Origin of the sequence: Pseudomonas sp., assembly GCF_026224925.1 — a bacterium.
Taxonomy (GTDB): Bacteria; Pseudomonadota; Gammaproteobacteria; order Pseudomonadales; family Pseudomonadaceae; genus Aquipseudomonas.
Map to the genome: position 1 here is coordinate 1 of NZ_JAMFRV010000080.1, position 46322 is coordinate 46322.

Genomic DNA, 46322 nt, shown 5'->3' on the forward strand with positions numbered 1-46322 from the left:
ACCTGAAGTCCATGAGCATCGTCACGTCGTTGCCCTGGCTGGCGGGGACCGTGGGCTTTCTGTGTGGTGGCGTGCTGATCGACTACATCTACAAGCGCACCGGCAAGCAGTTGTTCTCGCGCAAAGTAGTATTGGTGACCTGCCTGCTGATAGCCGCGAGTTGTATCGCACTGACCGGCCAGGTCGAAGACGTGACACAAAGCGTGGTGGTCATGACCGTCGCCATCGGCTTCCTGATGCTGGCTGCTCCCGCCTATTGGTCGTTGATTCAGGAAGCCGTGCCTAGCCATCAAGTCGGTACCGCCGGGGGCTTCATGCATGGCCTGGCCAACGTGTCGGGAGTCGTCGCACCCACCGCCACCGGGATCATCATCCAGACTTCCGGCACCTATGCCAGCGGCTTCGCCTTGGCTGGTGGCCTGGGTCTTCTCGGAGCGCTGACCGTGGCGCTCTTTGTCAGCCAGCCGAAGTCCATGACCCCATCCCTCTCGCCGGCCTGAACCTTCGCTAGAGCAATGCGCAAACATATTTGAGGAGCGAAATATGCAAACCATCCTGATTACCGGTGCCGCTGGCATTGTCGGCAAGGCGCTACGCCCCTTGTTGCGCAAGCATTACGCCCTGCGCCTGTTCGATCGCCTGCCAATCACCGACCTGGCGGAAAACGAAAGCGCCTTTTGCGGTGACCTGACCCGCACCGGGGATATTCTCGAAGCGGTTGACGGTGTCGACGGCGTCCTGCACCTGGCTTGCGCATACGGCATCGATATTCGGTTCGAGAGCACACTCAACACCAACTATAACGCAACCCTGCAGTTGCTCGAGGCCGCGCAAAAGTCCGGTGTGAAACGCTTCATCTTTGCCAGTAGCCACCACGTGCTGGGGCAATATCGGACCGATGCCGCAGAGTTGTTCGATGAACTGCCCGTGGCACCTGACAGTTACTACGCATTGAGTAAAGTGTTCGGCGAGGCTTCTTGCGCGGTTTTTGCCCAACGCTACGACATGGCGATCTGCGCGATTCGCATCGGCAATGCCGACCCACAAGTTAGCGATGCGAGACGCGTGCGTCTCTGGGTCAGCGGCCGTGATCTGGCGCAGTTGGTGCGTATCGGCATGGAACACTCACAGATTCGCTACGAAATACTTTACGGCGTATCCGACAGCCCCAAACCGTTCTTTAGCAACACCCGGGCCAGGGAGTTGGGTTATAGCCCTATGGATAACGCCAAGGATTTTATTGCACCTGACTACCTCGACTATGACGCCATGTGCCCACAAACCTCCGGCCGGGACTTCCTCGGTGGAGCCTATGCCGTCAGCTCACTGGCCAGCTGCCTGGAGTCCGCATGATTATTCGTAAGGTCGACACCTTCATTGTCGAAATTCCTTTTCACGACGGCGGCAAAGGTCAAGGCATCACGCCCACCGCCTGGCGCACCCTGGAAAACGTGCTGGTGCGCATCGAGGATGATCAGGGGTATGTGGGCTGGGGCGAAGCGTTCGGTTACTTCACTGCCGATGCGACCAAATCCACCATTGATCGCTTGATCGCGCCAGTGCTGGAGGGCAGCACGGTCGAGGACATTGGCGCCTGGAACCTCAAGACCCAACGTCAGTTGCATCTGTTCGGTCGTTATGGCGTGACGATGTTCGCCATTTCCGGCGTGGATATCGCGCTTTGGGATCTGGCAGCCCAGCGCCGTGGCGTGCCGCTGCACCGCCTCTTTACCGACAAGCTGCGCAGCCATGTGCCGGCCTACGCAAGCCTGGTCCGCTACGCCGATGGCGACGTCGCACCGGCCATCTGCAACCAGGCGCTGGAGATGGGCTTCAAGGACATCAAGCTGCATGAGGTGACCCTTGCCGAAATCGCCCAGTGTCGGCAGGCCATCGGCTACGAAGTACCACTGTCCACCGACGTAAATTGCGGTTGGTCTATTGCTGATACCCGCGCCTGGCTACCGAAGCTTGCAGAACTGCAACTGGCTTGGCTGGAAGAGCCGATCTTCCCGCCGGAGGATTTCGCGACCCTGAACAGCCTACGCGGCCAGGGTGTTTCGCTGTCTGCCGGTGAAAACTGGTGTAGCGCCTTCCAGTTCGAGCAGGCGCTCAAAGCGGGAGCGGTCGATTCGGTGCAACCGAGCGTGACCAAAGTCGGCGGCATCAGCGAATGCTTGCGTATTGCCGAACTCGCACGGCAGTACGACACCCCAGTCTTGCCACACTGCCCTTACTTTGGCCCCGGTTTCCTTGCTACGTTGCACTTGGCGGTGGCTCAAGAACAGGTTGCACAGATCGAGTACCTGTTCGTCGAACCAGACGCCTGGCTGTACGACATCCAAGGGATGCGCCAAGGCCATTTGTTTGAGATTCCGCAAGGCGTGGGCCTGGGCCAGCAGATGGATCAAACCGTCTTCGATCGCTTCCGTCGCGCGTGAATCAGGAGCAGACGATGTCGATCCGTTTTCAGCAACTGACCCTGCAAAACGCCGAACTGAGCCTGCAATTGCTCCCCGAGCACGGCGGCCGAATCGGTCGCCTGCAAGTGCGCAAGCATGCTTTGGAAATTTTACAGCCGATTGATGGCACACAGTCTCTAGACCCACTGAACTGGCCCAAGGGCGGCGCCTATCCGCTGATCCCGTACTCCAATCGAATTGCCAATGCACAGTTGCACTTCGAGGGTCGGGACTATGCGCTGCCCGCCCATCCGCAGGCCTTGCCACACACGTTGCATGGCATCAGTCATACCCTGGTCTGGCAAGTCGATAGCCAGTCGACGACCCAGGCCAGCCTCAGCTTGGACTACCGCGGCCCACATTGGCCATGGCAGATTCGAGCCGAGCAGCATTTCGAGCTCAGCGGCGGCAGCTTGCGGATTCGGCTTGCACTGTTCAATCAGGGGGAAACGCCGATGCCGGCAGGTCTGGGTCTGCATCCCTATTTCCTCGCTCACCCGCAACTGCAAGCCAGTTTGAGTTGTTCCCGCCAATGGCAGAGCACAGCGGATTATTTGAGCACCGGGCAGAACATGACGGGAGATGTGGCGATGCGGTTCGACAGTCAGGCCTGGCAAACCGAGACCTGTGTCCACTACCTGTCGCAATGGGCCGGCAAGGTCGATCTCGACTACCCCCAGGGCCGCTTATGCCTGACGGCCAGCCCTGAACTGGAGCATCTGGTGGTGTTCGCACCGGTAGGTTCACCTTATGTGTGCATAGAGCCGGTTTCACACGTGGCGAATGGTTTCAACCTGCAACCGCTGCTAGGAGAACTGAGCGGCACCCAAGTCCTGGCGCCAGGGGAAAGCTTCTCGGCGGACCTGTGTTTCGAATGGATCGAGCGCTTACAACGCCCCGGATAAGCCTCCAGCCTCACCCTCAACATTGAACGGACGCATACCTGCCCGCCCGAAAATCTCGAGTGGCGAGCCAACTCATCTCTAAAAAGAATAAAAAATGAAAATCAAACATTTTAGCCAACATACATCGCCTCGCTCTCTGCCCCTCTGCATGACGCTGTGTGCCATGCCATTGGCAGCTCACGCGGACTTCGTCTCCGACAGTAAAGCTACGTTGTTGATGCGCAACTTCTATTACAACCACGATCTGCGGGACTCCAAAGCCCCAGCCCAATCGAAGATCGACGAATGGGCACAAGGCTTCATTCTCAAGGCTGAGTCCGGTTACACCGAAGGCACCGTCGGTTTTGGCTTGGACATGTTCGCCGGACTCGGGCTCAAGCTTGACTCTTCACCAGGCAACAGTGGCTCTGCCCTGCTGCCTGGCGCCTACAACCGGGCAGGTGGCCCTCGCAACGCCGATCCCTCATCTGTTGATGAGTTCTCTAAGGCGACCGCCGCACTAAAAATGAAAGTATCCAAAAGCGAACTCAAGGTCGGCGGCCTGTTCCCGAAAATCCCGTTGGTGTCCGCTGGCGACGCACGTCTGTTACCGCAATTCTTCGAAGGAGCCATGCTCAGCGTCCGTGAGTTCGACAACATCGATATCGACCTGGGGCAGATGCGCGCGGTCAGCTATCGTGAGTTCACTGGCAGCCGCAAGATGCAGACCGGTAACTACCTTTCGGTAGAAAGCGACCGCTTCAACTATCTTGGGGGGACTTGGCGAATTACTCCAAATGCCTCGGTTGGTGTATGGGAAGGCGAACTGAAAGACGTCTATCGCCAAACGCTCTACACCACCACCCTCAACAAACCGATAGGCGCCTGGAAGCTCAGCGCCGTGGGGAACTACCTTGCCTCCAGCGAAGCCGGCGCAGAACTCGCAGGCAAACTCGACAGTCGCATGGCGTCGACCCTGCTTTCCGCCAATCTGGGCCCACAAACATTTCGCTTCGGTTTGCAGTACAACGCCGGCGATAGCGCCTTGCCCTTTCTTCATGACACCGACCTGCCCGACGTGGCCAACGCAGTCCAGGTACTTCGTTTCGATCGCGCGCAAGAGCGCTCATGGCAAGCACGTTACGACTTCGACTTTGCAGGCGTCGGTTTGCCAGGCCTGGTGGCTATGGCACGTTATGTTTATGGCGATAACTTCAAGATTAACGGACAAGACGGTCAAGAATGGGAACGTAACATCGACCTGACGTACACCATCCAGAGCGGCACCTTCAGAGACCTGTCATTCAGGTTGCGCAACGTCGAACTGATCGGTGCTGCGACGGGACGCCGCGATGAAAATCGCTTTATCGTCTCATATCCATTGTCGCTGCTCTGATCTCGGGTGCGCCCCTAAGGACGATCTGAAATAAGACCTTGCTGGTCTCGATAGGTCCATCCGGTGCAGTGTCTACCTGAGGCATTGCAGGACCGCTTAGATCATCAGGAAATCAAGCTATTGACTCGACTGTCTGCCAATTTGAACACCACACGCTGAGGGTGGTTGATCGAGACCAGATACTCCATCGGCTGCCCTTGGGTATCGAAAATCACGCCCCGATAAACCAGCGCGGCCGTCCCGGGTTCGACTTCCAGCAGGCGCGCCTCTTGATCATTCATCGTGGCAATGCTTAACGTCCCCTCGTCGCTTTCTATTTCGATCTGATACCGCGCCAACAATAAGGCATACAACGAGGCCCCCTCGATTAGATCCCCCGCCACCAGATCCGGCACGCGGGCGGCAGGAATGTAACTGGTCTCGATACAGAATGGCTTTTGGTCCACGGTGCGCAGACGCCTGATGGTCAGCAATACATCCCCCTCCTGAATCTTCAGCAGTTTGGCGACGCGGGCGCTGGCCTGGGTTTGCTCGAAGTAAAGCAACTTGCTGCCGGGCCTGGCCCCGGCCTGTTCAACCACTTCGGCGATGCCTTTACGCGCCACCGTATTGAGTGGCCGCTCGACGCCCGGAGCAGTCACGAAGGTTCCACGATTGCCTCGGCGCTCGAGGACCCCACGATCGATCAGTGTTTGCAGAGCCTTTCGCAAGGTCATCCTGCTGATTCCAAGGTGTTCGGCCAGGTCCCTTTCCGCCGGGATACGTTCAGCCGGTCCGAACTCCGGACGTTCCAGCATTTCAAGCAGTGCCTGGACGGCCTGCCAGGCAACCTGCTTGCGTTGGGGTGCGGGAAACGCCACGTCGGAGGGTTTTGCACGGGTAACTTTCATGGTCTACATCCTGGATTATTTTTCTGGCGATCCATTGCGACTGTAAAAACCAAAACCCGACGCAAACCCGCCAACTTAGCAATGACAAAGAAAACCCGGTTCAGGAAAACCCCGAAAACCGCTTATTCGGCCCATTAGACCATGGGGGAAAAGCCTTGTAATGGTATTTTTCATGGTATAGATTTTGGTCTAAATGGTGGTCATGAACAGCAACATAAGCCGCCGCAATAAAGTACCAAGGAGCCCACATGGCGATCCAGTTCAACCGGGAAGGCTTCATTACTTCCTTGCAGCAATCCGCTCAAAACGTCGACGACGCTCAGCAGTTTGGCCAAGAGTTGGCAACGCGGATTGACCGCATCTATTTCGTCAGCTGCGGCGCCCCCAACCGCATCATGCTCGGCCTGCAATATTGGCTTGAACACTACAGTCACTCACTGGAAGTCCGTCGTTATTTCCCGGCCGATTTCATGGATATCGATCCGCCGCGCCTGGATGGGCGCACCTTGGTCGTTCTCGCGTCCAAGTCCGGAACGACCCAGGAAACCATCGCCGCCGCGCGTTTCCTGCAAGGCAAGCCATGCCTCACTGTGGGTGTGACACAGACCGCCGAGCTGCCGCTGGCCCAAGCCGTTCAACATTGCTTCCTGCTGGGCCGCACGGACGAGGCGTACTTCGGCTGCTTCATGATCCTTCAAGCGTTGATCGGCGGTATTTTGGCCAAACGCGAAGGCTGGCCACTGCTGGACAAGCTCACTCGCTCACTTAAAGCGCTGCCGCAAGCACTGGCTGATGCAGCGATCAACAACGACCAACGGGCGACCGAGGAGGCGCGTCTCTATAAAGATGATCGTGTCATGTACTTCCTCGCGTCGGGCCCGATGTTCACCACTGCCTATGTGTTCGGCGTCTGCGTGGTGATGGAAAGCCAATGGCTGCATTGCCTGCCAGTGGAGGCCGCAGAGTTTTTCCATGGCCCATTCGAAGCCATCGATGCCTCCACTCCGCTGCTACTGCTGGTCGGCGAAGACCCCAGCCGAGCGCAGATGGAACGGGTCGTGAGCTTCTGCCAGCGGTATACCGAACGGGTCATGGTCTATGACTCCAAGGACTTCCCGATGGTCGGGATCGACCCGGAGATCCGCGCGATTGTCGCCCCCTACATCGTTGGCATCGCCGCTGAACGTATCGCTGCCCATCTGGCGGTCTGGCATCAACAACCGCTGACGACTCGCCGCTACATGTGGAAAACGGAGTACTGAGCATGGCCAGCCTGATCGCGGTCGGCGATAACACCTTGGATGTGTACCTGGACCGGAACATCGAATATCCAGGCGGGAATGCGCTCAATGTTGCGGTATTCGCTTCCCGGCTAGGCACTCGCAGCGCCTACCTCGGCTGCGTAGGCGATGATCGGTGCGGCCAGCGTTTGCTCGACTGCCTGCAAAAAGAAGAAGTCGATTCTTCCCATTGCCGAACGCTGCCGGGGGCCAATGGTTGGGCGTGTGTCGACAGCATCGATGGCGAGCGAGTGTTTCTGGGCAGCGATCCTGGTGTTTGTCGTCAACTGCGACTCAATGCCGAGGATTTGGCCTACATCACGAAGTTCTCGCTGGCACACAGCAGCCTCTATAGCGGCCTCGAAAACCAACTGGTGCAAATTCGTCATGCCAGCGGCTGCCTGTCCTTCGACTTCTCGGACAACTGGGTCGAATTCGATTGGCCGGCCCTGATCAAGCATGTCGATATCGCCTTCTTCTCGGCTGCCGACCTGTCCTCGCAGGAGGCGTATGAGCTGGCGCACTCGATGCGGGCCCTGGGCCCGTCGATTGTGGTCATCACTCGCGGTGCTCTGGGAGCCCTCGCGGTCGATGCCCTGGGAATCCATGAGCAACCCAGTATTCCCTGCACTGTTGTCGACAGCATGGGCGCCGGTGACGGCTTCATCGCGGCGTTTCTGCTGGCATGGCAAGCCCGGCACAGCCTCGCGGAGTGTCTGTTGCATGGCGTCGATTATGCCGCCCAGGTGTGTGGTTGGACCGGTGGTTTTGGCCATGGTCAATCCCTGGACCCCGAACGTTCCCTGCAATTGAAACAAGCCTTGAATGCTCAAGGCTGATGCGCGCGGCCCCGGGCTAATCCTGGGGCTGTTCAACCAACCTGTCGTGGATACCCTGTCGATGAAAAAATGTCTGATCGGTTTGATGCTCGTGGCCAGCCCGCTGATGACCTGGGGCGCCAGCGAAGAGCTGCGTTTCGGGGTCGACCCCACCTACCCACCCTTTGAGTCCAAGCGACCTGACGGCTCGCTGACAGGTTTCGATATCGAGTTGGGTGAAAGCCTCTGCACCGAATTGAAACGTCGTTGCGTCTGGGTAGAAAACGCCTTCGACGGGATGGTCTCGTCCCTTAAAGGCAAGAAGTTCGACGGCATCCTTTCTGCCCTGTCGATCACCGAAGAGCGCAAAACCGAAATCGCCTTTTCCAACACGCTGTATGACACCCCGGCACGCCTGGTAGCACCGCAAGGCAGTGCCTTGCAACCGACGGCCGAATCCTTGCGTGGCAAGCGCATCGGCGTGCAGCAAGGTAGCGTGTTCGAAGTCTATGCCAGGCGCATGTGGGGCCAGAAAGGCGTGGAGGTGGTGCCTTATCAAAGCAGTGATTTGACCTACTCGGACTTGATCAACGGTCGGCTGGATGCAGCATTCGACGATGCCATCGCGGTCTCCGAAGGCCTGCTCAAGAAGCCGATGGGCAAAGGCTTCGGCTACGCAGGGGAGGTCGTTAAATCACCTGAAATCTTTGGGCCGGGAACCGGGATCGGCTTGCGCAAAAGCGATACCGCGCTAGCCGGCGAAATCAATCAGGCGCTCCAACGGATCCACCAAAACGGCACCTATGACCGCATCGCCAAAAAATACTTTGATTTCGACATCTCGCCTAAGTAAACCACCATCGCGGACCCTGGAACCGCGTTTTTTGAGGGATTGCGAAGGCTGGCGGCGATCTTACCCGCGGACAGGCCAACGTCGAACTTAAGGCGTAGGACCTCTCGGATTTTACGCATAGATAAACGCTCCACGACGACCTCTTTACTTCAAAAAAGAGGTCGATGGTCGTGAAAAATCCTGCATTCCGGAAAACCCTCTCCGCGAGATTCGCCCGCTGTCTTCCTCGCGATGGCTGAACGCATTCAACAACGGGCATTTGAGTAGTAAACTCCGTTGATTGATGACAGCAACAGAACGTGTATTTTCGCGACCGCGAAAACAGGGAGCGATAATGTTAGTGAATCTAAATCTGGTGACCCCCTCATGTCCGAACTCAGAGCATGGGTCCCCGTCTGATGGGTGTGAAAAACTGTTTCACATGGTCGAGGCCGGCCAGTGAACCCGCAGATGCTCGAGTCCGGCCCGCGGGGAGCCAAGGTGCTGTCGGTCTTTGACTTTGACGGTACCCTGACCCGGCACGACAGCTTTGTTCCATTCCTGATGTTTGCTTTTGGGAGGCGAGAGTTCAGCCGGAGAATGCTAAGACTGGCGGTGCCTGGCCTGCGATTCCTCACACGTAGGCTCAACCGTGATGAACTCAAGGCTCAACTGATCAGTACATTCCTGACGGGGGTGGAAAAGGAATGGGTCCAGCAAAAAGCCGAGGATTTCAGTAAGGCGCTTTGGATTAGGCTGATGCGACCAGCAGGTTTACGATCAGTCGCGACCGAAGTCGAGTCTGGGGCAATAGTAACGCTCTGTTCTGCTTCTCCAGCTTTGGTACTGCAACCTTTCGCCGATCGCCTCGGCATCAAGCTGATTGGTACCGAGCTGGAAGTCATCGACGGGTTACTGACCGGACATATCACCGGCAACAATTGTCGGTGCGAGAATAAAGTTCTTCGCCTTGAGGCTGTCTATGGTCCTCTGAGTCAGTACCGACTCAGAGCTTGGGGCGATACCCGGGGCGATCGAGAACTGCTGGCCGCCGCACAAGACTCCCATTGGCGGCACTTTCATCCGGTATGGCGCCGTGGACAGCTGCGCCGGTGAGTGTTCGTCAGTAGGTTTATTCATGGGAACCAAAAAAACGCGGCAGTAACAGGTTGAGCCCCGCTACTGCCACGTTTGATCAGAACTATCGTAAACACCTTCGCTGAAGCAAAAACCACTATTTAATGCGTCAAACTCTGTCGAACAAACAGATGCCGAAATGTCACGATCAGATGTATCAAAATGACAATTTATTGGCAATTTTTGATCAAATCGGCGGCCTTCTCTCCAATCATGATGCACACCGAATTAGGGTTCCCTGAAATCAGGGTGGGCATGATCGATGCGTCGGCAACGCGCAGCCCTTCAATGCCATGCACCTTCAGATCCGGACCTACAACCGAGTGGTCGTCTACGCCCATACGGCAGGTACCGGAAGGATGGAGTGCCGCGTGAGCCTCTTCGTGACAGAATTTTTTCATGGCCTCTCGCGACCTGACCGTAGCGTCCGGCACATGACGCCTGGCGAGATAGGGTTTGAAAGCGGCCTGGGACATGATTTCCTCGCCCACAAGGCAACCGTCCACCAGACTTTCAATATCGTAAGGGTCTGAAAAATAGTTGGGCACTATACGCGGAGGCGACATCGGGTCTGCCGAATACAGCTCAACATAGCCTCTGGATTTTGGACGTATCTGGCCCAGGTTCAGCGTGCAGCCGTTGCCGCCGGGGACGGAGTCAATGCCCTCTTCGATACCTGCGCCAACGACCATGAAATACTGGATATCAGGATTGGTTGCCGCCTTGTCTCCCCACCAGAAAGCCCCGCCTTCAATCAAGTTGGACGCAGCAGGGCCTTGCCTGAACAGGGCGTATTGCAAGGCCGCCATCATTTTCCAGTGCGGTTTTTTGTACTTGTCGTAGCTGTGCGGGCCCGTCAGCTCATAAACGAGCGACACTTCAATATGGTCCTGAAGATTCTGCCCTACACCGGGCAGGTCCTGGATAACGTTGATGCCATGCTTATCGAGCTGCGCTGCCGGGCCAATGCCGGACAACATCAACAAGCGTGGGGAGTTGATAGCGCCGGCGGATAAAACGATTTCCTTTTCGGCGTACATCACTTGACGCACACCGTTCTCGATATATTCAACGCCAATGGCTTTTTTCCCCTGCATCAAGATACGGATCACCCGACAACCCGTCTTGACCGCCAGGTTCTTGCGTGACTTCGCGGGCGCCAGGTAGGCCACCGCCGCACTGCTGCGAAAACCATTTTTGGCCGTGATTTGATAAAGCCCGCAACCTTCAGGTTTGCCGGAGTTGAAATCCTCGTTGTACGGCAAACCGTACTGCTGGCAAGCGCGAAGCCACACCTTGGTCAGTGGATGGATATTGATAGGGTCAGAAACACCCAACGGTCCACCGACACCATGAACGTCGTTACAGAAGCGCTCGTTGTCTTCGGCTTTTTTGAAGTAAGGCAATACATCTTTATAGGACCAGCCCGTTGCCCCCTGCTCGACCCAACCATCGTAATCAGCGGGTACGCCGCGAATATAAATCATCGCATTGACCGAACTCCCGCCACCCAGCACGCTAGCCTGGACCATGGTCGGCGTTGCAGTCCTGCGTTGATCTTCAGTGGGCTCCCACGCATACCGTTTGAGCAGCGGACCTTGCGCCGTTTTATAGTAGGCGCCGGGAATATGGATGTAGGGGTTGCGGTCACGAGGCCCCTCTTCAAAAAGGACCACGGACGCAGAAGTATCTTCGCTGAGTCTCGATGCCACCGTGCAGCCTGTCGAGCCGCCTCCGATTACGATGAAATCCACCATGACGACCTAATACCTTTTATGAGGTACACATTGTAAGAACGGGAGTTTTTAATCCGGGTAAGCGGCGCTTTATCGCCCAACAAGTCGGGTTAAAAGTGCCTTCAGATCTTTCGCGACCTCATAACTGTTTTGCTGCTGCTGTTTTTTACAAAACAACTCACAGCTCCACCATCCGTCGTAACCGGTAGCCTTTACCGCGGCAGTCCACTCGGCAAGGTTCAATATCCCGTTCCCCGTCGGTATATCTCGGAGTAATTCTTCATTGGGAATACCGCCTTCAAAAGGCAGCGAATCACACACATGCACGCCATAGATAACGTCTTTGTTCATGCGTGCGATTTCTTCTGGCCTAACGCCGGACGTAAAACAGTGCCAGTAATCGATGACCATCTTGACGTTGTCGCGTTCGGTGCGATCAATCAGCTGTAGTTGGTGCTCCAGCGTATTCAATGGCGTCCATGACAAAGCTTCAAGATAGAGAAGAACACCATATTGCTTTGCCAAGTCAGCGAGCAGCGCAAGATTCTTGGCAGTCAACGCATATTGTTCGGCATCATCCAAACCCAGCAAACCGGTGTAATGAGCGCTCGTGCCATGCTTCTGGTAATCGATCACCGCTTGAACGTTGATGGGCCCGGTGAGTACTTGAACACCTTTGGCGCCGGCCAGGTTGGCCAATTGAAAAAGCCGTTCCGCTTCCTTCAGCAAATCATCGCGTTCGGCGCCTTGGCGTTCGATATCCCTCAGGTAACCGATCCCTGTGACGGGGATATCCTTCAGCAACGCTTTCAGTTCCGGCTCCGAATAACCGGCCTGCAAATAGGCTTCCAGTTTGCCGCTGTAGATCTCCAACGCATCGAAACCGACAGTCTTCGCAATGTCGATGTCTATGGCCAGCGTCGAATGTTTTGCGACTGTGGAATGCAAGGCCAGGATGTTTTTTTGAGTGTGCATATGAGGCTCCTACCGTTGACACCCAGTGTAGAGTGATCGAGTCCCAGTAGTGATTTCGCACTCACAGGAAATGCGGCGCAACCTGACGCACTCACTGCGTCAGGCTTTCGATAATTGGCTAAGACGTCATTCCCCAGCGACCGGGAGGATGGCTACAACCTCAAGCAGTGAGAGATGGCTCGCTCGTGATAGCGGTCTGACAATCAACATTGATAGTGACTGATCTATCGCTACCACGAGCCAGCGCCCTCCTGCTTAAGCTTCTGCGAGGCGATTGGCCAATGCCGATACAGCTAAAGCAGCGGCGTCCAGCCGCTCCTGCGGTAAGGTCCCACGAGCGACAGCTGCGGTAATGGCGCAAACAATCTGCGCAATCTCAGGCATTGCCTTTGCGGAAATCAGCAATAGATCGGCCCCTGCATTCAGAGCTGCAACCGCCACCTCGCCGAGTGATGAGTTTCTCATCGTGGAGCGGTGGTCCAAGTCAATGGTCATCACCAATCCCTTGAACCCCAGTTCATCTCGCAGCAAACCAATAAGCTCAGGCGAAACGGATGCCGCAACGGGCGGCTCGCAGGCAGCAAAAATCGCCGGTCCCATCATCACCGCGTCCGCACCGGCGTCCACCCCGGCTTGAAACGCAGGCCAGTAGGCACGTAGCTGATCCAGTGACTCGGTGACCACCGCCTCTTCAACAGATGGTTGGCGCAGCAACACCGGATGTCCGGGGAAGTGCTTCAGGGTGCTCGCCATCCCGGCACGTCGTACACCGCGGACATAGGCACCGACCATGGCCGCGGCCCGATTTACATCATCGGACAGTGTGCGCCCCTGCAACCATACATTGGTTCCACCGACCACATCAGCTGTCGGCGACAAGAGCAGATTCACACCGGCGTCTCGCACTTTCGTCGCAACCTGAAAACAGGCATCTTCGAGCTCAGCAAGATCCATTACCCTGGCCAGATCAAGTTCAGGTAGCGCAGGCGCTACCCCTTGCAAGCGGTGAACGGCGGATATGTCAGCATCGGCCGCCAGTATCAGCGGCCCGGCAAAGTTTTTTGCAGTGCCGGTGAACCGTTGCCACTTTTCAAGCGTTTCAGATTCCAGGCGGCTCGCGCCCATTTTACCGCTGACATACTCCTGCGTGGTTTCGCCAAACAGCAGGCTGCGCCCTCCACAGCCCAGAAATCTGCGCACGTCCTCATTCATGTCCAGATCGAGCAAAACTGGAAACAGGACGCTGAATGCCTTGCTTTCAATTGAGCTCATGATCAATCCCGGTTTGAGTTGTGCTGGTCATTATTGGCCGCTGCCAGTTCGCGAACCTTGAAGGCCGCGTCTAACAAAATCTGACGGCCCAGAACGCCTTCGTGAACAGCCGCCACAATGGATTCGGCAATGGCATCAAGGCCCGACTCACTGGACACGAGCAACAGATGTGCGCCGGCCGCCAGCGAAGCAATAGCAGTGTCCGTGATGGAGTTGCCCCTGAGGATGGATACCGCATCAAGGTCATCCGAGATGATCAAGCCCTCGAATCCAAGGGTGTCACGCAGAACCCCGATGACTTTGGACGAAGTTGAGGCCGAATGATCAGAGTCGATTGCAGGAAAAACGGCTGGCCCTGGCATCACCGCTTTCACACCAGTAGCGATGACCTCCTTGAACACTTCGAGGTTGTCATGGAGCAACTCCAGCGGCCCGAGAACCGTGGCTTCAGCTATTGCCGGGTCCTGCTCGGTGACGTAGTGACCGGGAAAGTGTTTAGCAGTTGCAATGACGCCAGCGCGTTGAACCCCGCGGATATAGGCACAGGACAACCGACTGACTTCAACGGGGTCGGCGCCCAAATGCCGGTTGTGTAGCCATGGGTTGGCGCCGGTGACCACATCGACGATCGGCGCCAGAAACAGATTAACGCCTAGACCGCGCGCCACGTTGGCCATCACAAAGCAGCGTTGCTCGATGTCCTGTGAACTGAGGTCCTTGAGCTGTTCTCTCGATGCGACTGCCGGGACCAATTGGTGAAGGCGTTGGATACCGCCGAGTTCCTGATCCACCGCGATCAGCACCGGCACACCGGCCAATGACGCGGCTTCCCGGGCGATATTGACAAAGTCGGCCTGAGATTCGGCGTCCTTGCGCGCCGGACTCATGTCTCGGCCTACGTACTCATCCCGGGTTTCACCCAGCAAAATAGACACGCCACCACGCCTCAAATAACGACGGACATTGTCGTCCAGACTCAAATCGCTGAATGCGGGAAGCAGTACCGAATACGCAGCTCTATGCAGTTCGCTTGACATAGCTATTCCTCAACACCGTTATTTTGAGCAGAAAGCTCAACTTTATTGACGCATGACGGGGTGCCACGCATGATATCGATCAACTTCGAGCACAACACAAGCCATTAATGCTCGTTTATGCAACTTTACACAGGAAACAAATGAAGTCAATGCTCACTCATGAAGCTTTCCCCGGAGAACGGCAAAACCTGATTGCGGAACGGCTAGCGACCCATGGCCGGGTTTTGGCTGGGGATCTCGCCCAGGAATTCAAAGTTTCGGAGCACTCGATCCGCCGAGATCTCGCCGCGCTGGCGGATGCGGGAATCTGCAAGCGCGTGTACGGCGGCGCTATTTCAGTGGCCCCTGCGCGAGGCGATCATGACGCGCAAAATCAACAGGCTGACCGGAAGAACTCCCTTGGGCTGGCCGCTGCAGCATTGATCAAAGCCGGCCAACATATTTTCATGGATGGAGGTACCACCAATGCATCCATTTCGAGCGTAATCGATCACAATCTTGCAATTTCAATCACGACCAACTCGCCGGCAATTGCCCTTGAACTGGAAAAGCTGCCATTGGCCGATGTGATCTTGCTTGGGGGACGCCTGCACAAGGCGACCGGCAGCACCGTCGGCCTGACAGCAATTCAGCAGTTGTCGAATTTCAATTTCGACCTGTGCTTTTTGGGCGCCTGTGCGATTGACGCCATCAAGGGCGTGACGGCTTTCGACATGGACGATGCGGAATTCAAGCGCACCGTTGTCTCTCGTAGCGGGCAGATTGTGGTCGCCGCGACCAACGAAAAACTGTCGAGTATCGCGCATTACCAGGTCGCGTCATGCGAGGAGCTGGGTATATTGGTGGTAGAAAGAGACGCCCCTGCTGAACGGCTTGCGCCCATCCAGGCCAAGGTTTCAAACATTGTGGTCGCCTCTTGAACTACACGATTTACTGTTCTGGAAAAGGCACCCAGGCACGCCGTTGACTCGACTCGACACACGCCTGGGACAACACCACTCCACGCACGCCCTCGTGAATATCCGGTAAAGGGACGGTGGTCGCCGTGCGCCAGCCTGTTCCGGCATCGAGTGCTTCGGCGAAATCGGCATAAAGAACGGCAAGCGCCTCCAGATACCCTTCCGTATTACCCGCCGGCAAACTGGTGAAGGTCAACGTCTGAGCCGCATTGTCGCTCTGGCCACGGCGGTAGATGCGGTCGGCGCCGTCAAAGGGCGTAAACAGCAGCGTTTCCGGTGATTCTTGACACCATTCTATTGAAGCTTTGCTGCCGACGATCTTGAAACGCAATCCGTTGCGATGACCCGGCACCGCGAAACTGGCCCATAACAATCCATCTACGCCGCCCTCGAATTCAAGTTGCACCACACAAGTGTCGTCCAACTCCCAGCCGGGTACGACCGTGCTCAATTTGGCGTTCAGATTCGTGCAGCGCCGTCCGGACAGGAACTCAAGCATGTTGAAGGCGTGTGTCCCGACATCGCCCAAAGCGCCGGTCGGGCCGGCCTTTTCAGGGTTGCCACGCCACGCGAGGCTCTTGCTCAATCCGTCGATGCCGGGCGCCAACCATTCCAGAAGGTACTCGACATACATGAAGCGAACTTCACCCAGTTCCCCGGCCTGAATACGGCTACGAGCATCCCTGACCATGGGATAGCCTTGATAGGTGTACGTCACCGCGAAAAAAGTATTGTGCCGGTCGGCAATACTGGCCAACTCGTAGGCCTCTTGCGGACGATTGACCAACGGCTTGTCGCAAATAACCGGGATCCCCGCCCGCAGAAATAGCTGACACGGTTCAAAATGCAGGTGATTGGGCGTCACGATGACAACTGCATCAATCGGATCTGGCCGACGCGACTCGGCAGCTGCCATGTCCTCGAATGACAGGTAAATCCGGTCTGCCTCGAGGTTGAATGCCGCCCCGGCCTCACGGCATTTGTCCGCGTCCGAAGAGAAGGCGCCGGCAACAATATCGAAGCGATTGCACAGGCGCATGGCAGCACGATGATAACTGGCAAAATAAGCCCCTTGCCCACCTCCAACCATGCCTACCTTGAAGCGCCTTTGCCCTGGAATGTCGCCCGTTAACCTTGCCATAGCTTAAAGACTCCAATAGATGGCACGCACTTGTGCATCGCCAGGTATTAGCAACAACGAATGCGCCACAGGGAGTATCACTGGCGATTCTTTTTTTCTCCATTTCGCACAACAGCGATACCTGACGCGGACCGCAGCACCCCGCAAATAACGGCCAAGAACGCGTCGAATTGACTCCGTGAAAAAGGCCCTCTCACACAAACAATCAACAAGGTGTTACTTCGGAAAAATCAATGTGTTACTTACTGTGGTGGCGAGTAACCCTGCATTTTTTGGCAGACTGCTTGGGCCACGAGAAGCGACGAATTGCAGAGCGTTTGTCACTGTCGAAAAATGCGAGAAAACGCTTACAATCTGACGCATCGGCCTCTTTGAACGAGCTGAACTTGAATTCAACAAAACGGCATGGAACATGCTTAATTAAATTGGAATACGTTTAAGTAATTGAGTTTATATGGGTTAAGCAAAAGGTTATTCGATAACCAGTATATAACCGCTATAACCCCGCCTTATCCGAACTGACCAGATCGAGATAACAATGCCCAGTCGAGGAGACCCGCCCCCAATGTCTTTAACTGCCGCCACCTCGCACCCCGAGCGACAACAGGTTCGCAGTGACTTGCAGGCAAACGTGCAAAAGAACCTCAGTACCCTTGTTGAGTCCTGCCGATCGGTTGCAGACATGTGCCGCAAGGTCGATGTCAATCGCCAGCAGTTCAACAAGTACTTGGTTGGCCAGCACGTACCTTCACAGAAGATCCTTCAGAAAATCGGCCGTTACTTCATGATGGAAGCTGAAGACCTTTTTCGGCCGCCCGCCGAGTTCAAGAAATTCTATGAAGGGTATGAAAACGAATTGCCGACGGACTTGCGTGCCTCGGCTCAATTCAATCATTTCCTGCCTTTGGCAAAGCAATCTGCCGATTTACTCGAAGACTACCTGGGCGTCTATTACCGATACCACAACTCATCGATCTACAAAGGCAGAATCCTGCGCTCGGTCACTTGCCTGTATCGAGCCGATTCAATGGTCCAGTACGTCACGGTAGAGCGCTTCCCCTTGCTGGATGGCAGCGGAAAGATTGGCTACTCATTCACCTATCACGGTTTTTGCCTGCTCCTTGGGGACCGCCTGTTCCTGGTGGATTTTGAAGGCAAGCAACGTAACGAGATGACGTTTTCGATTCTGACCCCGCAACATCGCCGACCGATCCGGTTCCTCTATGGATTGGTCACCGGGGTGGCGTCTTCATCATTCCGCCAGCCCTTTTCCACCCGAATGGCACTGGGGCTCGTGGACAAAGGCAAGATCCGTAAACATCACCTGCGCAATGCAACTGCGGTGCTTCCTAGCGATCAGTCATTGCCACTGGAGGTGCGTGAATACATGACCGGCGACAACGCCACTATCGTATGGGGCGGTCAGGACTGAGACGATTGAAGGATGGCTTCGCCGACATTCAGACCTTGCGATGCTGCGCGCCAATAGTAGGGTTGTCCTGCTGCGTTGACGCTGGAGGGCACTCGCCCTCCTTCTCATCGTCAGTCATGGCCTTGCGAAATCCCTTTATGGACTCCCCGACATCCGTTCCCAGGTTCTTCAGCTTTTTAGTGCCAAAGACGAGCACAACCACCACCAGAATGACGATCCAGTGTTTCAAATCCAGAATGCCCATATTACGACTCCTCTCCAGACGTTTTGATTGAGGCGGGTATGCAACATCGCAAACGTTGTTGCACTAAGTTTCGTTGCGCCCACGCGAAACGCGCGCGGTAATCACCTCTACTAAAGACGGCCCCTTGCTATTGAGCGCCTTGATAAAAGTGGGATTCAGTTGTGAGGAATGCTCGACCCGCCAGGCATCAAGACCGAAATTTTTGGCAATGCCGGCAAAATCAGGAGAATAAGGTTTGCCATCCGGCAGGTTGAACTCACCAGCCCGGTACTGCTCGACTAACGGGGTTTGCACATCACTCAATGAAACATAACCGCTGCTGTTAAACACCAGGAACACGACCGGAATGCTATGCATCACGCAGACCGCCATTTCCTGCATCGACTGCAAAAAATCCCCTTGCCCCACGGCACAAACCACCTGACGCGCTGGCATGGCGAGCTTCGCTCCGATCGCCGCCGGAATAGCCCAACCCATAGTCCCGACACTTCCTGCGCAGAGATGAGTTCTTGGACAATAGACAGGAAACATCTGGCTGACCGCCGTCTGAATACTTCCCCCACCGACCACCAGAATCGAATCCCTTTCCAGCACCGCCCGTAGTTCAGCCAATGGCTTGTGAATAATCAAGGGGGGAACGTCGCTGGCGCTATCTTCGATCAAGCGCGACTCGCGCTCTTTACGCAACACGGCTATTTCCCGGCAATAAGTGGTGCGACGAAGTTGTAGCGCCTTGAACGGTGATGAGGAAATCGCACCAACCAAATCGGTCAATGCGCTTTTAATATCGGCGGTGATGCGAATACCGGAATCGTGACCTCCCTGACGCTCATGCGGCGCACTGTCTATCGCGATGAATTGCGCATCACCCTGTTCCGCCAACCGAACGCCGTTGCGCGCCTGCGACAGTGAGTGGCTTGGCTGACAGCCCAAAACCAGAACGACGTCAGCCGACGCCAGCAAATGATCGCCACCTGAACTTCCCGATTGGTGTATCACCCCAGCGCTCAACGGATGGTCTTCGGCAAAGGCACCCTTCCCTTGCATGGTCGTCACGACGGGCGCCAGTAGCCGCTCCGCCAACGCCAGCAATTGCGGGCTCGCATCGGCGGCGATTATCCCGCCACTCACCAGGATGACCGGGCGAGCGGCACCACAGAGAGCCTTAGCTGCACGCTCGACTAACCAAGGGTCCGCCAACTGCAATTCGCTGGTAGCCCGCAAGGTGGCGGGCGACAGGCTGAGTTCGATGGAGGCGCTCTGAACGGCGACCGGAATATCGACATTCACAGGTCCGCCGCAACCACTCAGCATCGTATCGAAAGCCTGACGCAGAGCCTGGGGTAACTGCTCAATCGTCGGGACCAGCAAACGCCCTTTGGTAATTCTCGAATCCAACGCGTCAGGGAGATGGCCGTCGCTGGCGCCCTCCAGCCTGGGCAAATCATCTTCGGCACCGCCAGTGCTGATGACCAGAATCGCGGATGAATCCGCCCATGCGGCCGCGATCCCGCCCAAGGCTTTCGAAATACCCAAAGGGACAGGAAGCAGGACGGCCATGGGGCGACCGCAGGCGCGGAAATATCCGTCAGCGATATGCACGGAGCTTTGCTCCTGCATGACTTGAATGAACGGGATTTCAGTACCGGCAGATAACAGTGCCTCCACCAACGCCCATGATCCGTCTCCCGGCGTGCCAGCAACATAGTCGACACCGTTCGCCCTTAGCGCTTTTGCAACAATCTGACCACCAGTGAGCTTCACAGGACACTCCAATAGAACACGCCAATCAAACAGACGCAGGCGTGGGGCCGGATGCTCCTCCCCCGTCTCTGGACCGTCACTGGAGTATTCGCCCGGAGCAAGCACGGCTCAATTTCGCACACTCCGTAAAAGAGACGCACGTTGACGCAGGTAATTCATCCCATCGCCCGCCAGAGGAGAACTATTGTTATCGGGAGTGTGCTGCGCCGATTAGGTCACTTTGATGCGTCAGAGTGCGTCGCTTTTAAAGGCGCTGCGAAATTGAGTGCTCTGCCCGCCAAGGCCAATACTCGGCCCATGAAAACAACAAGCCGAGCCTATCAAGCGCTGGGTACGCCACTTGATAGAAACAATGCTGGCCATAACTCTGCCGATTGACATGACTTATATAAAAATGTGCCCGGCAACATTAGCTGATCCGGAGCCATTGCAAATCGCTGATCGTTTGCACACAACCACCCTAGGCAGGAACTCGAAATGAAAAAAGAAACAGCGACGGGTTATGGATCAACCGGCATTGACTTGGACTCGATTAGCTTGAAACGGCGCACTTTTCTGTTGGGGGCGGCCGCGTCTGCCGCAGGGTTGTACATCGGTTCGTTCGTACCCAGTGCGTTTGCCGCAGCAGCAGGCGGCCACCTGGAGATTCTTGGCTGGGAGGGTGAAACCGGTGACGCGGAACTAGCTGACTGGCGCAAACAGCGTGGTATTACCGTACGTTCAAGCTATGCCAGTACCCAAGACGACATTACCGCACGGTTGGCCGGCTCGGATCCCGTGCAGCTTGATTTGACCATGTATGCCTTGGGCTACGAGACCATCTATAAAGAAATGGGTCTGCTCAAGGAGATCGATACCTCGAAGATTCCTAATTACTCGGCAGACAATACCCTGGCTCTTTTCTACAAAGGCAGCCGCTGGTACTGGGATGGCAAGCAGTGGGGGATCCCACTTCTGTGGGGAATGAACACCATCATCTACAACCCTAAGAGCGTCAAGAAACCTGCCGAATACAAAGACCTTTTGGACCCGAAACTGAAGGGCAAACTGACCTTTGTCGATGATGGTCTGTCGACCTGGTCACTCATTGCCATTATTGCTGGCTATGGCAACAAGTTCCCTAACCTGACACGTGCCGAGTTCGACGACGCGTTCGAGAAGCTCAAGCCGTACCGTGATCAATGCCGAGTCTTTGCAGCCTCCTCGGGAGACGCGGTTTCCCTACTGGTGTCGGGCGAAGTGGACGCGGTTTTTTCCGCGTCTGCCAACACGCCAAGCGAAACAGCCAAGCGCGGCGTAACAACAGCTCTGTCCGTTCCAAAAGAAGGCGCGGCCGTCTGGTGCGATGCCTTGTTTATCCCGAAAACGGCAAAGGACATACCGCTTGCGCTGGAGTTCATCAACAAGACGCTTGAGGCTGAAACCCAGGCCAAGATGGCAACTACCATGTTCTCCGGGGTCGTCAATCCCAAAGCCGTACCGCTGCTCCCTGCCGAGTTGAGAAACACTTTCGACTACGCGAATCTGGACAGCTTTTTCGAGAAATCGAAACTCTACAGCCAGCCCCCTCTGAGCTCCGACAAGTACGTGACCTATGCTGAATGGATCGATCAGTGGGCGAACTTCAAAGGCTCGTTCTAGATCGGCTGGTAGTCGGTTTTTTACAGAAAGGCTTGTTTAAGGGAACTGTACTGGAGAGCGCGTGCCTGCGAGCACGCGCTGCTCTGCTCGATGGAGGCGATGGAATGGCCTGTCGATGCCATTCGTATGGTTCTGGAAGAGCACACGTCACACGCTCGCCAAAGCACCCTCGTTATCGAACAAAAAGCAAAGGCAAACTAATCATGAACGTAGTCAACAACAGCGAGCCCATCATTCTCGACGAAAGGGATTCGAAGGCCGGTAAACAAGTAAGGATCGACAAAAAGACCTTGAGTGGGTACTTGCTGGCTTCGCCCCCCCTGTTCTTTCTGGTGGTGTTCTTTCTGATTCCGTCGGTGCTGCTGCTGGTCGCAAGTTTCTGGACCGCCAAGACATTCAGCATGGAACCTGCCGCTACCGTTGCCAACTATGCGAGGGCCCTGAGTGCCAGCGGGTTCTATGATTCCTTGTGGATCGCTCTGCAAAACGGCTTTTGGACCGCCGTATTGTCGACGGTCATCAGCGCCCCGGTCGCCTACTATATTGTCTATCGGACGCGCTCCAACGCGGTGCTGTACCTGGCCTTGATCTCGTGGTTCTCCAGCTATCTGGTGCGGGTCTATGCCTGGCGCTCCATCCTGGGCACCAACGGCGTGATCAACTCCACGCTGTTGCACCTCGGACTGATTGATCAACCACTGGACTGGCTGGTGTTCAGCAAGTTTTCGGTGGTGTTAACCCTGGTGCACATCATGCTGCCCTTCACCCTGCTGCTGTTGGTGTCTGGCTTACGCGATATCAAGAAGGATTATCTGGAGGCCGCCGCGGACCTGGGTGCCAGCGGTTTCACCATCTTGTGGCGTGTGATCATGCCAATGGCGCACAAAAGCATTGTCAGCTCGTTCATGTTCACCTTCGTCCTCGCAGCCAGTGATTACGTCACCCCCCAGATGCTCGGGGGTAGAGATGCCATGACTACTGGCCTGGTGATCGCCAACCAGTTTCGGTCGGTTGGTAACTGGCCGCTGGGTGCGGCAATGGCCTACCTGCTGCTGCTTGTATTCATGCTGGTCTATGCGCTGCTGCTGGGCGTATTGCGGGCTGCGAACCTGGCACCCGGCAAACGTTACCACGACTGAATACCGCCCATAAAAAAGGTAACTCGCCATGATCAGGCTATTCACTTACGTTTACATGCTCTTCCTTTATGCGCCCATCGCGATCATCACGCTGTTCAGCTTTCATTCGTCAGCCTCGTTGTCGTTCCCCTTCGAAGGTTTCTCTACCAAATGGTACGAGGCACTGTTCAGCAGTTCGGACTTCATGACGGCATTGGCCAACAGTGCCATCGTCGCCGCGGGTTCGGCCACTCTCACCACGGTGCTGGGCACGTTCTCGGCACTGGCGCTGATGCGCATGAAAGGTCGAGTCAAAGCCGTCTTTGCATTCATGAACTTCGCCCCTATCGCCTTGCCCGGATTATTCCTGGGGATCGCGCTGGTGATTTTCTTTTCGGTGATAGGCCTACCCCGCTCGCTGCTGACCGTGGTCATCGGCCATACGCTGTTCACCTTTCCGTTTTTCGTCGAGTCCGTGCGTTCACGACTGGAGTACTTTGACCTTTCGTTCGAAGAGGCGGCTCGTGATCTTGGCGCCTCACCGCTCAAGGCCTTCTGGCTGGTGACGCTGCCAATCATTGGCCCGACGATTGCCGGTGCCGCGATCCTGGCGGTAGCGCTTTCCATGGACGAATTCCTGATCACGGTATTCGTCACCGGCAGCAACACCACGCTGCCACTGATGATTCTTTCAATGATGCGCCGCGCTGTCAGCCCAACCATCAATGCCGCCTCGGTATTCATGCTGGTCGTGACCATCGCCATCATCGTCATTGCCGGCCTGGTCATGACCTTGCGCCGTCGTCGTCTCGAACTTGAACGTGCTGAAACTGCAGAGTAATCACCATGACCAACAGTATTGAACTGACCGGAATATCCAAGAGTTACGGCAACCTGACCGCCCTTGGCAAAGTCGACCTGATCGTCAAGCGCAACGAAATCCTGACCTTGCTCGGCCCAAGCGGCTGCGGCAAAACCACATTGATGCGCATCATTGCCGGCTTCGAAGAGCCCACCACCGGCAAGGTTGTGATTGACGGCAAGGACTCCACGTCCCTCGCGCCTGAACACCGCCCGGTCAACATGGTGTTTCAAAAATATGCCCTGTTCCCTCACCTTGATGTGTTCGACAACGTGGCTTTCGGGCTGCGCCTGAAGAAGAAACCGAAGGATGAGATTAAACGTGAAGTGACCAAGGCACTGGAGCTGGTCCAGCTGGAAAGCTTCAAGAATCGCTGGATCTCCGAGCTCAGCGGTGGGCAGGCACAGCGCGTCGCGTTGGCGCGGGCCCTGGTGAACCGCCCCGCCGTGCTACTGCTCGACGAACCGCTGGCAGCGCTGGACCTAAAGATTCGCCACCACATGCTCAATGAAATAAAAAGGATCCACGAAGAAACTTCGACCACGTTCGTTTACGTCACCCATGACCAGGACGAAGCGATGATCCTGTCTGACCGGGTCGTCCTGTTAAACAAGGGTGGCATTGAACAAATCGGTGGGCCAGAAGAGATGTATTGGTCGCCACGTACGTTGTTCGCCGCGAAATTTTTCGGCGATACCAACATCGTCAACGGCACTTATGGGCTGGGCGACACCAGCAACGGCTATGTCGAACTTCCGTTCGGACGCTATGCACACACGGCCAAGAACAGCCTGAGTACCGGGCCGGTCAATGTTTCTATCCGTCCCGAAACCATCGTCCTAGAGCCCGCACAAGGCGCGACACTAGCCAACGGGGCATTTGTCGGCAAAGTGAAAGACACTTCGTTCATTGGCAATCGGGTCATTTACAGGGTGACGGTTGCCGGCGGAACCATCGACCTGAAATGTCAACAACTGCCTACTCCAGGCAGCCACACACTGCCACCCGGATCGGATGTTGCACTCACCTGCAAACCAGACAGTTTCGTGGTCATACCGGCCTGAATAGCGGTGGCTTAACGACGGCCCCTGCAGAGTTCAGCATGGGGCTTTACCCGTAACTTCAACGCTGGATCATCACCTCTTTCACGAGAGCATGATCCGGCGTTTTTTTTGACCAGGGCGGTAAACAACAGTGGTCCAATACATTGTGATCGGGGGTGGGTCAGCCGGGTGCGTCATTGCGGCACGTCTTAGCGAAAACACGGAGGCTTCGGTGGTCCTCCTTGAAGAAGGGCCAAAAGACACAAACCTGCTTATCCATCTCCCGGTCGGTTTCTATAAGACCAGCCAGGGCAATCTGGTAGAACGTTACCCTTGGGAGCCACCAGCAGACTACATCGGCCCTGCCGACCCGACCATGGTGCAGGCGCGAGTACTCGGCGGTGGGAGTTCGGTTAACGCCATGGTCTATCTGCGCGGGCAACCCGCCGATTACGACAGCTGGGCGGCTTGCGGTGCCCAAGGCTGGGCCTACAAGGACGTATTGCCCTTCTTCAAGAAGTGCGAAAGCAATGATCGATTCAGCAACGATGCCCACGGTACCGACGGCCCGCTCGGAGTATGCGATCAACGTTATACCCACCCCTTGACCAAACTCTGGTTACAAGCCTGCCAACAAGCAGGATTAGCCTACAACGCCGACTTCAATTCGGGGGTTCAGGACGGTTGCGGGCTTTATCAAATCAACGCCAGGAACGGTCTGAGATCGAGCACCTCGGTCGCGTACCTGAAGCCCGCCCGGCGGCGACCTAATCTGACGGTTAAAACCAATTGCCGGGTCTTGCGAATCCTGATTGAGGATGGACGCGCAACGGGTGTTGAATACCTTGAAAAAAACCAGTGCCACGTACTCAGGGCCGAACGCGAAGTCATTGTCAGTGCCGGGGCGATCAATACCCCGAAACTGTTGATGCTGTCGGGCATTGGCCCAGCCAGTCACCTACACGCCAAAGGCGTCAAAGTGATGCATGACCTGCCTGGGGTCGGACAGAACCTGCAAGATCACATCGAAGTATCCTTGATCAATGAACTGCGTCGCCCATTGAGTTACGACAAGTACAAAAAACCGCACTGGAAAATCGCTGCCGGTTTGCAGTACGCACTGTTTCGAGAAGGCCCCGTGACCTCCAACGTGGTAGAAGGTGGTGCGTTCTGGCGTACGTCCCTGGCCGAAAACCGCGCGGACGCTCAGTACTGTTTCATGGCCGGTGCCGGTGTAGAGGCTGGCGTGGGGTCCGTCCCTGGTGGCAACGGCTGCACCTTGAACGTGTGCCAGACCCGACCTCGCTCGACAGGTTCTGTGCGACTGAGGAGCGCTGACCCGATGGAGTTTCCTTCCATTAAACCCAACTACCTGACCGATCCGTTCGACGTAGAGTGCATGGTTCAAGCGACCGAGTTCGGTCGACACATTATGTCCCAGAGCGCGATGGCCGGGCATATTCTGCGCGAGCACATACCCGCCGAGCCATTGCGCACCCGTGACGATTATCTAAAGTTTGTGCGTCAACAGGCGCACGCTGCGCTGCACCCGGTAGGCACCTGTAAGATGGGCACGGACGAGATGGCGGTGGTGGACAATGAGTTACGCGTACATGGAATCGGTGGCCTGCGTATCGCCGACAACTCCATCGCACCGAGTTTGTGTTCCAGCAATACCAACGCGCTGGCGATTATGATTGGCGAGAAAGCGGCTGATCACATTCAACGCGCTCACTAGCATGGCGCCCCTCCTGAGGTTTGCTCCTCAGGAGGTCGACACCCGCTAGACCCTGAAGTTGTTCATCAGCTCTAATTGCTGGTTCCCCCGAATGGGGAGCCTGAAAGAAGAAATCAGACTGACTTCTTGTAACGACGAATCCGGATATCCGCCTGTTCCTTGTGCCCGGCGAAACCTTCCATGCCGCATAAACGGGAACAGTATTCACCGACCAGTACAGACGCCTCATCAGTCAGGACACGTTGATAGGTGCAAGTCTTGATGAACTTGCCGACCCATAGGCCGCCGGTGTAACGCGCCGTGCCCGTGGTGGGTAACGTATGGTTGGTACCAATTACTTTGTCGCCATAGGAGACGTTGGTCCGCTCACCGAGGAACAGCGCACCGTAGTTGGTCATGTGCTCAAGGAAATAGAGTGGATCCCGAGTCATTACTTGCACGTGCTCGGAGGCAATCCGGTCGGCTTCCTGCACCAGTTCGTCCACGGTGTCGCAAAGGATTATCTCGCCGTAATCTCGCCAGGCAACTGAAGCGACTGGGGCGGTAGAGAGAATGGCCAACTGACGCTCGATTTCCGCTGGCAGGGTGTCTGCCAATTCGGGGCTATTGGTCAAAAACACCGCAGGGGAGTTAACGCCGTGCTCAGCCTGCCCCAGTAAGTCGGCGGCAATGATTTCAACATCAGAGCTGTCATCGGCAATCACCAGTGTTTCAGTCGGGCCGGCAATCAAGTCGATGCCGATTTTGCCGAACAGTTGGCGTTTGGCTTCCGCGACAAACGCGTTACCTGGGCCGACAATCATATCGACCGGCTTGAATTCACGGGTACCCAACGCAAGGGCAGCAATCGCTTGCACCCCGCCGACACAATAGATTTCATCGGCACCGGCCAAATACATGGCCGTCACGATGGCAGGATGGGGCTTGCCATCAAACGGCGGAGCCGCTGCAACGACACGTTTCACACCCGCCACTTTGGCAGTTAGCACGCTCATATGTGCCGATGCCAGCAGCGGATATTTCCCGCCGGGGATGTAGCAGCCCACCGAGTTCACTGGAATGTTGCGATGCCCCAGAATCACGCCTGGGAGTGTTTCGACTTCGACATCGTGCATGGATGCTTTTTGCACTTCAGCAAAACGGCGTACTTGCGCCTGAGCAAATTTGATGTCACCTATTTCCTGCTCCGAAAGACTGGCGACGCACGCAGCGATTTCGTCATCGGTCAGACGGAAGGTCACTGGCTCCCACTTATCAAACCTCTTCGAATACTCCCGAACGGCGGCATCACCGTTCTTGGTTACATTGGCGATGATCTGTTCAACCGTATCGCGGACTTGAGATGCAATCTCAGCTTGAGCTTCGACGGGCTTACTTTTTTTCAGGTAACGAATCATCAATTTGCTCCAGATGGTTCTTGATGCAGGCGACATGCATTCAGCATTGGTCGCCATCTTTTCGTACCCCCCTGCTCTCGGCAATTTCGCAGCCCCCTTATTGATGACGCGATCTGACGCAGCACAGACGCAATGCTGAAGCACTGGCGCGGACGAACTTTGTTATTCGTATAACCTCATTACAAAGTCATTGACTTAGAGAATCGTAGTGATAGCTTAAATAAACGGTTATACGTATAACCTAATCATCACACCCAACTTAAAGAGGTGATCAACCGTGAGTCGAGTCTTGTATCTATACGGTGGCTGGCCCGGCCATTTTCCATATGAAATTGCCGCATGGGCTCGGACCGTTTTCCAGGAGCTGGATTTCGATGTCGAAGAGTCGACCGACATCTTCACACTGGACAGGGACTTGACCGGTTACGACCTGATCGTGATCGGCTGGAACAACGCGGTCACCACTGAAACACTGACAGCCTCTCAAGAAAACCGCCTGCTCGAAGCGATCGAAAGCGGCACCGGGCTGGTGGGTTGGCACGGTGCGGGCGCAGCTTTCCGTGCAAGCCTCAAGTATCACTGGGTGCTGGGCGGATCGTTTCTTGAGCATCCGATGGGCGAAGGTTTTCCCCATCCGTACCAAGTCAACGTCATCGATCACACGCATGAGGTCACTCAAGGCGTCGAGGATTTCGAGGTTCGGTCCGAGCAGTACTACATGCAGGTTGACCCGAACATTCATGTGCTGGCCGAAACCACGTTCGATGGCAACCCGTTTCCTTGGATCAAGGGTCACCGCAGCCCGGTCGCGTGGGTTCGTCAATGGGGCCTCGGGCGGGTGTTCTATCACTCGATCGGGCACGACACCAGCAACCTCGCCGACCCGAATATCCGCCGCCTGACCAAGCAGGGCCTGAACTGGGCGACGCGCGGGCGTGCAACGGATATCGGCAAATCCGACGTATCCACTCCACTTTCATCAACCCAAGGAGTCCTGTCATGAGCAAATTGACCGGCAGCCAGATCGTGGCTCAAACCCTGAAAAACTATGGCGTCGAATATGTCGCCGGCATCCCCGGCCACGGTATCTGGACACTCACCGACGCCTTCCTCGAAGAAGACTCGAAGCTTAAGTTCATCCAGGTCTTCCACGAACAAAGTGCCGTTCACCTGGCAGATGGTTACTACCGGGTTTCCGGTAAGCCCATGGCGGCTGTCACCTCCATCGGTGCAGGCGCCGCCAACACCGTGATCGGCATGGCAACCGCTTTCACCGACTCCACCAGCCTGATGCTGATCACCGGCGGGCCGCCCACACACATGCGCGGCCACGGTTTGTTGCAAGAGCTGGAGCGCTACACCGACAACGACTTCCCGAAAATCGCCGAAGCTGTCACCAAGCGTCACTGGGTCGCTACTCGCGTTGAAGAGTTGCCGTTCATGATGCATCGGGCCTGGAGCGCGATGGTCACTGGCCGCCCAGGCCCGGTCCATCTTGAAATTCCGATGGACGTTCAGGCTGAGGCGGCCGAAGTCACACTTCACGCTTTGGAAGAACGCACCCCTATCGGAAAGTGTTTCCCGGATCCGAAGGCCACTGCTCGAGCGGTTGAAGAACTGAAGCTTTGCAAGCGCCCGGTGCTAGTTATCGGTGGCGGGGTTATCACTGGCGAGGCAAGCGCCGAAGTGCTCGCGCTGGCCGAGTCCTGGAAAATTCCGGTGGTTACCACCTGGAACGGCAAAAGTGGTTTCCCGGAAGATCATCCGCTGTTCGCTGGCAGCGTCGGCCAGACCGGCACGATGTGCGGTAACAAAGTGGCCTCCACTGCTGACGTCATTATTGCTGTGGGGTGTCGCTTCACGGACTGGTCGTCGTCCAGTTATGCCAAGGGCGTGACCTTTGCGATTCCGCCATCGAAGCTTATCCACATCGACATCGATCCGCACGAGATCGGCAAGAACTACCCAGTTACCGTGGGTATTTGTGCAGATGCCAAGCACGCGCTGGCCCATATCGTGGAAGGTTTGAAAGATCAGACTGTGGATCGCGAAGAGTACTTAAGCGACCTGCGAGGCTATCAGGCCGAATGGGAGTCCAAGCTGGCTGGCCGTCGTGACTCTGATCGCTTTCCTTTCACCTCTCAACGTCCGTTGGGCGCGCTGCGCAAGATATTCCCGCGCGACACCATCGTAGTCGTCGGGTCCGGCAATACTCAGGGTGCGGTTAAACAAACCTTCCCTGTTTATACCCCGCGTACACACCTGACTTCTGGCGGATTTTCGTCCATGGGCTGGGCAGTTCCGGCCGCTATCGGGGCCAAGTTGGCCGCGCCAAACCAGCCGGTGGTGTGCATCCTGGGCGATGGCGATTTCCTGATGACCTCTCAAGAAATTGCTATCTGTGTGACCAACAACATTCCTGTGGTGTTCATGATCCAGAACAACGCCGGGTACATGTCGATTCGCGGTGGCCAGCGCAAACAAACCAGCCGCCATATCGGCACCGAGTTCAATCATCCGGACGGCACTCCATATAGCCCAGACTTCAAAGCGGTCGGCGAAGCCTTCGGCCTGAAATCCTATCGTGTGGAGCGCCCGGAAGACCTCGAGCCGATCCTGCAAGAAGCCTTGGATCTGAACGTCCCTGTGTTGATCGAAATCCCGACTGATCGCGACGCCGCTGGCCCTTGGGTACCGGGCTGGTGGGACTTCCCGATCCCTGAGTACATCACTGACGAACGCCAGGACGAGTACTGGGAATTGCGGAAATCCGAACAACACCTATAAGAACTGGAGCGGCTCAAATGAGTGATGCATTGATTTCGCATCATGCAGAGCTGAATCCACAACTGGGGGCGCCGCGCGAGCAGCGCGCCCTCGACGTGGTGACACCTGATGCAGATGGCAATATCAACTGTGATGTAGTGATTGTCGGCTCGGGCATGGGCGGCTCCACCTTTGCCCATGCTTTACGCGATAGCGGCCTGGACATTGTGATCGTCGAACGGGGTGATTTCCTGCCGCGTGAAATACAGAACTGGAGCACCGAATCGGTGTTCGCAGAAGGCCGTTATCGAAATGCCGAGCAGTGGCTGGATGAATCCAACCAACCTTTTTCTCCGGGCGTATTTTATTACGTAGGCGGCAACACCAAGTTTTACGGAGCAATGCTCCCACGGTTTCGTGAAGAGGACTTTGCCGAGATTCAGCACGTCGAGGGCATATCCCCCGCCTGGCCGATCAGCTACGCGGAATTGGAACCTTGGTACGCCGAGGCCGAAAAACTCTACCGGGTTCATGGCCAGGCGGGCATCGATCCCTGCGAGCCCTGGCGCTCGGGCCCTTTTCCGCAACCTGCGCTCAACCATGACCCGGCGTTGGCGCCGCTGGAGGCAAGCATGCGCCGTTCCGGGCTCAAACCCTTTGTCATGCCCGCAGCGGTGGACTATGGCGACGGCGGTGACTGCGTGTTGTGTTCAACCTGTGATGGATACCCCTGTCTTGTGGACGCCAAAGCCGACGCAGAGGTGTCTGCCCTGAGGCCAGCGCTGCGCAGCGCAACCGTCAGGCTTATGACCCGCACAACGATCAAACAATTGAAAACCGCCGAGGACGGCCGGACCGTCACCGAGGCTCATGGCCTCTTGAATGGCCGAGACGTAACGCTGCGCGCCAAACGCTTCATACTGGCGTGCGGAGCAGTGAACAGCGCAGCCCTGTTGTTCAAGTCAGCGAACGAACAGCACCCCGACGGCCTAGGTAATAGCTCAGGGCAACTGGGTCGAAACTACATGGTGCACAACAGCACATTCATGCTCGCCGTCGACCCACGCCGCAAGAACAAAGTGATTTTCCAGAAAACCCTGGCCATCAACGATTGGTACAGCGCCAGCGCCCTCAATTCGTTCCCTTTGGGCAACGTGCAGATGCTTGGAAAAATTCGCGAACCGATGATCACCTCGATGCGCCCCTGGCTTCCAAAGTTCGTATCGCGATACCTCACCGACCACAGCGTCGACCTGTACCTGACATCAGAGGATTTGCCAACGCAGGAAAACCGAGTCACTTATGACAAGCTGCGCGGGGCGATCAAAGTGCACTGGAAACCAAACAACCTGAAGGCCCATGAAGGCCTAGTGAGCAAGACCAGTAAAGTCATGCGAGAGGCTGGCTACCCACTGATCCTGAAAGCGCGCATGGGGATTGCCACAAACTCGCACCAGTGTGGCACTGCCGTCATGGGCAAGGAGCCGACGTCAAGCGTGCTGGATCTGAATTGCAAGATGCATGACCTGGATAACGTCTGGGTGGTCGACAGTTCTTTCTTCCCGTCTTCGGCCGCTGTTAATCCGGCGCTCACCATCGCGGCCAATGCCTTGCGGGTCGCGGCGAATTTCAAGCGTGGCGAGTTGAACGGCAAAAAGAAAATCTGAAGTACGGCTGCGGTGTAGTTTTTCACACCGCAGCCTTTACGCCTTGCGCGGTCTTAAATGTCCGTTGCCTGAAACTTTGCCGTCGACGTTCGCACAATTAGTTTGGTGGCGAAAATCTTCTGCTCGGGCTCCAACTCTGTGCCGGCCGGTGCATTCAGCTGATCGGTCAGAAGCCTTGCGGCGTATACGCCCTTTTCCACCATGGGCTGGGCAATGGTGGTCAAACCGAGCTGCACTGCCTCAGGGATATCGTCAAAACCAATCACCGAAAGGGCTTGCGGGACCTTCCGGTTGAGAGCGTGAGCCGTCTTCATGCAAGCAATCGCCATCACATCCGAACAGGCAACCACTGCCGTTACATCGCTGGAAGTCAACAGCGTGAACGCGGCTGTCTGCCCGGAAGTCGAATCAAGCCCACCGGCTTCGATAATGCTCAGATCCTCGAATGCCAGGCCGGCCGCGCTTGCAGTCTCCACGTATCCGGTGAGCCGCTCTCTGACAATTCGCTCGCTAGCGCTTTTGAAACGTTGCCGATCAATTGGACCGCGATAACCGTCGGGGTTGAGTCGGTCAATGATAATGCCTATTTTGCGGTGACCCAGATCCAGCATGTGTTGCATCTGCGCGCGGGCGGCGCCTCGATCATCAATTCCGACAAAAAAAGAACCGTCCACTAGAGGTGAATCGATCACCACAAACGGGATGTTTTGTTTCACGACCGCCAACACGGCCGGGTGATCATCGGGAAGGGTCGAGATAATCAGACCGTCAACCAACCCGCGCAGCGCCAGACTGCCGTGACTCGCGGCCTGGGCACGACCAACAAGCCGGTTGTTATTGAGTGGAAACAACGTCAGCGCGACATTTTCCAGCTCGCCCACTTCACTGATCCCTCGCAACAAGGCAATGGTGCAAGGGTCGGCAAACGCCAGGGACAATTTGTCCATCATCATCAACCCGATCGCCCCGATCTTGCCCGAGCGCAGGCTTCGCCCAAGGACGTTAGGTCCCGGGTAGCCCAAGTTAGCGGCAACCTCGAGGATGTGCTCGCGCTGAGCTTGCGATAGTTTGGATGGGCGATTGTAAGCGTAAGACACCGCAGGCTGAGACACCCCCGCCGCCAGTGCTACATCTTTCATTGAAACGGATGCCATCGCTTGCTTCCCAACCTTGTTGAAACCTCATCCGAGGCCAGTGAAAAAAAGTCCATGCACTCAGTGTAACCGTTGACGGGAAACCTTCGGAACCAGTCGAGTGGCACTGAGCATTATCGCAATCATCAACGAGGCAACGGCGAGTAGCGCCGTAGACAGACTGGTCGCTTGGGCGACAAGCCCGATGACTGCCGGGCCCATCAGGATGCCGAGGTAACCCAGACTGGTCGCAGCGGCAATGGCCAATTCACCTGGCATGGTCCTCTGGGCACCCGCCAGCGATAAATAAACCGGCGCAATGTTCGCCAATCCCGCGCCGATGACCGCAAAACCTACCAGGTTCAACAGCCAGTCAGTCGCCAGCACCACCGTCATGAATCCCGTTATCACAACAAGACCGCCACCAATCAATACCACGCGCGCGCCCAGCTTCAGCAGAATCCGGTCACCACTCAAGCGCCCCAAGGCCATCATCACTGCGAACGCTGCGTAGCCCAGGCCGGCAATCGAATGCTGAACGCCTCGTACCTCAGCGAGGAATGCCGCGCTCCAGTCGAGAATGGCGCCCTCAGCAAGAAAGGCAAACAGGCACAGCAAGCCCAACAGCAGAACTTTGCGGGTGGGTCTGACAAATATCGGGCTGCCTTCGTCACCGCTGCGCCCCAACATCTGCCGTCCGTATGTCAGTACAAATGCGACCAGTAGCGCCATTACTGCACTGCTTGCCAACAACGGCGTGGCCCCAAGCCATAACAATCCGGTGATACCTGCAGCACTGACAATCGCTCCCAGGCTGAACAAGCCATGGAACCCCGACATCAGTGAGCGCCCGGTTGCACGCTCCACCATCACCCCCTGAACGTTCATCGTCACATCGATCGACCCACACCCTGCGCCAAACACTGTCAGAGCGAACATCAATCCTGAGAAAGAATGGGTCGTCGCCAACATGGGCAAAGTCAGCAATACCAGAGCGATGCCGACGTGCATGGTAAAGCGACAACCTTTCCTGGCGTTCAGAATGCCTGCGAGCGGCATCATCACCAGTGAACCCAGGCCAAGGCAGAGCAACAGTAGACCGAGCGCACCATCGTCGACACCTGCCCGGCTACGCGCATAAGGAACCAAGGGAGCCCATGCGCCCATGCACAGGCCTGACATCAGGAACGTCGCCCGATAGGCCGGCATATGAGGTGTAGAGCACGGCAGTACCAGTTCTTGAGACGACACGGAAACCTCTGTGGCCGATCCATGGAAGTTATACGTATAACCTAAATTAACCCGTTAGGCCACTGGGGTCAAAAAAGATAGAATGGTACAACCATAAAAATATTGACATAAGCCAGACTTAAAATGTTAAGTTTATGAAGTTATACGTATAACTCAAATCAGCATTATCTTCAATTGCATGAACACCCAACAAAAATAAAAGGGACAATGCAGCGCGATGAACAACCTTCAAACAACTCAGATCCCCACCCGTATTCGCAAGGCACGTGTCGCGACCTTCTTGGGCTTCATGATGATTGGCGCAATGATGTACATCTGGTCGACGGGTGTGAGTGTATTCAGAGCGCAGCTGAGTCTTACCGGCGAATTGGGAGATGCGAATTTCGGGTTGATCGCGCTCGGCGTCGGTCTTGGTTCCGCAACAGGTGCACTGTGTGTGGGCCGCTTGCTGGATACCTTTGGTGCGAAGCCGGTCATCACGGTATGCGCACTGGCCTATCCCCTGTCCATCATTCCGCTGGGCTTCGTCAGTGGTTTTTGGTTCGCGTTGTGTTTCGGTGTCGTGCTGGGATTGCTGAGAGGGGCGCTGGATACCGCTTTGAATGCGCATGGTGTTCAAGTCGAACGTTTCTACCAGCGCTCGATCATGTCCGGCTTCCACGCGTTTTATTCACTGGGAGGCTTTTTGTTAGGGATGGTGTGCAGTTGGCTCACAAGCCTCTACACCGACAGCGTTCAACTGCCCTACACCGTACTTGGCGTGGCGCTGTTTATCGTGGGCTGTTTTTTCAGCCGATGGCTGCTGGGCAAGCATGATGTTCCCGAGTCGTCATCCAACGACTGGCAAGCGCACGCGCAGTTACCTGATGAGGCCATGGGTCCATCGGCAAAAACATTGCTGGTCATGATTGCTCTCGGAGTCCTGCTGTTAGGCAGCATGATGGGGGAAAATGCGATTGCAGATTGGGGTCAGGAATACATCCGCCGCGAATTTGCAACAACAACCTCGACAGCAGGCATGGCCGTGTCCATCTTTGTCGGCGCAGCCTTCATCGGGCGTCTTTTCGGTGACCGGTTGGCGGCGGCGTTTGGTAATTCGCAAGTAGTCTTCGGATGCGGAACGCTGTGCGTCCTCGGCATGACGATTACCATCGTCGGTGGCACCGTAGTGACCGGCATCATCGGCTTTGCTTTGTTCGGCCTCGGCCTTTCCTGCATCGCCCCCTTGATGATCTCCGCCGCCGGGCGCAGAGATCCGAAACGTGCGGGTCGCAATATCGGCATCGTCAACTCTATCGGTTTCTCCGGGATGCTCGTGGGGCCTGCCGCGATCACCGTGATCGTCAGCAATTTCGGCCTGAGCACACTGATGTATTTCCCACTGGTTATGCTCGGCCTGCTGGCAACATTTGGCCCACTTCTGATGCGAACGCCTAGAACCATTGTCATCGCCGAACTGCCCTCTATTGCCAGGACTGGTTCTGGCTCATCCTTGTCGTAGATTGCGAACATCCGAAACTGGCCATCATCGTGCAGCCAATAATAAATGACTCGCAAGCCGTCGCCAGCCGTGGCAGTGAAAGTGCCGGTTTGGAAGAGGACTGTTCTCATTGGGGAAACGTGTACGCACATCGCTTATGTTTACGCAGCTTCTGGTTAACATAACAGGCATCGTTTGCTGCTGAAGCGCGTAAAAAGCCCAGCGTGAATGCATGAAGCCTCCACGCAAAAGTCACGCAATCCCTTCCACCCCCGGCGTCCTGCCGATCAAACACAATCTCATATCGACAAGCGCTCGTAGCCGACACCAGACCCGCCCATGCTCAGAAATTGAGATCGTCCTCAAACCTCCTCACACCAAATGAGAAACATTCTGTAACCCTGTCGGACTTGTTCGTGGCGGATGACCATGCAATCAATAGGATTTCCATGGAGTATCACTATGCCCACAGCACAAATCATCCTCATGGCTATTTTCGGAGTAGTCATAATTGCCTGGGGTGTCCGCCTGGATATGAAGAACCATAAGAAAGAACAAGCTGAACGATCCGCGTCTGACGAAGGTTGACAGATCGGCGAATCAGCAATAACGGAGATTTTCTTCGCGAATTCCAGATAACGGAATTCGCTCCGAGCAGGCTGCCTCGGCCTCCACCAGCAGCACCAAGCCAATTAGCAATCCCTTCATAATCCCAGCTCATGATCGATGATTGACATGGCAGCCGTAGCTGGATCGTCCGTTAGCAAAGGGGTGGGTCGAGTAGTCGCTGAACAAATCGAGCTTCCCGCCGATCCCGATCCCGATCCAGGTGACGGTGACGTTATAGCCATCATCCAGTACCCGAGAGCATCCAAACGAATGATCAGATCCGCTCCCGGCTATGGATGTAAGCGCTATCGCGAAGCCGATGTAGACTTACAGCCGCTCTGCCCTACTATCGCTTTGTACGTTCCACTGCTGGAGATCCACATGCAGCTCAGCCGCGCCAATCTGGCCGACTTCGTTTACTTCCTCGCTATCGCTCGTAATCAGAGTTTCAGTCGCGCTGGGCTTGAGTTGGATATCAGCGCGTCGGCACTGAGCCATGCCATCAAAGGCCTGGAAGCTAGGCTGGGCGTACGTCTGCTGAACCGCACCACGCGCAGCGTCACCTTGACCGCCGCTGGCGAGGAACTGCATGCGTTGATCAGTAAACCGATTGAAGAAATCGATCAGGCTATGCACGTGCTGAACCGCTTCCGCGATGAACCGACTGGCCGTGTTCGCCTGAATGTCCTCAGTGATGCTGCAGACCTGTTACTTGGCCCTGTCCTGCCAATATTCAATGACCGCTATCCAGAAATGGAAATCGATCTTACCGTCACTAACCGTATGATCGATGTCATCGGTGGAGGGCATGATGCCGGCATCCGTTACGGAGGCACCGTGCCTGAGGACATGATCGCTCAGCGCCTTTCGCCGGATATCCGGTGGGTGGTTGCTGGTACCGCCGACTACCTGCAGCGTTTTGGTGTACCGCAGCACCCTGAGGATTTAATGAGCCACAGGTGTCTGCGTATTCGTCTAGGCAACGATCGCATGTATGAGTGGGAGTTTGAGAAAGGTGATGAGCAACTGGCAATTGCGGTTCCTGGAGTCATCACGATTGACGAGACACGTATTGGAGTATCGCTGCTGCGCCATGGTGCAGGCTTGATGTACGCCCCTGAACCCGTCCTGAAACCGCTGATCGAGAGTGGTCAAGTGATTCGTATCTTGGACGATTGGGCGAGTGTGGCACCGGGTTTTCACATGTACTACTCAAGCCATCGACAGCTGCCAATGGGTCTGCGGTTGCTCATCGATCTGATCCGAGAGCTGCAGCCGATGGGTGAGTAGCCTGTAGGCGGCCGTACTGATTCGCCCGGTACGGCTCCCCTATTTCAAGTGCGTTTGCTCGATGCGAAATCGATAACGAAGCGGTAACGCACATCCTTGTCGATTACGCGTTCGTAGGCTTGATCAATCTGCTCAGGTGCGATGAGCTCAATGTCCGCAGTGATATTGCGTGCGGCACAGTAGTCGATCACCTCCTGAGTTTCGGCGATCCCGCCAATCATCGATCCGGCGAATGTCTTGCGTCCGAACCCCATGAGCATGCCATTCAAGCCCTGCAAATCGTCAAGTGCACCGACGTTGACGAAGGTCGCATCGAGTTTTAACAGGTTCATGAACGGCTGCATCGGATAGGCTTGCGGCACCGTGGAAATGATCATGTCGAAATGATTGGCAAGACGCTCCATCGCCGCCTGATCGCTCCACAGCACTGCTTCATGGGCTCCCATCCGCTTTGCATCGGCTAGCTTACTGGGCGAAGTGGTAAACACGGTCACTTCCGCTCGACGGGCCACACCGAGCTTGAGCGCAACGTGGCCCAATCCACCCAAGCCGATAATCCCTACCCGCTGGCCGGGCTTCAGGTTCCAGTGCTGCATCGGCGAAAAAGTCGTAACCCCTGCACATAGCAGCGGTGTCATAGCGGCCAGATCCGCCCCTGGCGGCATACGAATCGCAAAGCGCTCGGTCACCACGATGCGCTCGGAATAACCGCCATAGGTCATACCGCCCGACACTTTATCGGGCGCACAGTAGGTAAAGGTTGTGCCCCGTAGACAGTTCTGTTCCCGGTCGGCCAGGCAGTTTTCGCAAGTGCCGCAGGAGTCCACCATGCACCCGACGCCGGCGTAATCTCCGACATTGAATTTGGTGACCTGACTGCCGACCGCTGCCACCTTGCCGACGATTTCGTGCCCAAGCACGCAAGGATAAGGTGTTTCAGACCATTCACTGCGAGCGATGTGAATGTCCGAGTGGCACACACCCGCGTACTCGATGTCGATCAATACATCCTTGGGGCCTACAGCCCTACGTTGAATCTGCATCGGTGCGAAGCCGGCTTTCGGCCCTTTCGTACCGTATGCTCGAACAGTAAAAGGGCCTTTGAGAGGTGTCGCTTGCGCAGCCTCGGCCGTTGCGCTGCCGACACTCGCGAACAGCGGCACAGCAGCCAAGCTGGCACCTGCAATGATCACCTTTCGGCGTCCTATGGTGTTTTGCTCTTCGCCTGTTTCAACGTGGTTATTCATCAGCTGCTTTCCTCTTAAGATTTCTGTCGGCCGGCAAATACTTCGTTAACCACCGGAACCGCTGTAAAGACGTTGGGCCAGCCTGCATAGAACGCCAACTGAGTCAGCATTTCCGAGGCTTCACCTTGGGTGAGTCCGTTATCCATTGCGCGATTCAGATGAGCGCCGAGTTGGGCTACTTGGCCGGTGGCGATCAACGCGCTCACTGTGATCAAGCTGCGGTCGCGGGGTTTAAGGCCTGGGCGCAGCCACAGGTCATGGAATAACGCAGCGCTGGTGTAATGCACCACACCAGGCGATACCGGGCCGACTGTCTTGTCGACGAAAACCGTGCGTACCTTTTCGGAGGCTTGATCGATGGGAAGCAGTGCTGGCGAAACCGGTGGAAGTTGATCTGCTGTGACACCTCGCTTGGCGAACACGTCCTTGGCGATGAGGATGGTCGCGGTCGCGTTGCCCCACCCCGTATAAAAGGCAAGGTGGTTGATAACCTCGGATATCTCTGCCGGCGTCACACCGTTGTCCAACGCCAGGTTGAAGTGGTAAGCCATTTCTACGGTTTGTTGTTTGGAGATCAGTACTGCGAGAGTCACAAGGCTGCGGTCACGCGGCGACAAACCAGGGCGCTTCCAGACTTCGCCAAGAAGAGTGAATTCAGTGCCGTGTGCCAGGGCTGGAGAAACTGCTCGCATGTCCTCCAGGCTTGGGACTGCCGGCAGGCGTGAGCCGGTGGTACTTTTGTCGGGGGTGGCACAGGCTGCCAGCAACAAGGTCAGACAGGCCAGACCGCCTTTCAGGACCCTCACCGTGATGCCTCGTACTGCGCCTCACTCACCGGCTCCATCCACTCCACATTTTTTCCATCCACGACTTCTTGGATGGCGATGTGCGTCATGCCTGTGGTGGCTGTAGCACCGTGCCAATGTTTAACGCCTGGTGGTGTCCAGATCACGTCGCCCGGCTTGATGACCACCTTTTCTCCGCCGGCTTGTTGAACCCAGCCAGTGCCTGCCGTGACCACCAACATCTGGCCCTTGGGATGGGTATGCCACACCGAGCGAGCCCCGGGCTGAAAAGTCACTGCGCCTGCCGAAACAGCAGAAGGAGCACGCGCCGCAAAAAGTGGATCGATTCGGGCGTTACCTACGAAGTTGCCGGGCGCCCCCATGATGGAGGCCTGCTCGCCGTTCCTGACGATATCCATCGCTTTATCCTTGGGTATATCAGTGGCCTGTGCGCAAAAGGATATGAGCCCTGAAGCGATCAGTGCTGATACGGCAATGAGTGTTTTCATAGGTAATCTCCTGCTCGATAGGCGGTGGAGCTGCCAACCTAGCCCATGCGCATGAGAGCGACTACCCGACAAAATCCGTATGTAACGATGAGCCACGCTCATCAATCAGGATGAGAATTCCCCCTCCCTTCCGCTCATGCTCTACGACGCTCGCTCTAGAGATTGCTGAGCAATACTCATCAGAGCATCCCGTTTCCGCCGGGTATTCAGTGAAAGCCGTGATGATTAACTTGATCCCATCTAATCATCCCTGGGCATCCCCAGCTCAAGCTCCACCCGCCAAAGCGAGGCCTGAACATGAATCCACGAATACTTTCAAGTTCAGGCCCGGCGTCTCTCAATGGCCTTGCTTCTAACGCAACATGGGCCGCGTCGGAACACCAGGAAAAAGCGAATCACGGTACGCACATGAACTGGGAAAAAACTGAACTGGACAAAATCATCAGTGGTGCTTTGAACGACCACATCGACAATGCCTATCGCGCCAAGTACGGCACCAGCAGCTATCTTGGGCCGATGATCAGTGAGCACTCTCGTGCTGCGACCGTCCTTGTTCTGCCCAAGGATGGCGCTCAGTGAGCAAGCTGGACTTGGCCGTTTCCCCGTCCGTGCCCCAGACCGACACATCGGCAGACACTAATAATCATGGCTTGCTTGTTCTGCTGATCCTTAGTGCCTTGCTGGCATTCGCATCTATTTCTACGGATCTCTATTTGCCAGCGATGCCTGTCATGGCAGCGTCCCTGCACGCGGACAGCGGCACGATGGAACTGACCATCAGCGGATATCTGTCTGGCTTCAGCGTCGGCCAATTATTCTGGGGGCCGTTCAGCGACCGCTTCGGTCGACGCCTCCCGGTAGCGCTGGGCCTGTTGCTGTTCATCATTGGTTCGGCCGGCTGCGCGCTTGCCACCGACGGCACGGCGTTGATCGCTTGGCGTGTGGTACAGGCGCTTGGCGCTTGCGCCAATGTCGTACTCGCGCGAGCCATGGTGCGTGATCTATATCAAGGACGACAGGCTGCACAAAAGATGTCGACGCTGATGACCATCATGGCCATCGCGCCTCTGGCAGGGCCTACCGTCGGAGGCCAGATTCTTCATTTACTGTCGTGGCAAGCAATCTTCTGGACATTGGTGCTAGTGGGCCTGGCGACCTTGGCCAGTCTGTTGCTGTTACCCGAAACACTGCCGCATGGACATAGACGCCCCACTTCGCCACGAGCGATTTTGATGCGGTATGGCGCCCTGTTTCGTAATCGCAAATTCCTGGCCTACATCGCCACGGGCGGATTCTTCTATGCCGGAACCTTTGCCTATATCGCAGGCTCGCCCTTTGCCTATATCGACTATCACCACGTAAGCCCCCAATGGTACGGCGCGCTGTTCGGTGCCGGCATTGTCGGGCTCATGGTGACCAACCAGGCCAACGCCAAACTGCTCAATCGCTATGACAGCGACACCATGATGGCTATCGGGGGGTTGATCTCCGGCATAGCCGGCATGGTCATCGCCATCAATACATGGGCGGATTGGGGCGGACTGCCGCTGCTGATTTGCGGATGTTTTCTGTTTGTTTCCGCCACGGGTCTGGTGTTAGCCAACTCGATCGCAGGCGCCCTGAATTGCCTTCCGGAGTTCGCCGGATCCGCTTCGGCGCTCGCCGGCGCGTTGCAGTATGGCTCGGGAATTTTCGGATCAGCTCTCGTGGCGATTTTCGCGGACGGCACACCATGGCCTATGGGGCTGGTGGTGGCAATCTGCGGTATCGGATGCGCACTCAGTGCAGCCTGCGTCTTGCGGACAACCCCCACATTTAACCAACTTCAAAACTGAGGAATATATCCATGAGCTTTTCATTTGAGAACAAAGTCGCGCTGGTCACCGGCGCCGCATCCGGTATTGGATTGGCGACGGCCAAAGCCTTCGCGCAAGCCGGTGCATCGGTTGCCTTAGCCGACGTAAATAGAGAGGCCGCGCTAGCCGCAGCCCAGACATTAGTTGCTGCCGGCCACCAGGCAATTGGCATCGGTTGCGATGTTGCCGAGATGGATCAGGTGGAAGCAATGGTGAAAGAAACCGTCGCCACATTCGGTCGCCTAGACGCCGCATTCAACAATGCAGGCATTCAGAATCTGTTGGCAGAAATAGCCGACGCGACGGTCGAGGATTACGACAGGGTCATGTCGATCAACCTTCGTGGCGTCTGGAGCTGCATGAAGTTTGAGTTGCAGCACATGCGTAACCAGGGCAGCGGAACGATCGTTAACTGTTCATCGCTGGGGGGCTTGGTCGGCGGTGCCGAGCGCGCCAACTACCACGCGGCAAAACATGGTGTGATCGGACTGACCAAAAGTGCGGCGCTTGAATACGCAGCTCGCAACATCCGCATCAATGCTGTTTGTCCTGGGTTGATCTGGACGCCTATGGCCGATCAGATGGTCGCAGCAGGTCAAGGCGAAGCGCTTGCAGGCATGGTCAAGGCCATACCTATGGGACGTCATGGCAAGCCTGAAGAGATCGCGGACGCTGTCCTTTGGCTCAGCAGCTCCACCTCTAGTTATGTGACGGGCCAATCCATTTCAGTGGATGGTGGATTCGTCATGCGTTGAGTAAGCGCTGGTACTAGATGCGTTTGAGCAATAGCCCCCCCGCTCCTTACCTTACATATACGCCGCCACCGATTCTGCCGGAGTCGCTAGACGCGGCACCGAGAAAGTCAGCCAAAGGAATAGCCATCTCATGCCGCAATCGAACGCCTCAAAGGCAGGCAACGCATTCATGATCGCATTGGGCGCCATCATTCTGTTGACGGGGCTGTTCATGCTCGCGGGCGGCAGTTACCTGATCACGCTCGCAGGCTCCTGGTATTTCGCGCTTACAGGCCTCGGCCTAACCTTGGCAGGCATCCTGATCGTTCGGCGCCGTTTGCTTGGCGCTCTGATTTACCTCGCGGTATTTGTCGCCTCCGTGGGCTGGTCGTTATGGGATGTGGGGCTGGCTTTCTGGCCGTTGTTTTCACGCCTGTTCGCATTGGCCGTCCTCGCAACGCTGGTGCTGTTGGCGATGCCGAGTTTGCGCAGTACCGGGCGTACTGTATCACCCAGATTCGCCTACTTTGGAACTGCGGTCTTTGCTGTCGGTCTTGCCGCGACGTTCTATACGGCTTTGCAGCCGCAGCCGATTCAGACTGCAGAGGGTGCACCGGCTCCTGTACCTGGCAAGGCTGTAGGTACGGTAGAACCCGCTGCTGACTGGCGTTACTTCGGCCACACCCCATCCGGTACGCGGCATGCGGTGCTGGACAAGATCACGCCTGAGAATGTGGCCGGTCTTAAGGTCGCCTGGACTTACAGGACGGGAGAAGTCCCTAAGGGAAGCCAAGGACACGTGGTAACGCCGCTGCATGTCAACGGTATGCTTTACGGCTGTACGCAGTCGAGTCAGCTGTTTGCATTAGACGCAGACACTGGTAAAGAGATTTGGCACCACGATCCGAAAGTACAGGCGAACAACGTGTATCCGCGCTGCAGGGGTGTGGGTTATTACGATGCGGCAGAGGTTTCAGCAACCAATACAAGCACGCCTCCAGCGGTATGCACACGCCGAATTATCGCCACCACTGTCGACGCACGTCTCGTCGCAGTAGATGCGCAAACCGGAGAGGCCTGCACGGATTTCGGCGATGGTGGCAGCGTTAGCCTGCGCGTCGGGATGGGAGGCACTGACCAAGATCTCTACTTCCCAACCGCAGCGCCCACCATAGTGCGCGACCTGGTAGTTGTTGGCGGTCTCGTCTGGGATAACCAGAAAACAGGCGAGCCATCCGGCGTCGTTCGCGCTTTCAATGTTCGTTCCGGCGCGCTTGCCTGGGCTTGGGATTTAGGTAACCCGGCAATCACGCGCGAGCCGCCAGAGGGGCAAACCTACACCGCCGGCACCCCGAACGTCTGGTCGACCCCTGCTTTTGATGACGCCCTTGGCCTGATTTATTTGCCCACCGGCAATGCAACCCCGGACTTTTGGGGTGGTCACCGCACCGAGGCTGATGATATCCACTCATCTTCCATTGTCGCCCTGGACATCGCGACCGGGCGTGAACGTTGGCGCTTCCAGACTGTGCACCACGATCTTTGGGACTACGACGTACCCTCGCAGCCGGCGCTATATGACGTACCAGATGGTCACGGTGGAACCCTCCCTGCGCTGATTCAAACCACCAAGCGCGGTCAGATTTTCATGCTGGATCGACGCAACGGCACTCCGATTGCGCAGGTGCAAGAGCAACCAGTCCCCCAGGGTGGAGTCGTTGATGATCGAACAGCCCCTACTCAACCTTACTCGGTGGGTATGCCCGCAATTGGGACAGAACCACTCAGCGAAAAACGCATGTGGGGTCTTACGCCGCTGGATCAACTGATCTGTCGAATTGATTTTCGCAAGGCACGTTATGAGGGCGAATTTACCCCGCCGAGCGAGCACCTGACGATTCAGTATCCGAGTTGGCTCGGAGGAATGAACTGGGGTTCGGTCTCTATCGCAGAGAACCTGGGCTACATGATCGTCAACGACACCCGTGTGGCTATCTGGAACCGGATGATCCCACGCGCGGCTTACGATGAGAAAAGCCTCACCGGTGGCGGGCATGAGGGCAATGCTCCACAGGCAGGTACGCCGTGGGGCATTGAGCAGGGACGCTTCCTGTCGCCTCTGGGTATCCCTTGTCAGGAGCCTCCCTATGGAACGATCAGCGCTATTGATCTGGCAACCCGCAAGGTCGCTTGGTCGATGCCACTGGGTACCACCGAGCAAACCGGTCCGCTCGGCATCGCCACCCACCTGCCTACGCCCATCGGCATGCCTACTCGCGGCGGCCCGGTGACGACGTCCAGTGGACTGGTGTTTATGGCCGGTACACAGGACTTCTATATCCGGGCACTTGATGTGCGCACCGGTAAAGAACTGTGGAAAGGTCGTTTGCCGGTGGGGGCTGAGGCGACGCCGATGACCTATGTATCGCCGCGAACCGGCAGGCAGTTTCTGGTCATCAGTGCTGGCGGTAACTCTGCGACCACGCAAAAAGGTGACTACGTAGTGGCGTATGCGCTGCCTGAGTAAGTCGTTCGAACCCGGCCAAGGCATGTCCTTGGCACATTATTTTTTACTGAGGAACAACCATGGAGCTCAAACGTGCAGGCTCTCAACCCTCCGTCAAAGGCCCAGAAGAGTGGTTCACCGGAACCGTTCGCATCGATCCGTCCATCGTAGAAATCCGTGCTGGCGATGTTATCTGGTGCCCGCCGGGCCACAAACATTGACACGGTGCGTCGATGACAACTTCGATGACCCACATCGCCGTGCAAGAAGCTCTCAACGGCAAGAATGTCGAATGGCTGGAAAAAGTTACTGACGAGCAATATCAGGTTGGGCCAACCGAAGCCGCCTCCCACAAACACAATCGCTGATTGAGCATTGCTGCAGTAACCACAAAGGACACGATATCCATGACCAACCCGACCTATGATTTC

Annotated in this window: 39 protein-coding genes and 1 pseudogene; 26 read left to right on the forward strand and 14 right to left on the reverse strand. The window is 56.2% G+C overall.

Annotation, left to right across the window (positions count from 1 at the left end; translation table 11 throughout):
* From M0974_RS03440 to M0974_RS03460, 5 genes are all read left to right on the forward strand, one after another.
* On the forward strand, positions 1-500 hold a 500-nt coding region (locus M0974_RS03440; protein WP_297832825.1), incomplete at its 5' end, for an MFS transporter.
* A gap of 43 nt (positions 501-543) precedes the next feature.
* Positions 544-1353 carry an NAD(P)-dependent oxidoreductase gene (locus tag M0974_RS03445; protein ID WP_297832828.1) on the forward strand — a complete coding sequence of 270 codons (810 nt, stop codon included), beginning with the start codon at positions 544-546 and terminating at the stop codon, positions 1351-1353.
* Positions 1350-2441: a mandelate racemase/muconate lactonizing enzyme family protein gene (locus M0974_RS03450; RefSeq protein ID WP_297832831.1), complete on the forward strand. Its 1092-nt coding sequence runs from the start codon at positions 1350-1352 to the stop codon at positions 2439-2441. The genes M0974_RS03445 and M0974_RS03450 overlap by 4 nt, the downstream gene beginning before the upstream one ends.
* Positions 2442-2455: 14 nt before the next feature.
* The gene (locus M0974_RS03455; protein ID WP_297832863.1) at positions 2456-3367 is read left to right on the forward strand and encodes an aldose 1-epimerase; all 912 of its coding nucleotides are present in this window, start codon (positions 2456-2458) and stop codon (positions 3365-3367) included.
* A 94-nt stretch (positions 3368-3461) separates the two neighbouring features.
* Entirely contained in the window at positions 3462-4742 is a 1281-nt protein-coding gene (locus M0974_RS03460) for an OprD family porin (protein ID WP_297832866.1), read from the forward strand.
* A gap of 104 nt (positions 4743-4846) precedes the next feature.
* On the opposite strand, the gene M0974_RS03465 is transcribed toward M0974_RS03460, so the two are convergent.
* Positions 4847-5632, reverse strand: coding sequence for a GntR family transcriptional regulator (locus M0974_RS03465; protein ID WP_297832869.1), 786 nt, complete (start codon positions 5630-5632; stop codon positions 4847-4849).
* Positions 5633-5880: 248 nt separating this feature from the next.
* On the opposite strand from M0974_RS03465, the gene M0974_RS03470 reads away from it, so the two are divergent.
* The 4 genes from M0974_RS03470 (at position 5881) to M0974_RS03485 (ending at position 9678) form a co-directional block, all read left to right on the forward strand.
* Positions 5881-6894: an SIS domain-containing protein gene (locus M0974_RS03470; RefSeq protein ID WP_297832872.1), complete on the forward strand. Its 1014-nt coding sequence runs from the start codon at positions 5881-5883 to the stop codon at positions 6892-6894.
* A gap of 2 nt (positions 6895-6896) precedes the next feature.
* Positions 6897-7751 (forward strand): PfkB family carbohydrate kinase, encoded by an 855-nt coding sequence (locus M0974_RS03475; RefSeq protein WP_297832876.1) that lies wholly within the window; start codon positions 6897-6899, stop codon positions 7749-7751.
* Between the two features lie 61 nt (positions 7752-7812).
* Positions 7813-8583 (forward strand): ABC transporter substrate-binding protein, encoded by a 771-nt coding sequence (locus tag M0974_RS03480; protein ID WP_297832954.1) that lies wholly within the window; start codon positions 7813-7815, stop codon positions 8581-8583.
* 438 nt (positions 8584-9021) lie between these two features.
* Entirely contained in the window at positions 9022-9678 is a 657-nt protein-coding gene (locus M0974_RS03485) for an HAD family hydrolase (protein ID WP_297832879.1), read from the forward strand.
* Positions 9679-9869: 191 nt separating this feature from the next.
* Here the strand turns inward: M0974_RS03485 and M0974_RS03490 are convergent, their stop codons facing one another.
* The 4 genes from M0974_RS03490 to M0974_RS03505 all read right to left on the reverse strand — a co-directional run bounded on the left by M0974_RS03490 (position 9870) and on the right by M0974_RS03505 (position 14719).
* The gene (locus M0974_RS03490) at positions 9870-11456 is read right to left on the reverse strand and encodes a GMC family oxidoreductase (RefSeq protein ID WP_297832882.1); all 1587 of its coding nucleotides are present in this window, start codon (positions 11454-11456) and stop codon (positions 9870-9872) included.
* A gap of 69 nt (positions 11457-11525) precedes the next feature.
* The gene (locus tag M0974_RS03495; protein ID WP_297832885.1) at positions 11526-12410 is read right to left on the reverse strand and encodes a sugar phosphate isomerase/epimerase; all 885 of its coding nucleotides are present in this window, start codon (positions 12408-12410) and stop codon (positions 11526-11528) included.
* A gap of 255 nt (positions 12411-12665) precedes the next feature.
* On the reverse strand, positions 12666-13637 hold the full coding sequence (locus M0974_RS03500) for a glycoside hydrolase family 3 N-terminal domain-containing protein (RefSeq protein ID WP_297832888.1): 972 nt from the start codon (positions 13635-13637) through the stop codon (positions 12666-12668).
* 47 nt (positions 13638-13684) lie between these two features.
* Entirely contained in the window at positions 13685-14719 is a 1035-nt protein-coding gene (locus M0974_RS03505; RefSeq protein ID WP_297832892.1) for a glycoside hydrolase family 3 N-terminal domain-containing protein, read from the reverse strand.
* A gap of 107 nt (positions 14720-14826) precedes the next feature.
* Here M0974_RS03505 and M0974_RS03510 point away from each other — a divergent pair, with 107 nt between their 5' ends.
* Positions 14827-15639, forward strand: coding sequence for a DeoR/GlpR family DNA-binding transcription regulator (locus M0974_RS03510; RefSeq protein ID WP_297832894.1), 813 nt, complete (start codon positions 14827-14829; stop codon positions 15637-15639).
* 10 nt (positions 15640-15649) lie between these two features.
* Here the strand turns inward: M0974_RS03510 and M0974_RS03515 are convergent, their stop codons facing one another.
* Positions 15650-16819: a Gfo/Idh/MocA family oxidoreductase gene (locus tag M0974_RS03515; RefSeq protein WP_297832898.1), complete on the reverse strand. Its 1170-nt coding sequence runs from the start codon at positions 16817-16819 to the stop codon at positions 15650-15652.
* 565 nt (positions 16820-17384) lie between these two features.
* Here M0974_RS03515 and M0974_RS03520 point away from each other — a divergent pair.
* Positions 17385-18251: an XRE family transcriptional regulator gene (locus tag M0974_RS03520; RefSeq protein WP_123512810.1), complete on the forward strand. Its 867-nt coding sequence runs from the start codon at positions 17385-17387 to the stop codon at positions 18249-18251.
* A 28-nt stretch (positions 18252-18279) separates the two neighbouring features.
* Here M0974_RS03520 and M0974_RS03525 read toward each other — a convergent pair whose 3' ends face one another.
* Both M0974_RS03525 and M0974_RS03530 read right to left on the reverse strand, forming a co-directional pair.
* Positions 18280-18495: a twin-arginine translocase TatA/TatE family subunit gene (locus M0974_RS03525; protein ID WP_297832906.1), complete on the reverse strand. Its 216-nt coding sequence runs from the start codon at positions 18493-18495 to the stop codon at positions 18280-18282.
* 63 nt (positions 18496-18558) lie between these two features.
* A complete protein-coding gene (locus tag M0974_RS03530; protein WP_297832908.1) occupies positions 18559-20259 on the reverse strand; it encodes a thiamine pyrophosphate-binding protein in 1701 nt (566 codons plus the stop codon).
* 477 nt (positions 20260-20736) lie between these two features.
* Between M0974_RS03530 and M0974_RS03535 the strand changes: the two genes are divergently transcribed.
* The 5 genes from M0974_RS03535 (at position 20737) to M0974_RS03555 (ending at position 26661) form a co-directional block, all read left to right on the forward strand.
* The gene (locus tag M0974_RS03535; RefSeq protein WP_297832911.1) at positions 20737-21900 is read left to right on the forward strand and encodes an extracellular solute-binding protein; all 1164 of its coding nucleotides are present in this window, start codon (positions 20737-20739) and stop codon (positions 21898-21900) included.
* A gap of 203 nt (positions 21901-22103) precedes the next feature.
* Complete coding sequence (locus M0974_RS03540) at positions 22104-23039, forward strand: ABC transporter permease (RefSeq protein WP_297832914.1); 936 nt, start codon at positions 22104-22106, stop codon at positions 23037-23039.
* 28 nt (positions 23040-23067) lie between these two features.
* Complete coding sequence (locus tag M0974_RS03545; RefSeq protein ID WP_297832919.1) at positions 23068-23859, forward strand: ABC transporter permease; 792 nt, start codon at positions 23068-23070, stop codon at positions 23857-23859.
* Positions 23860-23864: 5 nt separating this feature from the next.
* On the forward strand, positions 23865-24944 hold the full coding sequence (locus M0974_RS03550) for an ABC transporter ATP-binding protein (RefSeq protein WP_297832922.1): 1080 nt from the start codon (positions 23865-23867) through the stop codon (positions 24942-24944).
* Positions 24945-25074: 130 nt separating this feature from the next.
* Positions 25075-26661: a GMC family oxidoreductase gene (locus tag M0974_RS03555; protein WP_297832925.1), complete on the forward strand. Its 1587-nt coding sequence runs from the start codon at positions 25075-25077 to the stop codon at positions 26659-26661.
* A 113-nt stretch (positions 26662-26774) separates the two neighbouring features.
* Here the strand turns inward: M0974_RS03555 and hisD are convergent, their stop codons facing one another.
* Positions 26775-28058, reverse strand: a complete 1284-nt coding sequence (gene hisD, locus M0974_RS03560; protein WP_297832927.1) for a histidinol dehydrogenase — start codon at positions 28056-28058, stop codon at positions 26775-26777.
* A gap of 277 nt (positions 28059-28335) precedes the next feature.
* Between hisD and M0974_RS03565 the strand changes: the two genes are divergently transcribed.
* The 3 genes from M0974_RS03565 to M0974_RS03575 are packed head-to-tail and all read left to right on the forward strand — an operon-like array spanning position 28336 to position 32491.
* Complete coding sequence (locus M0974_RS03565; RefSeq protein WP_297832929.1) at positions 28336-29061, forward strand: ThuA domain-containing protein; 726 nt, start codon at positions 28336-28338, stop codon at positions 29059-29061.
* Positions 29058-30845, forward strand: coding sequence for a thiamine pyrophosphate-binding protein (locus tag M0974_RS03570; RefSeq protein WP_297832930.1), 1788 nt, complete (start codon positions 29058-29060; stop codon positions 30843-30845). Before M0974_RS03565 ends, M0974_RS03570 begins: the two co-directional genes overlap by 4 nt.
* 17 nt (positions 30846-30862) lie before the next feature.
* Complete coding sequence (locus M0974_RS03575) at positions 30863-32491, forward strand: FAD-dependent oxidoreductase (RefSeq protein WP_297832932.1); 1629 nt, start codon at positions 30863-30865, stop codon at positions 32489-32491.
* Between the two features lie 53 nt (positions 32492-32544).
* Here the strand turns inward: M0974_RS03575 and M0974_RS03580 are convergent, their stop codons facing one another.
* Together M0974_RS03580 and M0974_RS03585 are read right to left on the reverse strand one after the other, a co-directional pair.
* Positions 32545-33645, reverse strand: coding sequence for a LacI family DNA-binding transcriptional regulator (locus M0974_RS03580; protein WP_297832934.1), 1101 nt, complete (start codon positions 33643-33645; stop codon positions 32545-32547).
* A gap of 60 nt (positions 33646-33705) precedes the next feature.
* Positions 33706-34875, reverse strand: a complete 1170-nt coding sequence (locus M0974_RS03585; protein WP_297832936.1) for an MFS transporter — start codon at positions 34873-34875, stop codon at positions 33706-33708.
* A 217-nt stretch (positions 34876-35092) separates the two neighbouring features.
* Here M0974_RS03585 and M0974_RS03590 point away from each other — a divergent pair, with 217 nt between their 5' ends.
* On the forward strand, positions 35093-36376 hold the full coding sequence (locus M0974_RS03590) for an MFS transporter (RefSeq protein ID WP_297832938.1): 1284 nt from the start codon (positions 35093-35095) through the stop codon (positions 36374-36376).
* A gap of 969 nt (positions 36377-37345) precedes the next feature.
* On the forward strand, positions 37346-38254 hold the full coding sequence (locus M0974_RS03595) for a LysR family transcriptional regulator (RefSeq protein ID WP_297832941.1): 909 nt from the start codon (positions 37346-37348) through the stop codon (positions 38252-38254).
* Positions 38255-38298: 44 nt separating this feature from the next.
* Here M0974_RS03595 and M0974_RS03600 read toward each other — a convergent pair whose 3' ends face one another.
* The 3 genes from M0974_RS03600 to M0974_RS03610 all read right to left on the reverse strand — a co-directional run bounded on the left by M0974_RS03600 (position 38299) and on the right by M0974_RS03610 (position 40795).
* On the reverse strand, positions 38299-39297 hold the full coding sequence (locus tag M0974_RS03600; RefSeq protein ID WP_297832956.1) for an NAD(P)-dependent alcohol dehydrogenase: 999 nt from the start codon (positions 39295-39297) through the stop codon (positions 38299-38301).
* Positions 39298-39515: 218 nt separating this feature from the next.
* Entirely contained in the window at positions 39516-40307 is a 792-nt protein-coding gene (locus M0974_RS03605; RefSeq protein WP_297832942.1) for a carboxymuconolactone decarboxylase family protein, read from the reverse strand.
* Positions 40304-40795, reverse strand: a complete 492-nt coding sequence (locus M0974_RS03610) for a cupin domain-containing protein (protein ID WP_297832944.1) — start codon at positions 40793-40795, stop codon at positions 40304-40306. Before M0974_RS03610 ends, M0974_RS03605 begins: the two co-directional genes overlap by 4 nt.
* A 408-nt stretch (positions 40796-41203) precedes the next feature.
* Here M0974_RS03610 and M0974_RS03615 point away from each other — a divergent pair, with 408 nt between their 5' ends.
* From M0974_RS03615 to M0974_RS03635, 5 genes and pseudogenes are all read left to right on the forward strand, one after another.
* Complete coding sequence (locus M0974_RS03615; protein WP_297832946.1) at positions 41204-41374, forward strand: DUF2255 family protein; 171 nt, start codon at positions 41204-41206, stop codon at positions 41372-41374.
* A complete protein-coding gene (locus M0974_RS03620; RefSeq protein WP_297832948.1) occupies positions 41371-42630 on the forward strand; it encodes a multidrug effflux MFS transporter in 1260 nt (419 codons plus the stop codon). Before M0974_RS03615 ends, M0974_RS03620 begins: the two co-directional genes overlap by 4 nt.
* Before the next feature lie 11 nt (positions 42631-42641).
* A complete protein-coding gene (locus tag M0974_RS03625) occupies positions 42642-43406 on the forward strand; it encodes an SDR family NAD(P)-dependent oxidoreductase (protein ID WP_297832950.1) in 765 nt (254 codons plus the stop codon).
* A gap of 130 nt (positions 43407-43536) precedes the next feature.
* The gene (locus M0974_RS03630; RefSeq protein WP_297832952.1) at positions 43537-45912 is read left to right on the forward strand and encodes a membrane-bound PQQ-dependent dehydrogenase, glucose/quinate/shikimate family; all 2376 of its coding nucleotides are present in this window, start codon (positions 43537-43539) and stop codon (positions 45910-45912) included.
* A gap of 59 nt (positions 45913-45971) precedes the next feature.
* Positions 45972-46259: pseudogene (locus M0974_RS03635) on the forward strand (hypothetical protein).
* The last annotated feature ends 63 nt before the right edge of the window (positions 46260-46322 follow it).

Bases quoted from the DNA above. Each gene is read 5' to 3' on its own strand.
- M0974_RS03445 (WP_297832828.1), top strand. From the start codon at position 544: ATGCAAACCATCCTGATTACCGGTGCCGCTGGCATTGTCGGCAAGGCG.
- M0974_RS03450 (WP_297832831.1), top strand. From the start codon at position 1,350: ATGATTATTCGTAAGGTCGACACCTTCATTGTCGAAATTCCTTTTCAC.
- M0974_RS03455 (WP_297832863.1), top strand. From the start codon at position 2,456: ATGTCGATCCGTTTTCAGCAACTGACCCTGCAAAACGCCGAACTGAGC.
- M0974_RS03460 (WP_297832866.1), top strand. From the start codon at position 3,462: ATGAAAATCAAACATTTTAGCCAACATACATCGCCTCGCTCTCTGCCC.
- M0974_RS03465 (WP_297832869.1), bottom strand. From the start codon at position 5,632: ATGAAAGTTACCCGTGCAAAACCCTCCGACGTGGCGTTTCCCGCACCC.
- M0974_RS03470 (WP_297832872.1), top strand. From the start codon at position 5,881: ATGGCGATCCAGTTCAACCGGGAAGGCTTCATTACTTCCTTGCAGCAA.
- M0974_RS03475 (WP_297832876.1), top strand. From the start codon at position 6,897: ATGGCCAGCCTGATCGCGGTCGGCGATAACACCTTGGATGTGTACCTG.
- M0974_RS03480 (WP_297832954.1), top strand. From the start codon at position 7,813: ATGAAAAAATGTCTGATCGGTTTGATGCTCGTGGCCAGCCCGCTGATG.
- M0974_RS03490 (WP_297832882.1), bottom strand. From the start codon at position 11,456: ATGGTGGATTTCATCGTAATCGGAGGCGGCTCGACAGGCTGCACGGTG.
- M0974_RS03495 (WP_297832885.1), bottom strand. From the start codon at position 12,410: ATGCACACTCAAAAAAACATCCTGGCCTTGCATTCCACAGTCGCAAAA.
- M0974_RS03505 (WP_297832892.1), bottom strand. From the start codon at position 14,719: ATGTCAAGCGAACTGCATAGAGCTGCGTATTCGGTACTGCTTCCCGCA.
- M0974_RS03510 (WP_297832894.1), top strand. From the start codon at position 14,827: ATGCTCGTTTATGCAACTTTACACAGGAAACAAATGAAGTCAATGCTC.
- M0974_RS03515 (WP_297832898.1), bottom strand. From the start codon at position 16,819: ATGGCAAGGTTAACGGGCGACATTCCAGGGCAAAGGCGCTTCAAGGTA.
- M0974_RS03520 (WP_123512810.1), top strand. From the start codon at position 17,385: ATGTCTTTAACTGCCGCCACCTCGCACCCCGAGCGACAACAGGTTCGC.
- M0974_RS03525 (WP_297832906.1), bottom strand. From the start codon at position 18,495: ATGGGCATTCTGGATTTGAAACACTGGATCGTCATTCTGGTGGTGGTT.
- M0974_RS03535 (WP_297832911.1), top strand. From the start codon at position 20,737: ATGAAAAAAGAAACAGCGACGGGTTATGGATCAACCGGCATTGACTTG.
- M0974_RS03540 (WP_297832914.1), top strand. From the start codon at position 22,104: ATGAACGTAGTCAACAACAGCGAGCCCATCATTCTCGACGAAAGGGAT.
- M0974_RS03545 (WP_297832919.1), top strand. From the start codon at position 23,068: ATGATCAGGCTATTCACTTACGTTTACATGCTCTTCCTTTATGCGCCC.
- M0974_RS03550 (WP_297832922.1), top strand. From the start codon at position 23,865: ATGACCAACAGTATTGAACTGACCGGAATATCCAAGAGTTACGGCAAC.
- hisD (WP_297832927.1), bottom strand. From the start codon at position 28,058: ATGATTCGTTACCTGAAAAAAAGTAAGCCCGTCGAAGCTCAAGCTGAG.
- M0974_RS03570 (WP_297832930.1), top strand. From the start codon at position 29,058: ATGAGCAAATTGACCGGCAGCCAGATCGTGGCTCAAACCCTGAAAAAC.
- M0974_RS03575 (WP_297832932.1), top strand. From the start codon at position 30,863: ATGAGTGATGCATTGATTTCGCATCATGCAGAGCTGAATCCACAACTG.
- M0974_RS03580 (WP_297832934.1), bottom strand. From the start codon at position 33,645: ATGGCATCCGTTTCAATGAAAGATGTAGCACTGGCGGCGGGGGTGTCT.
- M0974_RS03590 (WP_297832938.1), top strand. From the start codon at position 35,093: ATGAACAACCTTCAAACAACTCAGATCCCCACCCGTATTCGCAAGGCA.
- M0974_RS03595 (WP_297832941.1), top strand. From the start codon at position 37,346: ATGCAGCTCAGCCGCGCCAATCTGGCCGACTTCGTTTACTTCCTCGCT.
- M0974_RS03600 (WP_297832956.1), bottom strand. From the start codon at position 39,297: ATGCAGATTCAACGTAGGGCTGTAGGCCCCAAGGATGTATTGATCGAC.
- M0974_RS03610 (WP_297832944.1), bottom strand. From the start codon at position 40,795: ATGAAAACACTCATTGCCGTATCAGCACTGATCGCTTCAGGGCTCATA.
- M0974_RS03615 (WP_297832946.1), top strand. From the start codon at position 41,204: ATGAACTGGGAAAAAACTGAACTGGACAAAATCATCAGTGGTGCTTTG.
- M0974_RS03625 (WP_297832950.1), top strand. From the start codon at position 42,642: ATGAGCTTTTCATTTGAGAACAAAGTCGCGCTGGTCACCGGCGCCGCA.
- M0974_RS03630 (WP_297832952.1), top strand. From the start codon at position 43,537: ATGCCGCAATCGAACGCCTCAAAGGCAGGCAACGCATTCATGATCGCA.